General features: G+C 60.8%; 54 protein-coding genes and 1 other RNA gene (1 of these 55 cut by a window edge). 32 read left to right on the forward strand and 23 right to left on the reverse strand.

Translation table 11 applies throughout. From position 1 onward, the window contains the following. Positions 1–24: 24 nt before the first annotated feature. The 3 genes from aroH to ABLV64_RS04470 form a co-directional block, all read right to left on the reverse strand. The gene (gene aroH, locus ABLV64_RS04460) at positions 25–1,071 is read right to left on the reverse strand and encodes a 3-deoxy-7-phosphoheptulonate synthase AroH (protein WP_049116556.1); all 1,047 of its coding nucleotides are present in this window, start codon (positions 1,069–1,071) and stop codon (positions 25–27) included. 154 nt (positions 1,072–1,225) lie between these two features. Beyond that, complete coding sequence (locus ABLV64_RS04465; RefSeq protein WP_002909061.1) at positions 1,226–2,059, reverse strand: pyruvate, water dikinase regulatory protein; 834 nt, start codon at positions 2,057–2,059, stop codon at positions 1,226–1,228. 144 nt (positions 2,060–2,203) lie between these two features. Further along, a complete protein-coding gene (locus ABLV64_RS04470; protein ID WP_004203117.1) occupies positions 2,204–2,323 on the reverse strand; it encodes a hypothetical protein in 120 nt (39 codons plus the stop codon). Between the two features lie 75 nt (positions 2,324–2,398). On the opposite strand from ABLV64_RS04470, the gene ppsA reads away from it, so the two are divergent. Beyond that, on the forward strand, positions 2,399–4,777 hold the full coding sequence (ppsA, locus tag ABLV64_RS04475; RefSeq protein ID WP_004203115.1) for a phosphoenolpyruvate synthase: 2,379 nt from the start codon (positions 2,399–2,401) through the stop codon (positions 4,775–4,777). Positions 4,778–4,861: 84 nt separating this feature from the next. On the opposite strand, the gene rprA is transcribed toward ppsA, so the two are convergent. Together rprA and ydiK are read right to left on the reverse strand one after the other, a co-directional pair. Beyond that, positions 4,862–4,969: antisense sRNA RprA (gene rprA / locus ABLV64_RS04480), an RNA gene on the reverse strand. Between the two features lie 190 nt (positions 4,970–5,159). Next, positions 5,160–6,272, reverse strand: a complete 1,113-nt coding sequence (gene ydiK, locus ABLV64_RS04485; RefSeq protein WP_004203114.1) for an AI-2E family transporter YdiK — start codon at positions 6,270–6,272, stop codon at positions 5,160–5,162. Between the two features lie 218 nt (positions 6,273–6,490). Between ydiK and ABLV64_RS04490 the strand changes: the two genes are divergently transcribed. The 3 genes from ABLV64_RS04490 to ABLV64_RS04500 all read left to right on the forward strand — a co-directional run bounded on the left by ABLV64_RS04490 (position 6,491) and on the right by ABLV64_RS04500 (position 10,404). Then, complete coding sequence (locus ABLV64_RS04490; protein WP_348843293.1) at positions 6,491–9,547, forward strand: FAD-binding and (Fe-S)-binding domain-containing protein; 3,057 nt, start codon at positions 6,491–6,493, stop codon at positions 9,545–9,547. Beyond that, the gene (menI, locus tag ABLV64_RS04495) at positions 9,544–9,954 is read left to right on the forward strand and encodes a 1,4-dihydroxy-2-naphthoyl-CoA hydrolase (RefSeq protein ID WP_004203111.1); all 411 of its coding nucleotides are present in this window, start codon (positions 9,544–9,546) and stop codon (positions 9,952–9,954) included. Before ABLV64_RS04490 ends, menI begins: the two co-directional genes overlap by 4 nt. A gap of 201 nt (positions 9,955–10,155) precedes the next feature. Beyond that, positions 10,156–10,404, forward strand: a complete 249-nt coding sequence (locus ABLV64_RS04500; protein ID WP_004203110.1) for a GlsB/YeaQ/YmgE family stress response membrane protein — start codon at positions 10,156–10,158, stop codon at positions 10,402–10,404. A gap of 98 nt (positions 10,405–10,502) precedes the next feature. On the opposite strand, the gene ABLV64_RS04505 is transcribed toward ABLV64_RS04500, so the two are convergent. Further along, a complete protein-coding gene (locus tag ABLV64_RS04505; protein ID WP_049116526.1) occupies positions 10,503–10,823 on the reverse strand; it encodes a hypothetical protein in 321 nt (106 codons plus the stop codon). A 597-nt stretch (positions 10,824–11,420) separates the two neighbouring features. Between ABLV64_RS04505 and ABLV64_RS04510 the strand changes: the two genes are divergently transcribed. Continuing rightward, positions 11,421–12,398, forward strand: a complete 978-nt coding sequence (locus tag ABLV64_RS04510; protein WP_004203107.1) for a DUF1852 domain-containing protein — start codon at positions 11,421–11,423, stop codon at positions 12,396–12,398. A 23-nt stretch (positions 12,399–12,421) separates the two neighbouring features. Further along, positions 12,422–13,453, forward strand: a complete 1,032-nt coding sequence (locus ABLV64_RS04515) for a methionine synthase (protein WP_023318542.1) — start codon at positions 12,422–12,424, stop codon at positions 13,451–13,453. A gap of 64 nt (positions 13,454–13,517) precedes the next feature. Here the strand turns inward: ABLV64_RS04515 and ABLV64_RS04520 are convergent, their stop codons facing one another. The 5 genes from ABLV64_RS04520 to ABLV64_RS04540 form a co-directional block, all read right to left on the reverse strand. Continuing rightward, positions 13,518–14,750, reverse strand: a complete 1,233-nt coding sequence (locus ABLV64_RS04520) for an MFS transporter (protein ID WP_100050906.1) — start codon at positions 14,748–14,750, stop codon at positions 13,518–13,520. Between the two features lie 11 nt (positions 14,751–14,761). Further along, positions 14,762–15,523, reverse strand: a complete 762-nt coding sequence (locus ABLV64_RS04525) for an ABC transporter ATP-binding protein (protein WP_004203103.1) — start codon at positions 15,521–15,523, stop codon at positions 14,762–14,764. Further along, positions 15,523–16,560 (reverse strand): iron chelate uptake ABC transporter family permease subunit, encoded by a 1,038-nt coding sequence (locus ABLV64_RS04530; protein ID WP_064189426.1) that lies wholly within the window; start codon positions 16,558–16,560, stop codon positions 15,523–15,525. The genes ABLV64_RS04525 and ABLV64_RS04530 overlap by 1 nt, the downstream gene beginning before the upstream one ends. Further along, complete coding sequence (locus ABLV64_RS04535) at positions 16,560–17,558, reverse strand: ABC transporter substrate-binding protein (protein WP_004203100.1); 999 nt, start codon at positions 17,556–17,558, stop codon at positions 16,560–16,562. The genes ABLV64_RS04530 and ABLV64_RS04535 overlap by 1 nt, the downstream gene beginning before the upstream one ends. 157 nt (positions 17,559–17,715) lie before the next feature. Beyond that, the gene (locus ABLV64_RS04540) at positions 17,716–18,627 is read right to left on the reverse strand and encodes a LysR family transcriptional regulator (protein ID WP_032456255.1); all 912 of its coding nucleotides are present in this window, start codon (positions 18,625–18,627) and stop codon (positions 17,716–17,718) included. A 96-nt stretch (positions 18,628–18,723) separates the two neighbouring features. Between ABLV64_RS04540 and ABLV64_RS04545 the strand changes: the two genes are divergently transcribed. The 4 genes from ABLV64_RS04545 (at position 18,724) to ABLV64_RS04560 (ending at position 24,713) form a co-directional block, all read left to right on the forward strand. Further along, positions 18,724–19,719 (forward strand): NAD-dependent epimerase/dehydratase family protein, encoded by a 996-nt coding sequence (locus ABLV64_RS04545; RefSeq protein ID WP_163619453.1) that lies wholly within the window; start codon positions 18,724–18,726, stop codon positions 19,717–19,719. A 97-nt stretch (positions 19,720–19,816) separates the two neighbouring features. Beyond that, entirely contained in the window at positions 19,817–20,431 is a 615-nt protein-coding gene (locus tag ABLV64_RS04550; RefSeq protein ID WP_023318538.1) for a TetR/AcrR family transcriptional regulator, read from the forward strand. 74 nt (positions 20,432–20,505) lie between these two features. After that, positions 20,506–21,615, forward strand: coding sequence for an efflux RND transporter periplasmic adaptor subunit (locus tag ABLV64_RS04555; protein WP_069135801.1), 1,110 nt, complete (start codon positions 20,506–20,508; stop codon positions 21,613–21,615). Continuing rightward, entirely contained in the window at positions 21,612–24,713 is a 3,102-nt protein-coding gene (locus ABLV64_RS04560) for an efflux RND transporter permease subunit (protein WP_116397230.1), read from the forward strand. The genes ABLV64_RS04555 and ABLV64_RS04560 overlap by 4 nt, the downstream gene beginning before the upstream one ends. A gap of 55 nt (positions 24,714–24,768) precedes the next feature. Here the strand turns inward: ABLV64_RS04560 and lldD are convergent, their stop codons facing one another. From lldD to ABLV64_RS04580, 4 genes are all read right to left on the reverse strand, one after another. Next, on the reverse strand, positions 24,769–25,953 hold the full coding sequence (lldD, locus tag ABLV64_RS04565) for an FMN-dependent L-lactate dehydrogenase LldD (RefSeq protein ID WP_017900850.1): 1,185 nt from the start codon (positions 25,951–25,953) through the stop codon (positions 24,769–24,771). Positions 25,954–26,225: 272 nt separating this feature from the next. Further along, positions 26,226–26,858, reverse strand: a complete 633-nt coding sequence (locus ABLV64_RS04570) for a TetR/AcrR family transcriptional regulator (RefSeq protein ID WP_032456249.1) — start codon at positions 26,856–26,858, stop codon at positions 26,226–26,228. Next, positions 26,855–27,250 carry a DoxX family protein gene (locus ABLV64_RS04575; protein WP_032456248.1) on the reverse strand — a complete coding sequence of 132 codons (396 nt, stop codon included), beginning with the start codon at positions 27,248–27,250 and terminating at the stop codon, positions 26,855–26,857. Before ABLV64_RS04575 ends, ABLV64_RS04570 begins: the two co-directional genes overlap by 4 nt. 118 nt (positions 27,251–27,368) lie before the next feature. Beyond that, the gene (locus tag ABLV64_RS04580; RefSeq protein WP_032456247.1) at positions 27,369–27,488 is read right to left on the reverse strand and encodes a hypothetical protein; all 120 of its coding nucleotides are present in this window, start codon (positions 27,486–27,488) and stop codon (positions 27,369–27,371) included. On the opposite strand from ABLV64_RS04580, the gene ABLV64_RS04585 reads away from it, so the two are divergent. The 8 genes from ABLV64_RS04585 (at position 27,487) to ABLV64_RS04620 (ending at position 34,775) form a co-directional block, all read left to right on the forward strand. Next, a complete protein-coding gene (locus tag ABLV64_RS04585) occupies positions 27,487–27,684 on the forward strand; it encodes a hypothetical protein (RefSeq protein ID WP_004203090.1) in 198 nt (65 codons plus the stop codon). The genes ABLV64_RS04580 and ABLV64_RS04585 overlap by 2 nt on opposite strands. 480 nt (positions 27,685–28,164) lie before the next feature. Further along, complete coding sequence (sufA, locus tag ABLV64_RS04590) at positions 28,165–28,542, forward strand: Fe-S cluster assembly scaffold SufA (RefSeq protein ID WP_004203089.1); 378 nt, start codon at positions 28,165–28,167, stop codon at positions 28,540–28,542. Positions 28,543–28,544: 2 nt separating this feature from the next. Then, on the forward strand, positions 28,545–30,032 hold the full coding sequence (gene sufB, locus ABLV64_RS04595; RefSeq protein ID WP_002908877.1) for a Fe-S cluster assembly protein SufB: 1,488 nt from the start codon (positions 28,545–28,547) through the stop codon (positions 30,030–30,032). A 16-nt stretch (positions 30,033–30,048) separates the two neighbouring features. Continuing rightward, entirely contained in the window at positions 30,049–30,795 is a 747-nt protein-coding gene (gene sufC, locus ABLV64_RS04600; protein WP_004203085.1) for a Fe-S cluster assembly ATPase SufC, read from the forward strand. Continuing rightward, positions 30,770–32,044, forward strand: a complete 1,275-nt coding sequence (gene sufD / locus ABLV64_RS04605; protein ID WP_348843290.1) for a Fe-S cluster assembly protein SufD — start codon at positions 30,770–30,772, stop codon at positions 32,042–32,044. The genes sufC and sufD overlap by 26 nt, the downstream gene beginning before the upstream one ends. Continuing rightward, the gene (sufS, locus tag ABLV64_RS04610; protein ID WP_348843291.1) at positions 32,041–33,261 is read left to right on the forward strand and encodes a cysteine desulfurase SufS; all 1,221 of its coding nucleotides are present in this window, start codon (positions 32,041–32,043) and stop codon (positions 33,259–33,261) included. Before sufD ends, sufS begins: the two co-directional genes overlap by 4 nt. A gap of 11 nt (positions 33,262–33,272) precedes the next feature. Next, entirely contained in the window at positions 33,273–33,689 is a 417-nt protein-coding gene (gene sufE, locus ABLV64_RS04615; RefSeq protein WP_004203081.1) for a cysteine desulfuration protein SufE, read from the forward strand. Between the two features lie 99 nt (positions 33,690–33,788). Beyond that, a complete protein-coding gene (locus ABLV64_RS04620; RefSeq protein ID WP_017900846.1) occupies positions 33,789–34,775 on the forward strand; it encodes a L,D-transpeptidase family protein in 987 nt (328 codons plus the stop codon). A 61-nt stretch (positions 34,776–34,836) separates the two neighbouring features. Here ABLV64_RS04620 and ABLV64_RS04625 read toward each other — a convergent pair whose 3' ends face one another. Together ABLV64_RS04625 and pykF are read right to left on the reverse strand one after the other, a co-directional pair. Beyond that, complete coding sequence (locus ABLV64_RS04625) at positions 34,837–35,073, reverse strand: major outer membrane lipoprotein (RefSeq protein ID WP_002908860.1); 237 nt, start codon at positions 35,071–35,073, stop codon at positions 34,837–34,839. Positions 35,074–35,386: 313 nt separating this feature from the next. After that, on the reverse strand, positions 35,387–36,799 hold the full coding sequence (gene pykF / locus ABLV64_RS04630; protein ID WP_004203076.1) for a pyruvate kinase PykF: 1,413 nt from the start codon (positions 36,797–36,799) through the stop codon (positions 35,387–35,389). 137 nt (positions 36,800–36,936) lie between these two features. Here pykF and ABLV64_RS04635 point away from each other — a divergent pair, with 137 nt between their 5' ends. Both ABLV64_RS04635 and fumD read left to right on the forward strand, forming a co-directional pair. After that, a complete protein-coding gene (locus ABLV64_RS04635; RefSeq protein ID WP_004217210.1) occupies positions 36,937–37,068 on the forward strand; it encodes a hypothetical protein in 132 nt (43 codons plus the stop codon). 236 nt (positions 37,069–37,304) lie between these two features. Continuing rightward, entirely contained in the window at positions 37,305–37,517 is a 213-nt protein-coding gene (gene fumD / locus ABLV64_RS04640) for a fumarate hydratase FumD (RefSeq protein ID WP_004203074.1), read from the forward strand. Between the two features lie 17 nt (positions 37,518–37,534). Here fumD and ABLV64_RS04645 read toward each other — a convergent pair whose 3' ends face one another. Then, positions 37,535–38,173: a TetR/AcrR family transcriptional regulator gene (locus ABLV64_RS04645; protein WP_017900845.1), complete on the reverse strand. Its 639-nt coding sequence runs from the start codon at positions 38,171–38,173 to the stop codon at positions 37,535–37,537. 126 nt (positions 38,174–38,299) lie between these two features. Between ABLV64_RS04645 and ABLV64_RS04650 the strand changes: the two genes are divergently transcribed. The 4 genes from ABLV64_RS04650 to ABLV64_RS04665 all read left to right on the forward strand — a co-directional run bounded on the left by ABLV64_RS04650 (position 38,300) and on the right by ABLV64_RS04665 (position 43,199). Then, positions 38,300–40,153 carry a sugar phosphate isomerase/epimerase and 4-hydroxyphenylpyruvate domain-containing protein gene (locus ABLV64_RS04650; protein WP_049003495.1) on the forward strand — a complete coding sequence of 618 codons (1,854 nt, stop codon included), beginning with the start codon at positions 38,300–38,302 and terminating at the stop codon, positions 40,151–40,153. A gap of 71 nt (positions 40,154–40,224) precedes the next feature. Beyond that, complete coding sequence (locus ABLV64_RS04655; RefSeq protein WP_004203068.1) at positions 40,225–41,547, forward strand: MFS transporter; 1,323 nt, start codon at positions 40,225–40,227, stop codon at positions 41,545–41,547. A gap of 15 nt (positions 41,548–41,562) precedes the next feature. Further along, complete coding sequence (locus ABLV64_RS04660; protein ID WP_023318530.1) at positions 41,563–42,399, forward strand: shikimate dehydrogenase; 837 nt, start codon at positions 41,563–41,565, stop codon at positions 42,397–42,399. Between the two features lie 56 nt (positions 42,400–42,455). Then, complete coding sequence (locus tag ABLV64_RS04665) at positions 42,456–43,199, forward strand: substrate-binding domain-containing protein (RefSeq protein WP_032456242.1); 744 nt, start codon at positions 42,456–42,458, stop codon at positions 43,197–43,199. Here ABLV64_RS04665 and ABLV64_RS04670 read toward each other — a convergent pair. The 4 genes from ABLV64_RS04670 to ABLV64_RS04685 form a co-directional block, all read right to left on the reverse strand. After that, positions 43,183–43,932, reverse strand: a complete 750-nt coding sequence (locus ABLV64_RS04670; RefSeq protein ID WP_032456241.1) for an ABC transporter ATP-binding protein — start codon at positions 43,930–43,932, stop codon at positions 43,183–43,185. The genes ABLV64_RS04665 and ABLV64_RS04670 overlap by 17 nt on opposite strands. Further along, positions 43,929–44,936, reverse strand: a complete 1,008-nt coding sequence (locus ABLV64_RS04675; protein WP_004203061.1) for an iron ABC transporter permease — start codon at positions 44,934–44,936, stop codon at positions 43,929–43,931. Before ABLV64_RS04675 ends, ABLV64_RS04670 begins: the two co-directional genes overlap by 4 nt. Then, complete coding sequence (locus ABLV64_RS04680) at positions 44,926–45,984, reverse strand: ABC transporter substrate-binding protein (RefSeq protein ID WP_049003488.1); 1,059 nt, start codon at positions 45,982–45,984, stop codon at positions 44,926–44,928. Before ABLV64_RS04680 ends, ABLV64_RS04675 begins: the two co-directional genes overlap by 11 nt. A gap of 92 nt (positions 45,985–46,076) precedes the next feature. Then, on the reverse strand, positions 46,077–46,889 hold the full coding sequence (locus ABLV64_RS04685) for a DNA-binding transcriptional regulator (protein ID WP_023318526.1): 813 nt from the start codon (positions 46,887–46,889) through the stop codon (positions 46,077–46,079). A gap of 177 nt (positions 46,890–47,066) precedes the next feature. Here ABLV64_RS04685 and ABLV64_RS04690 point away from each other — a divergent pair, with 177 nt between their 5' ends. The 8 genes from ABLV64_RS04690 (at position 47,067) to ABLV64_RS04725 (ending at position 55,428) form a co-directional block, all read left to right on the forward strand. Next, positions 47,067–48,731 (forward strand): bifunctional 3-(3-hydroxy-phenyl)propionate/3-hydroxycinnamic acid hydroxylase, encoded by a 1,665-nt coding sequence (locus ABLV64_RS04690; protein ID WP_004203057.1) that lies wholly within the window; start codon positions 47,067–47,069, stop codon positions 48,729–48,731. A 1-nt stretch (position 48,732) separates the two neighbouring features. Continuing rightward, complete coding sequence (gene mhpB / locus ABLV64_RS04695; RefSeq protein ID WP_102006622.1) at positions 48,733–49,677, forward strand: 2,3-dihydroxyphenylpropionate/2,3-dihydroxicinnamic acid 1,2-dioxygenase; 945 nt, start codon at positions 48,733–48,735, stop codon at positions 49,675–49,677. 17 nt (positions 49,678–49,694) lie between these two features. Then, a complete protein-coding gene (mhpC, locus tag ABLV64_RS04700; protein WP_032456237.1) occupies positions 49,695–50,561 on the forward strand; it encodes a 2-hydroxy-6-oxonona-2,4-dienedioate hydrolase in 867 nt (288 codons plus the stop codon). Between the two features lie 9 nt (positions 50,562–50,570). Beyond that, positions 50,571–51,377, forward strand: coding sequence for a 2-keto-4-pentenoate hydratase (gene mhpD, locus ABLV64_RS04705; protein WP_100050917.1), 807 nt, complete (start codon positions 50,571–50,573; stop codon positions 51,375–51,377). Beyond that, positions 51,370–52,320: an acetaldehyde dehydrogenase gene (mhpF, locus tag ABLV64_RS04710; protein ID WP_017901281.1), complete on the forward strand. Its 951-nt coding sequence runs from the start codon at positions 51,370–51,372 to the stop codon at positions 52,318–52,320. Before mhpD ends, mhpF begins: the two co-directional genes overlap by 8 nt. Beyond that, positions 52,317–53,333: a 4-hydroxy-2-oxovalerate aldolase gene (mhpE, locus tag ABLV64_RS04715; protein WP_100050918.1), complete on the forward strand. Its 1,017-nt coding sequence runs from the start codon at positions 52,317–52,319 to the stop codon at positions 53,331–53,333. The genes mhpF and mhpE overlap by 4 nt, the downstream gene beginning before the upstream one ends. Before the next feature lie 71 nt (positions 53,334–53,404). Then, a complete protein-coding gene (gene mhpT, locus ABLV64_RS04720; RefSeq protein WP_100050919.1) occupies positions 53,405–54,601 on the forward strand; it encodes a 3-(3-hydroxy-phenyl)propionate transporter MhpT in 1,197 nt (398 codons plus the stop codon). Between the two features lie 101 nt (positions 54,602–54,702). Next, complete coding sequence (locus ABLV64_RS04725) at positions 54,703–55,428, forward strand: polyphenol oxidase family protein (protein ID WP_048326368.1); 726 nt, start codon at positions 54,703–54,705, stop codon at positions 55,426–55,428. A 12-nt stretch (positions 55,429–55,440) separates the two neighbouring features. Here the strand turns inward: ABLV64_RS04725 and ABLV64_RS04730 are convergent, their stop codons facing one another. Continuing rightward, a protein-coding gene (locus ABLV64_RS04730) for a rhodanese homology domain-containing protein (protein ID WP_049003484.1) crosses the window boundary here: on the reverse strand, positions 55,441–55,969 show its end. It continues 1,052 nt past the right edge of the window; 529 of the gene's 1,581 nt are visible here — the last part of the coding sequence; the start codon falls outside the window, past its right edge; the stop codon is at positions 55,441–55,443.

Consider the following 55,969-nt stretch of genomic DNA (forward strand, 5'->3'; position numbering starts at 1 on the left):
CCGCATGCGCGGCGGGCGGAGCGGTCACAGACGGGTGGCCGTGGCGGCCGCCAGCTCAATCAATAAACGTTCGCTGTCTTCCCAGCTCAGGCAGGGATCGGTGATCGACTGGCCCCAGGCCAGCGGCTGGCCGGGAACCACTTTCTGGGTCCCTTCCTGCAGGAAGCTCTCCGCCATAATGCCGGCGATGGCGGTAGAGCCCGCGCGAATTTGCTGACAGATATCGGCGCACACCTCCAGCTGACGGCGATGCTGCTTCTGGCAGTTGCCATGGCTGAAGTCGACCACCAGCTGCTCCGGCAGATCGAATTCCCGCAGCGCCTCGCCGGCGGCGGCGATGTCCTCGGCGTGATAGTTCGGCCGTTTGCCGCCGCGCATAATGATATGCCCGAACGGGTTGCCGCTGGTCTGGTAAATCGTCATCTGCCCCTGCTTGTCCGGGGAGAGGAACATATGGCTGGCGCGGGAGGCGCGGATGGCGTCCACGGCGATGCGCGTATTGCCGTCGGTGCCGTTTTTAAACCCGACCGGGCAGGAGAGCGCCGAAGCCATTTCACGGTGGATCTGACTTTCAGTGGTGCGCGCCCCGATGGCTCCCCAGCTGATGAGATCGGCGATAAACTGACCGGTCACCATATCGAGAAACTCGGTGGCCGTCGGCACCCCCAGCTCATTGACCTGCAGCAGCAGGCGCCGTGCCAGCTCAATCCCGTGGTTGACCCGGTAGCTGCCGTTGAGGTCCGGATCGGAGATTAAGCCTTTCCAGCCCACAACAGTACGGGGTTTTTCAAAGTAGGTGCGCATCACGATCTCCAGCTGCGGCTGGTAGCGCTCGCGCATGGTCTGCAGGCGGCGGGCATACTCCATCGCCGCGTCGGTGTCGTGAATGGAGCAGGGGCCGATAATCACCAGCAGGCGGCGGTCTTCGCCGTTGAGGATTTTTTCAATTCGGCGACGGGAGGCCGAGACGTGGGCGGCCACGTCGGCCGTAACGGGATGGCGCTGGGCCAGCTCCGCGGGCGTTACCAGGCTTTCAATGCGCGCGGTACGCAATTCGTCTGTTTTATTCATTGGGGTCTCAAAAATCTGTTTCTTCGCCAGCGAAAATGCCGGGAAGTGATGCGCATCACGATAAACCAATCCCTGCTTATTGCAAGAGCAGGGCATGATCCTGTATAGGCCACGGGTGATAGCATAAACAAATTTTTAATAATGTACTAGTGTATTAGTACATCCTGCGATTCAGCCCCATGATGTCCATGATTTTTGTCGCTATTTCCTCAACGGAATAGTTGGTGCTGTTCAGGCAGGGGATTTTATTCTTGCGATACAGCGCCTCCACTTCGGTCACTTCCATCCGACACTGGCGCAGCGAGGCGTAGCGGCTGTTCTCCCGGCGCTCCTCGCGGATCGCCGCCAGACGTTCCGGATTGATGGTCAGGCCGAACATCTTATGCTGCAGGGGTTTCAGCGAGGCCGGCAGAACCAGATTGTCCATATCGTCGGCGATAAACGGATAGTTGGCGGCGCGAATGCCGTACTGCATGGCGAGGTACAGACTGGTGGGCGTCTTGCCGCAGCGCGACACGCCGAGGAGGATCACCTGCGCCTGGTCAAGGTTGCGCAGCGAGATGCCATCGTCATGGGCGAGGGTGTAATCGATGGCGGCGATACGCGCATCGTATTTGATCAGGTTCCCGGGGTTCAGGCCGTGGGTGCGGTGCGCCACCGGGGTCGGGTCGAGGTTGAGCTCCTGCTGCAGCGGGGCCACCAGCGCCTGAACGATATCCTGACAAAAGCCCTCGCTTTGCAGAATGATATCGCGGATCTCCGGAATGACGATGGAATAGAACACCAGCGGGCGGATGCCCGTTTGCTGATAAATGGCGTCGATCTGCTCTTTCACCGCCCGCGCGCGGCTGATATTTTCCACAAACGGCAGGGTCACGCTGCTGATGGCGACCGGGAATTGCGACATGACGGCATGTCCCAGCACCTCCGCCGTAATGGCGGTACCGTCAGAAATATAAAATACGTGGCGATCTACAGCACTTTCCATTTTGACCATCCGGTATAATGAGTTTAATTGCCTGAAAGCGGATATTAAATTTAAGCATATCCCTGTTTGATTTGTCTCTTGTTAAAATTGAAACGCTATTTTTGTTTTTTATGAAAAGGGTGGTTCATTTTCTTTTTTTTGCCGTTATTTCCAGCGTTTCTCGTCATAATTCCTAAAAATCATCAAGTTATCTATATCAGAGGAACAGTCCGAAAAAAGAAAAAATAATTTGCTTGAACGATTCACCGTTTTTTTCAGCACCATAAATATGTCAGGATAATCTTGCAGTCGATCGTGAAATTTTTTTCACTGGTATTAAATCACAAAAGGATTGTCTCGATGTCCAACAATGGCTCGTCACCGCTGGTGCTTTGGTATAACCAACTCGGCATGAATGATGTAGACAGAGTTGGGGGCAAAAATGCCTCCCTTGGTGAAATGATTACGAATCTGTCCGGTATGGGTGTTTCCGTACCTAACGGGTTTGCCACCACCGCTGATGCTTTCAATCAGTTCCTGGACCAAAGCGGTGTTAACCAGCGCATCTATGCGCTGCTGGATGAAACCGACATTGACGACGTTTCCGCATTAGCGAAAGCGGGCGCGCAGATCCGACAGTGGATCATCGATACCCCCTTCCAGAGCGAACTGGAAAACGCGATTCGCGATGCTTATGACCTGCTGTCCGCCGATGACGCCGAGGCCTCATTCGCCGTGCGCTCTTCCGCCACTGCGGAAGATATGCCGGACGCCTCCTTCGCCGGGCAGCAAGAGACATTCCTCAACGTGCAGGGCTTTGACGCCGTGCTCGTTGCCGTGAAGCACGTATTTGCTTCACTGTTTAACGATCGCGCGATCTCCTATCGCGTGCATCAGGGTTACGATCATCGCGGCGTGGCGCTCTCCGCCGGGGTGCAGAGGATGGTCCGCTCCGATCTGGCCTCCTCCGGCGTCATGTTCTCCATCGATACCGAATCCGGCTTTGACCAGGTGGTGTTTATCACCTCGGCGTGGGGTCTGGGCGAGATGGTGGTGCAGGGCGCGGTGAACCCGGACGAATTCTACGTCCACAAACCGACGCTGGCCGCTGGCCGCCCGGCGATCGTGCGCCGCACCATGGGCTCGAAAAAGATCCGCATGGTTTACGCGCCGACCCAGGAGCACGGCAAGCAGGTGCGTATCGAAGATGTGCCGCAGGCGCAGCGCGATATCTTCTCGTTAACCAACGAGGAGGTGCAGGAGCTGGCGAAGCAGGCGGTGCAGATCGAGAAGCACTACGGCCGTCCGATGGATATCGAGTGGGCGAAAGATGGCCACACCGGTAAGCTGTTTATCGTCCAGGCGCGTCCGGAAACCGTGCGTTCCCGCGGCCAGGTGATGGAGCGTTATACCCTCCACGCTCAGGGGCAGATCATCGCCGAAGGGCGCGCCATCGGCCATCGCATTGGCGCCGGTCCGGTGAAGGTGATCCACGATATCAGCGAGATGAACCGCATTGAGCCGGGCGACGTGCTGGTTACCGATATGACCGACCCGGACTGGGAACCGATCATGAAGAAAGCCTCGGCGATCGTCACCAACCGCGGCGGCCGTACCTGCCACGCGGCGATCATCGCCCGTGAGCTGGGTATTCCGGCGGTGGTCGGCTGCGGCGATGCCACCGATCGCATTCAGGAAAACCAGAACGTGACCGTCTCCTGCGCCGAAGGCGATACCGGCTATGTCTACGCCGAGCTGCTCGACTTCAGCGTCAAGAGTTCCAGCGTCGGCGACATGCCGGATCTGCCGCTGAAGGTGATGATGAACGTCGGCAACCCGGATCGCGCCTTCGACTTCGCCTGCCTGCCGAACGAAGGCGTGGGTCTGGCGCGGCTGGAGTTTATCATCAACCGCATGATTGGCGTGCACCCGCGCGCGCTGCTGGAGTTTGACGACCAGGAGCCGGGCCTGCAGAACGAAATCCGCGAGCTGATGAAAGGCTACGATTCGCCGAGAGAGTTCTACGTTGGCCGCCTGACCGAAGGGATCGCCACCCTTGGTGCCGCTTTCTATCCGAAACGGGTGATCGTGCGTCTGTCGGACTTCAAGTCGAACGAATACGCCAACCTGGTAGGCGGCGAGCGCTATGAGCCGGAAGAAGAGAACCCGATGCTCGGCTTCCGCGGTGCCGGACGCTACGTTTCCGAAAGCTTCCGCGACTGCTTCGCGCTGGAATGTGAAGCCATGAAGCGCGTGCGTAACGACATGGGGCTGACCAACGTTGAAGTGATGGTGCCGTTCGTCCGTACCGTTGCCCAGGCGAAAGCGGTGGTCGAAGAGCTGGAGCGTCAGGGGCTGAAGCGCGGCGAGAACGGGCTGAAGATCATTATGATGTGCGAGATCCCGTCGAACGCATTGCTGGCGGAGCAGTTCCTCGAATACTTCGACGGCTTCTCCATCGGTTCGAACGACATGACCCAGCTGGCGCTCGGTCTGGACCGCGACTCCGGCGTGGTCTCTGAGCTGTTTGATGAACGCAACGACGCGGTGAAAGCCCTGCTGTCGATGGCGATCCGCGCCGCGAAGCAGCAGGGTAAATACGTCGGCATCTGCGGCCAGGGGCCGTCTGACCATGAAGATTTTGCCGCCTGGCTGATGGAGGAGGGGATCGATAGCCTGTCCCTCAACCCGGACACCGTGGTGCAAACCTGGTTAGGTCTGGCGGAACTGAATAAATAAGTTCGCCCTGACAACACCGATCCCCGGCAGCGATGCCGGGGATTTTTTTGCCTGTGTCAGAGCGCCAGGCAACGTGAGCGCAGGACAAAAAAAAGCCCATCGTGGGAGATGGGCAAAGACTACACACAGCAATTCGTTGTTTCACTCAGGGGATTTCCATGCTTATAAATCAAGGTGTTGATTTATAACCGTGAGCTAATAGTAGGCAGCGGGGCCTTTGCCGTCGATCAGATTCCTCTCAATAGTTAAATTGTTGTGAAGGTCCGGAAGGTGAAACGCGGGTGAGGGGCCTACAAGTCTGGCGTTGAGCCGGCGATCAATAAATTTTGCTTAACAATTGTGCTGGCGGGGAAACAGGCGGGTCTCCCCGCCTGACAATGCATTACTTGCGCCCGGCCTCCAGCTCGCTGAGCTCTTCGAGCACGACGTCGGGGTCTTTCGGCGGCGGCGGCACTTCGTGCACCCAGGCGTCATACAGGCGCCAGGAGACGGCCAGCAGCACCGGACCGATAAACAGACCGATCATGCCGAAGGCGATCAGGCCGCCAATGACGCCGGTAAGAATGAGGATCATCGGCAGGTCGGCGCCCATGCGGATAAGCACCGGGCGTATAACGTTGTCCATGGTGCCGACCACGCAGCTCCACACCAGCAGCACGGTGCCCCAGGTGGTGTCCCCGCTCCAGTAAAGCCAGATAATCGACGGCACCAGAACCAGCAAAGGCCCGAGCTGGACCAGACAGGTAAAGATCATCACCACGGTCAGCAGAGCGGCGTAAGGCACGCCGGAGATGGCAAGGCCGATACCGCCCAGCACCGCCTGGGTGAGGGCTGTCACCACCACGCCCAGCGCCACGGCGCGCACGGCCTGGCCGGCCAGCAGCACGGCGGCGTCACCGCGTTTAGCCGCCAGGCGCGTGGCGAAATAGCGGAAACCGTAGGCCACCTGCTCACCGCGCCAGTAGAGCAACGCGCTGAACAGCAGCATCAAACCGCAGTAGACCAGAAGCTTGCCGATGTGCGCCGCCTGACCGACAAACCAGCTGGTAGTGGTGCCAATATAGGGGCGAACCTTGGCCATAATCGCCGAGCCGCCCATATCCAGCAGGCCATGCCAGGCGGAGTAGAGCTTATCGCCCACCAGCGGCACGCTGTTGAGCCAGGCGAAATCCGGCAGCGTCACATTTCCGCTGCTGATGAGTTTGATCAGCGGAACGCTGTTATCCACCAGGCTGTTGACCAGCAGAGCGATAGGAATAACGAATAGCAAAAACAGCAGCAGGGTCATCGCCAGCACCGCCAGCATCCGTTTGCCGAACAGCACACGCTGCAGACGCAGCAGCACCGGCCAGGTGGCGATCACCACGGTGCCGGCCCAGGCGAAGGACAGAATAAACGGCTGCACAACCCACAGGCAGGATATGATAATCAGGGCCAGGAACAGCACCGACAGCAGTATTTGCGGTATGTCCCGAGGCTGATGGGGGTTAATCATAGATAAATTTTACCTTTCCAGTCGCGCCAAAAAGCTGGCGCCGCGTAAATCCATGTACTGATAATAATATCAATAATTTTGCCGGGCTGATTTTGCACAGAAAACACGTGGGCGCATATGAAAAAAATGTGATAAAAAGTTGAATGCGCTACGCAAACGTTTAGTTAGCACCAACACAATATTTTCAAACACAACATAGTCAGGCAGGGTCAAGTGTGATGATCCCACAAATTTCTCAGGCGCCAGGGGTAGTTCAGCTGGTGCTGAATTTTTTGCAGGTACTGGAGCAACAGGGTTTTACCGGCGATACCGCCACCAGCTATGCCGACAGGCTGACGATGGCCACCGACAACAGCGTCTATCAGCTGCTGCCGGATGCGGTCCTTTTTCCACGTTCCACGGCAGACGTCGCGCTACTGGCGCGCGTCGCCGCCGAACCACGCTTTAAATCGCTGATCTTCACCCCGCGCGGCGGCGGCACCGGCACTAACGGCCAGGCGCTGAACGGCGGAATTATCGTCGATATGTCCCGCTATATGAACCGCATTATCGAAATCAACCCCGAAGAGGGTTGGGTGCGCGTTGAAGCCGGAGTCATCAAAGATCAGCTGAATCAGTTTCTCAAGCCCTATGGCTATTTCTTTTCCCCGGAGCTCTCCACCAGCAACCGCGCTACCCTGGGCGGGATGATTAACACCGACGCGTCCGGACAGGGATCGCTGGTGTACGGTAAGACGTCGGATCACGTGCTTGGCCTGCGGGCGGTGCTGATGGGCGGTGATATCCTCGATACCCAGGCGGTGCCGGTGGCGCTGGCGGAGACGCTGGGCAATACGCCCTCGACGATCGGCCGGATCTACAACACGGTCTACCAGCGCTGCAAGGCGCAGCGCGAGCTGATCATGGATAAGTTTCCCAAACTCAACCGCTTCCTCACCGGATACGATCTGCGCCACGTCTTTAACGATGAGATGAGCGAGTTCGACCTGACCCGAATTTTAACCGGTTCGGAAGGGACGCTGGCGTTTATCACCGAAGCGCGGCTGGATATTACCCGCCTGCCGAAGGTGCGCCGGCTGGTCAACGTCAAATATGACTCCTTTGACTCTGCGCTGCGTAATGCACCCTTTATGGTGGAAGCCAAGGCCCTGTCGGTGGAGACCGTCGACTCTAAGGTCCTCAATCTGGCGCGCGAGGATATCGTCTGGCACTCGGTGAACGAACTGATCACCGACGTACCGGATAAAGAGATGCTCGGGCTGAATATCGTCGAATTCGCCGGGGATGACGCGGCGCAGATTGACCAGCAGGTCACCACCCTGTGCCAGCGGCTGGACGAGCTGATGGCCCGCAGCGAGGCGGGAGTCATCGGCTGGCAGGTTTGTCACGATCTTGATGGCGTGGAGCGCATCTATGCCATGCGCAAGAAGGCGGTAGGCCTGTTGGGTAATGCCAAAGGTGCCGCCAAGCCGATCCCCTTTGCCGAGGATACCTGCGTCCCGCCCGAACACCTGGCGGATTATATCGTCGAGTTCCGCGCGCTGCTCGACAGCCACGGCCTGAGCTACGGCATGTTTGGCCACGTCGACGCCGGGGTGCTGCATGTGCGCCCGGCGCTGGACATGTGCGATCCGCAGCAGGAGGTGCTGATGAAGCAGATCTCCGACGATGTGGTGGCGCTGACGGCGAAGTATGGCGGCCTGCTGTGGGGGGAACATGGCAAAGGCTTTCGCGCGGAGTACAGCCCGGCCTTCTTTGGCGAGGCGCTGTACGGCGAACTTAGGAAGATCAAAGCGGTCTTCGATCCCGATAACCGCCTGAACCCAGGGAAAATCTGTCCTCCGGAAGGGGTCGACGCGCCGATGATGAAAGTCGACGCGGTGAAGCGTGGCACCTGGGATCGGCAGATCCCCATCGCGGTGCGCAGCAGCTGGCGCGGGGCGATGGAGTGTAATGGCAACGGGTTGTGCTTCAACTTTGACGTAAAAAGTCCGATGTGTCCGTCGATGAAAGTCAGCAACCAGCGCATCCACTCGCCGAAAGGGCGGGCGACGCTGGTCCGCGAATGGCTGCGTCTGCTGGCGGATCGCGGCGTCGATCCCAATCAGCTGGAGAAGGCGCTGCCGGAGCAGGGCGTTAGCCTGCGCTCGCTGGTGGCGCGCACCCGTAACAGCTGGCATGCGCGCAAAGGGGAATATGACTTCTCGCACGAGGTCAAAGAGGCGATGTCCGGCTGTCTGGCCTGCAAAGCCTGTTCGACCCAGTGCCCGATCAAAATCGATGTCCCGGAGTTCCGCTCGCGCTTCCTGCAGCTGTATCACAGCCGCTATCTGCGTCCGGTGCGGGATCATCTGGTGGCGTCGGTGGAGTCCTATGCGCCGCTGATGGCCCAGGCGCCGAAGACCTTTAACTTCTTCATTAACCAGCCGTGGCTGAAAAAGCTGTCGGAGAAGCATATCGGGATGGTCGATCTGCCGCTGCTCTCGGCGCCGTCGCTGAAGCAGCAGATGGCCGGCCACCGCTCCGCCAATATGACCCTTGAGCAGCTCGAAGCGCTGAGCGACGAGCAGAAGGCGAAGATGGTGCTGGTGGTGCAGGATCCCTTCACCAGCTATTACGACGCTCAGGTGGTGGCTGACTTTATCCGTCTGGTCGAGGCCTTAGGCTATCAGCCGGTGCTCCTGCCGTTCTCGCCGAACGGCAAGGCGCAGCATATTAAAGGATTCCTGACCCGCTTCGCGCGCACCGCGCAGAAAACGGCAGACTTCCTTAACCGCGTGGCGCAGCTGGGGATGCCGCTGGTCGGCGTCGATCCGGCGCTGGTGCTTTGCTACCGTGATGAATATAAGCAAACGCTCGGCGACAAGCGCGGCGATTTCCAGGTCATGCTGGTGCATGAGTGGTTGCCGAAGGCCCTGCCGACCAACGCCCGTCCCGATCTCGGCGGCGAGCCCTGGTACCTGTTCGGTCATTGTACGGAAGTGACCGCGCTGCCGGCGGCGACAAAGCAGTGGGCAGAGATTTTTGCCCACTTCGGCGCGAAGCTGGAAAACGTCAGCGTTGGGTGCTGCGGGATGGCAGGCACCTATGGTCATGAAGTGAAAAACCATGCCAACTCGCTGGCCATTTACGCGCTCTCCTGGCAGCAGGCGATGCAGCGGCTGCCGCGTAACCGCTGTCTGGTGACGGGCTACTCCTGCCGCAGCCAGGTGAAGCGCATTGAAGGCAGCGGCGTTCGCCATCCGCTGCAGGCGTTACTGGAGATAATCGGATGATTTGGAAACGTCAGACCACGCTGGAGCAGCTCAACCGGCTCGGTGAGGGAAACATGGTAGGGCTGTTGGATATTCGCTTTGAGACGTTTACCGACGATACGCTGGAGGCCACCATGCCGGTGGATGGCCGCACCCAGCAGCCGTTTGGTCTGCTGCACGGCGGGGCGTCGGTGGTGCTGGCGGAGACGCTGGGGTCGGTGGCGGGTTATCTGTGCAGCGAAGGCGAACAGAAGGTGGTGGGGCTGGAGGTTAACGCCAACCACATCCGTTCAGCGCGTGGGGGCCGGGTGCGGGGCGTGTGCAAAGCGCTGCACGTCGGGACTCGCCATCAGGTCTGGCAAATTGAAATCTTCGACGAACAGTCGCGATTGTGCTGTTCATCGCGGCTAACCACCGCGGTAATATAAACCGTAAGGGGGAGGCGAATAGCCTCCCTTTTTTCAAGGTAATAAGCGGCAAAGGGCCTGGCAGCGCGAGAGATGGCGTGAGAACACTACCGCGCAGCGGCAAGAAATTATCTAATAAATAGATTATTACCGATCCAATCTCGTTATATATGCTACTCTTTTCAATACGAAATGCATAAAGGTACAAGAGGACGGTTAACCATGGGTATTCTTTCCTGGATCATTTTTGGACTTATTGCCGGTATTTTAGCCAAGTGGATTATGCCGGGGAAAGACGGCGGCGGGTTTATTGTAACCATTATTCTGGGGATCATCGGCGCCGTGGTCGGCGGCTGGATCAGTACCTTCTTTGGTTTTGGCAAAGTCGACGGGTTTAATTTCGGCAGCTTCGTGGTGGCGGTAATCGGTGCGCTGGTTGTGCTGTTTATCTACCGTAAAGTGCGCAGCTAATTCTCTGCATTCTGTTTTATTCAAGTTAACAAAAGCTGCCGCGATAAGCGGCAGCTTTTTTATTATCGCAGGACTCAGGCAGCGTGCCCACGCCAGGGCTACTGCCCGTCGGCATCCTCCGCAACCGGCACCACCTCCACGTGAACTTCGTAGTGCTTCGCCTGACCGGTCGGGATCAGGGCGGTTAGTTTGTTAATGGTTTCCGCCGGCGTATCGGTCGCGACCGTTGCTGAAAACAGCACCGGCTTGCGCGGCGGAAACGGTGGCGGGAACGGCGGCAGGGGACCATGACCCATCTCCAGCGGAGGACGGCCGCCGTTGTCGACAGCGGGCGTCGGAGCGTCGGTTTTATCAGCCGCAAAAGCGCTGGCGGCGGCCACGGCAGCAATAGCGAACAGCCCAAAGAGAGCTTTTTTCATCTGGTTATCCTCGATAAGCAAGTGCATAAAGAGTAGAGGGCGGCGGCAGGCGGGACAATGCCGTGCGGCGCGAATCCTCTGAATCTCCTTTATTCCTCGCGAATGTGAAGGTCAGATGAGAGCGGGTGTCATTGTGTTCGGGAGCCTCTTAATTCAGCAGCACGCTCATAATCAGCAGCACGGCCATGCACATCGACATAATACTGATATCAACAATCATTCTTTACGACAAAAGCTCCAGCAAACGGGTACGGCGGCCAGGTCACAGCACGTATTATAGTGGTTAAAGATTGTACCCTGCATGCATTCCCTGGACAAACGATTATTAGCCTGGCGTTGCCTGAACTGCCGCGCCTGACCATGGCTTCATGATGATACCGCGAACCGCACCTTGCCCTTAGCGGAGCAACATGAGGATAGCTCATGTTGCAATGAATTTAAGTCGCTTTCCCTCCATCACCGACTCTGGCAAAAATAGACCCATTAACGAATCAACAACATTTACCGGTTGAAGCGCGCCAGGTCTGACTCTGCGTCGCCAGTGGAGAGTACTCCGCTTATTCCGCTTTATGCCCGACACCAGGATGGACAATCGCCATGAACAACGAATTTACCTATACGATTAAGCGCAGCCGGTTTGATGAAAATTATAACCCTGCGGAAAATACGCGTATTACCACCAATTTTGCCAATTTGGCGAGAGGGGAGAGCCGTCAGGACAATCTGCGCAATACGTTAATCATGATGAATAACCGGTTTAATACCCTGGCGCACTGGGATAATCCCTACAACGATCGCTATGCGGTGGAACTGGATATTATTTCTGTCGAGATGAATATTGCTGATGCCGCCAGTTTTCCGGTGATAGAGATCCTGCAAACGCATATTGTCGATAAAAAAACCGGTGAGCGCCATGCCGGTATCGTCGGCAATAACTTCTCTTCCTGGGTACGGGATTATGATTTTAGCGTGCTGCTGCTGGAGCATAATAAAGACCAGAGCCGCTTCAGCGTGCCCGAAAACTTTGGCGAGCTGCACGGCAATATCTTTAAGGATTTCGTGCAATCCAGCGCCTATAAGACCAGTTTCAGCAAGGCGCCGGTGATTTGTCTGAGCGTATCCAGCAAAGATGTTTATCGTCGCACCGGTAACGAACATCCGGTTCTCGGTATTGAATATGCCCAAGAAGGCGTCTCGCTGACCGAGCGCTATTTCAGCAAAATGGGGCTGCAGGTGCGCTATTTTATGCCGAAACACAGCGTCGCGCCGTTGGCCTTCTATTTTTCCGGCGATCTGCTCAGCGATTACACCAGCCTGGAGCTGATCGCGACCATCAGCACGATGGAGACGTTTCAAAAAATATATCGCCCGGAGATTTACAACGCGAATTCCGCGGCGGGGCAATACTATCAGCCCAATCTCAATCACCTGGATCATTCTGTCACCAAAATTGTGTATGACCGGGAAGAGCGCAGCCTGTTGGCGATAGAGCAGGGTAAATTTACACAACAACATTTTATCGACCCGCACAAGACGTTGCTTGAGCAATGGTCTGCTAACTTCGCGCGTTGCTAAACCAATATAAAAGGCTACTTATTATGAAAACATGGCTTCCGACCTCCACTGCTGGCAGTTTACCGAAACCTTCCTGGCTGGCGCAGCCAGAGACCTTGTGGTCGCCCTGGAAACTGTCCAGCGAAGAATTACTGGCCGGCAAGCGCGACGCCCTGCGTTTGTCCCTCGACGACCAGCTGCGGGCCGGGATCGATATTGTCAGCGACGGCGAGCAAACGCGGCAGCACTTTGTCACCACCTTTATTGAACACCTCAGCGGCGTTGATTTTGCCAAACGCGAGATCGTGAAAATTCGTAACCGCTATGAGGCCAGTGTTCCAACCGTGGTGGGCGCCGTAGAGCGCCAGAAACCGGTCTTCGTTGAGGACGCGCGCTATCTGCGTCAGCTCACCAGTCAGCCGATTAAATGGGCGCTGCCGGGCCCAATGACCATGATCGACACACTGTATGACAACCACTATAAAAGCCGGGAAAAGCTGGCCTGGGAGTTCGCCAAAATCCTCAATCAGGAAGCGAAAGAGTTAGAGGCCGCCGGGGTCGATATTATTCAGTTCGATGAGCCGGCCTTCAACGTCTTCTTCGATGAGGTGAACGACTGGGGGATCGCCGCGCTGGAACGAGCCACTGAAGGGCTGAAGTGCGAGACGGCAGTGCATATCTGCTACGGCTACGGCATCAAGGCCAATACCGACTGGAAAAAAACGCTGGGCTCAGAGTGGCGTCAGTATGAGGAGGCCTTCCCGCAGCTGCAGAAATCGTCCCTCGATATTATCTCTCTCGAGTGCCACAACTCGCGGGTGCCGATGGATCTGCTGGAGTTGATCCGCGGTAAAAAGGTGATGGTCGGGGCGATCGATGTCGCCAGCCATGCGATTGAAACTCCGGAAGAGGTGGCTGCTACCCTGCGCAAGGCGCTGGCGTTCGTCGATGCCGACAAGCTCTACCCCTCCACCAACTGCGGTATGGCGCCGCTGCCGCGCCAGGTCGCGACCGGCAAACTGCACGCCTTAAGCGCCGGTGCCGAGATCGTTCGCCGCGAGCTGGCGGCAAAATAAGGCGGACTGGCTTTCGTGCGCTTCTCCCGGTTAACCTCCTGAGCGGGCCGTTACCCGCTCAGCGTCAGGTTGCCGCCAGCGGGCGGCAGATCGCCCGCAGGGCCACGGCGCTGCACAACGGAAACAGCGCCAGCAGAAGCCAGGGATAGACCGCCTGCGGCGAGGGAATGAGCGCCTGGTCAAGCAAATGGCCGAGCAGCAAATTCCCGGCTAACACCGCGCACCCACCCGCAGTGGCGAGCGCCCCGTAGTGGGCGCCCAGCGTCGACTCCTCGGCGAACAGCGGGATGAGATCCTTGGCTGAGGGCACCAGCAGCATCTGGCCGAGGGTGAGCAGCGTGACAAAGCAGGCCGACGGCAATAATCGCAGCCAGCCGGTGGCGGGCGGCGAGGCGGCGAATAACGCCACGCTGACGAAGGAAGCCGACAGTAGCAGAAAGCCCACCGGCAGGATGCGCACGGCGCCAATTCGTCGGGCGAAGCGGGCGAGAGGGAGCTGCAGGGTGATAATCAACAGCGAGGCCAGCATAAAAAGCGGCGCCAGATCCTGCTCACGGCCGCCGGCGCGTTGGATCTCCACCGGCAGGGCGAGGTACAGCTGGTTGTAACTCAACAGCCATGAACTGTAGGCGAGAATAAACGCGACAAAGCGCGGCTGGCGCAAAGGGGTCCACCACGGAACCCGGCTGCGCGTTTGTGTCCGCTGCCCGTCGGCGGGCAGACAGAAAAAGAGCACCAGCAGCGCCAGAAGAAATAGCCCCGCACCGGCGAGGGCGATATGCCGAAAGCCGATCCCGCTCAGCAGCCCCCCGGCCACCGGGCCGATAACCGCCCCCAGCTCACCGCACACCGCAAACAGCGCAAACCACTCGGCGCGGCTGCGTTTTCCGTTGGCCTGGCTGTGGGTACCGGTCCGCGCCAGCAGGGCCTCGATCGACGGGGAGAACAGCGCCCCGCCGACGCCCGTCAGGCAGGCGCCGAGGATAATCGGCTCCAGCGTTGTGCCGCACGCCAGCAGCAGATAGCCGGCGACGCGAACCACGCAGCCGGCGAGGATGATCGCCTTAGCGCCGTAGCGGTCGGCCAGCGTCCCGCCGATGATAAACATGCCCTGCTGAGAGAAGGTGCGCAGCCCGAGGATCAGGCCGATAAGCCCGCCGGAAAGCAGCATCTCGTCGCGCAGGAAGAGGGCAAGGAAAGGGACGACCGCATAAAAGCCAATATTAAAAACGAACTGGCTTCCCAGTAAAACGGGAGGCCAGAGGGTCGCGGCAGGGCGCAGGGGGAAGAGAGGCATACTCGCCCAACCTAAACGATGAAATGAATGTGCTTTTTACCGTGGTACGGGGAGATCTCGATTTTGGTTTTCACCCGGAAAACGTCCCACAGCAGCGCTTCGGACAAAATCTCCTCCGGCGTCCCGTTGGCGAGGATCTGCCCCTGCTGCATCACGATCAGCGAATCGCAGAACATCGCGGCATGGTTAAGATCGTGAATGGCCACAATGCTGGTCACCGGCAGCTCGCTGATCAACTGCATCAGCTGCATCTGATGGTGAATATCCAGATGGTTGGTAGGTTCATCCAGCAGGATCTCACTCGGGTTCTGCGCCAGCGCGCGGGCGATATGCACCCGCTGCCGCTCGCCGCCGGAGAGGCTCAGCCACCCCTGGTCGCTTTTCTCCAGCATCGCCACCCGCTGCAGCGCGGCGGTGACCGCCTCGTCATCCTGAGCGCTCCAGTTGGAGAACGGCGAGTGGTGCGGAATACGTCCCAGCCGCACGACGTCGCGCACCCGCATATTGGCCTCGGTCATGCCGTGTTGCTCGACGAACGCCACCCGGCGGGCGAGCTGCTTTTTCGCCATCCGGGCGATGTCGTGGCCGTCGAGGGTGACGCGACCCGCATCCGGGCGGCGCAGGCCCGCCAGAACCCGCAGTAGCGAGGATTTGCCGCAGCCGTTGGGGCCCAGCAGACCCACCGTTTCGCCGCGCGAGACCCGCAGCGAGACATTATTGACGATGACCTTTTTGCCTGCCTTCCAGGTGATATTTTCAGCGCAAATACTCATCACTTATTCCTTGAGCGGTAGATAATCACGGCAAAGAAAGGCACCCCAACCAGGGCGGTCACCACTCCGACCGGCAGACTCTGCGGGGCAATCAGCAGGCGCGAGGCAATGTCCGCCAGCACCATCAGGATCGCCCCCGCCAGCGCGCTGGCGATCAGCAACGTCCGGTGCAGCGGGCCAAAGAAGAAGCGCATCACGTGCGGCACCACCAGGCCGACAAAGCCGATCGAGCCGGCCATGCTGACGATGGTGGCAGTGATCACCGCCGCGGTGGTGAAGAGGATCAGGCGCACGCGCGGCACGGCAATGCCCAGCGAAGCGGCGGCATCGTCGCCGAAGGTGAACGCGTCCAGCGCCCGGGCATACCACAGGCAGACCGCCAGGCCCACGAGGACCACCACCAGAACCAGCTGGAATTCGGGCCAGCGGACGCCGCTGAAGCTGCCCAGCAGCCAGAACATCACATCGCGCGCCTGCTGCGCGCTGGCGGAGGTGCTGATGGTGTAGGCCGTGAGGGCGTTAAATAATTGCGAGGCGGCGACGCCCGCCAGGATGGTGCGCTCATTGCCGCCGCGCGCGCCGTTGGTCAGAAAGGCAACAAAGGCGAAGGCGGCGAAGGCTCCGGCAAACGCCCCGGCGGAGAGGGAGATCGCCCCGGCGCCAAGGCCCAGCACCACAATCGATACCGCGCCGGTGGAGGCCCCGGCGGAGACGCCGAGGACGTAGGGCTCCGCGAGGGCGTTCTTCAGAAGGCTTTGCAGCACGGCGCCGCAGATAGCGAGGCCGGCGCCGCAGCAGGCGGCGACCAGCGCGCGGCTGAGGCGGAAATCCCAGATAACGCTCTCGGAGATACGATTGAGAGGCACCGCGGTTAAGCCGGTTTTATTGCTGATAGCGTAAAAGACGTTCTGCAGCGGGATGGGCAGTTCGCCGACGCTGACGCCCACCGCAATCACCAGCGCCAGCACGCACACGGCGACGACACACCAGCCGGTGAGCAGCATGCTGCGGCGCGTCTGCAATACGGCGGCGCTCATCAGTTAAGCCCCATTTTTCTCAGCTGTTCGCCCACCTGCTCCGCGCCGTAAAGGGTGCGGATGGTCGGATTCATCGCCTGGCCGTCCATCACCACGATATGGCCTTTTTTCACCGCCTCCAGCTGGCTGACGGCGGGATCGCTTTTGAGGAATTTAATCTTCTCCTCGGCCTTATCCAGCGCCCAGCGGTTACGATCCAGGCTCGAGACCACGATCACATCCGGGTTGGCGGCAATGATGCTCTCCCAGCTCACCGTGGGCCACTCGGTCTCGGAGGTTATCGCATTATGACCGCCCAGCACGTTGGCGATAAAGCCGGAGGCGCTGTTTTTACCGCCGACATAGGCATCGGCCGATGGCGAGGCGCTGGAGAACCAGAAGACGAAGGAGAGATCTTTTTTGCTTTTACCGAACTCCTGACGCAGGTCGGCTTCACGTTTTTTGAAATCGGCGATCAGCGCCTGGCCACGATCTTCGACGTTGAAAATGCGGGCGAAATCGCTAATTTCCTGATACAGCCAGGTCATGTCCCACAGCTTCTGCCGGCTGCCGTACATATCGCCGGTAGCCTTTTTGGTGGCGCACATCCCCGGCGACACGTAGCTGTTCACGCCAACGGTGGCAAGATCTTCACGCCTGGCGACTTTGCTTTCCGGCCCCAGCAGCAGCGGCAACTGGGCGGGAACGAAATCGGGATTTTGCGCCAGCACGGATTCCAGGCTCGGGATTTCCACCGTCAGGGTTTTAATCTTCGCGTTTTGCTCAGCCAGCTGCGGTAATACCGTAGTCGGCCAGAAGGCGCTGGCCACCACCTGCTTTTGCAGCCCAAGCAGCAGCAGGATTTCGACCGTATTTTGCCCCAGCGCGACCACGCGCTCCGGCGGCCGGGTAAAGGTCTCCTGATAGCCACAGTTTTCAATCGTCAGGGGGTAGGTTGTTGCCAGCCCGGAACTGACGGCGGTGAACATCAAGCCTAACGCGCAGAGGACCTTCTTCATTAAACGCTATCCTTGTAAACAGGCGAGTAAATGACCAGCAAATGGGAGGAATGCAAATGAAACTCATTATTGGGGCGGGGTTTTATACAATGCCGTATTTACAGTGTCAATGAGTGACTATTTCAGCAGGGAAGGGATTACCCGCGAGGCGGGTGGGTCAGCGCGCCAGAGGGCCGCGAATATATGTCTGCAACCCCTCGGCGAGGAAATTAAATACCCGCTTACAGGCGGGGCTATGGCGCAGGTCCTCATGCATCACCAGCCAGGTATCGAGATACAGAGAAAAGTCTGCCGCCAGCACTCGCTGCAGGGGAATAATGCCGTCGGCGAGGGGCGCCTGGCAGATGCCGATCCCTGCCCCGGCGCGGATCAGGTTCAGCTGGGCGAGGTCGCTATCGGTGCGCATTGCGAAGGCCTCGCGCTGAAAACGGGGATAGCGCGCAAGAGCCCGGCGAACGAGGGGCGTGGCGCTGTCGAAACCAATCAGCGCGTGGCCGTCAAGCTCCTCAGGCGTAGCGGGCCGACCCTGGCGGGTCAGATAGGCATCGGTAGCATGCAGCCCAAGCTCGATCCTGCCGAGACGCCGCGCGATAAGCTGCTCCTGCTGCGGAGCGACCATCCGCACCGCGATATCCGCCTCCCGGTGAAGCAGATCCTGAAACCGATTGGAGAGCATCAGTTCGATGACGATACTCGGGCACGCTTGCCTGAGCCGGGCAATCAGCGGCGGCAGCACCTCGGCGCCGACCACCTCGCTGGCGGCCACCCGCACCACGCCACGCAGATCGGTGCTGTCGCGACTAAAGTTAGCCGCCGTGCGTTCCAGCGCCCGGGCGGTGTTGGCCATTGTCTCGGCGTGCGCCTGCAGCGCCAGCGCCGCGTCGGTCGCCAGCAGGCCGGTTTGCGAGCGGGTAAATAAGGCCTGGCCGAGGGCGGCCTCCAGGCCGGCGATATGACGTCCCGCCGTCGGCTGAGTGATGTTCAGGGTGCGCGATGCGCCCGATAAAGAGCCTTCCTGCAGGACGGCGAGAAAGGTTCGGTACCACTCCCAGGGAATAGAGGTATTCATACAAAAATGTATAGCCGCTCGATGATGGTATGCAATTTCATTTGATATGAGCCGCAGGTAGGCTGTCAAGCATCCATTAGCGAACGGGGAAAGACGATGAACAGCAGCGGCAAAGTCCTGATTTTGGGAGCAAGCGGGGGCATAGGCGGGGAAGTGGCGCGTCGGCTGGCGGCGGACAACTGGCAGGTTCGGGCGCTGAAGCGCGGCGCCCAGCTTCATGGGCCCGAAGAGGGCATGCAGTGGATTGCCGGCGACGCGCTGGATGCCGGGCAGGTGGCGGCGGCGGCTGCCGGTTGCGACGTGATCGTCCATGCGGTCAATCCGCCGGGCTACCGGCACTGGCGGCAGCAGGTACTACCTATGCTGCGCAACACCCTGCAGGCCGCCGCCCAGCAGCGGGCGTTAGTTGTCCTGCCCGGCACGGTCTACAACTATGGACCGGATGCCTTTCCGCTGATTGCTGAAGCTGCCGCGCAACGGCCGGTGACCCGCAAAGGCGCCATCCGGGTGGAAATGGAGCAGGCGCTGGAGGAATACGTACAGCGCGGCGGCAGGGCGTTGATTGTCCGGGCGGGCGATTATTTTGGTCCGCGCGCCGGAAATAACTGGTTTTCCCAGGGGCTGGTCAAGCCAGGTCAGCTTCCCCGGACTATCAGCCTACCAGGGGCGATCGGCGTGGGGCATCAGTGGGCCTGGCTGCCCGACGTTGCCGCCACCATCGCCGCGCTGCTGGCCCGCAGGCATGAGCTTGAGCCGTTTGCCCGCTTTCATATGCAGGGCCACTGGGACCCGGACGGCAGCGAAATGAGCCAGGCGATCCAGCGGGTGGTCGCCCTCTATGGCGGCAGGGCGGTAGTGAAGTCCTTTCCCTGGTGGCTGGTGAAGCTGGCGGCGCCCTTCAACGCCACCCTGCGCGAAATGGTCGAGATGCACTATCTCTGGCGTCTACCGGTACGCCTGCGCAACGATAAGCTGGTGGCTTTTTTAGGCGCGGAGCCGCATACCCCACTCGATCGTGCCGTGCATCTGACGCTGCAAGGCCTGGGCTGTCTGCCCGCCGGCGCGATTAACCATGAGGCGCGTGAGGCATAACGCGGCGAGAGAGGTGAGCAGGGTGGGGTGTTATTGTGACCAAATCATAATAACGTCACTCGTTGTCAAACGATAGCGATCGCATTAAGCTAAATGGATGACGAAAAATACCCCCACCCCAGCAAGCCGTGGCCCCGTTGACCACAGCGTTCGGGACCAGATTCTTGACGCGGCCATGGCGCACTTCAGTCGCTATGGCTATGAAAAGACCACGGTCACCGATCTCGCCAAAGCAATAGGCTTTTCCAAAGCCTATATCTACAAGTTTTTTGACTCCAAGCAGGCGATTGGCGAGGCAATCTGCGCCAGCCGGCTGGAGAAGATCATGGTGGCCGTCAGCGAGGCCATCGCCGATGCACCCTCCGCCAGCGAGAAGCTGCGCCGCCTGTTCCGGGCGCTGACCGAGGCCGGCAGTGAACTGTTTTTCGAGGATCGCAAACTGTACGACATCGCCGCCGTCGCGGCGCGCGATAAATGGCCCTCAACGGAGCAGTATGCCGGTCATCTGCAGCAGCTGATTGGTCAAATTCTGGTCGAAGGCCGCCAGAGGGGTGAGTTCGAGCGCAAAACCCCGCTGGATGAGGCGACCCTGGCGGTCTATATGGTGATGTGTCCTTTCATCAACCCGGTGCAGCTGCAATACAATCTCGACACCGCGCCCACCGCGGCGGTGCTGCTTGCCTCCCTGATCCTGAGAAGTCTCTCCCCCTGATTTGTGACCATTGACTTTATTGGTCACTCGTCTGAGAATGCAGTCACCAACCGGTCTTTTCATTAAGGTGACCCATGCTCAGGCCCAACGCCGTCCATCTTGCCGTCTGCCTCCTGCCGCTGGCCCTCGCGGGCTGCGGCGAACCTGCCGATCATGACGATCCCCGCACCCGACCGCCGCTGGTGCGGGTGGCGACCGTCGAGCGCGCGGAGGCCAGCTCGCGGGCCTTTACCGGCGTGGTGGTCGCTCGTACCCAAAGCGATCTCGGCTTCCGGGTATCGGGAAAAATCCTTGCCCGGCTGGTGGAGACCGGGCAGAGCGTCCGGCGCGGTCAACTGCTGCTGCGCCTGGATCCGGCTGATCTAACCTTGCAGGCGCACTCCCAACAGCGGGCGGTCGACGCCGCGCGGGCGCGAGCCAAAAAGGCGGCCAACGATCTGGCCCGCTATCGCGGCCTGGTGGCCAGCGGCGCCGTCTCGGCGGCGGAGTTCGACCAGATCAACGCGACGGCAGAGGCGGCGAGAGCCGACCTCAGCGCGGCCCAGGCGCAGGCAAACGTGGCGCAAAACGCCACCGACTATGCCGGACTGCTGGCGGATGCCGACGGCGTGGTGGTGGAAACGCTCGCCGAGCCGGGACAGGTGGTCAGCGCCGGGCAGGTGGTGATCCGCCTGGCGCGGGCAGGGCAGCGCGAAGCGCGGGTGCAGCTTCCGGAGACGCTGCGCCCGGCGGTCGGCAGCGAGGCGCTGGCGACACGCTATGGCAGCGAATCTCAGCCGGTCACCGCGACCCTGCGGCTGCTTTCGGACGCGGCTGACGCCGCCACCCGCACCTTTGAAGCGCGCTATGTGCTGAACGGCGCGCTGGCGAATGCGCCGCTGGGGTCTACCGTGACCCTGCGTATCAGCAGCGACCAGGGGCCAGGCGAGGTGCTGGAGGTGCCCCTGGCGTCGGTCTACGATCCGGGCAACGGCCCTGGCGTCTGGCGCATTGCGTCGCGCCCGGCCACCGTCTCCTGGCAACCGGTGACGGTGATCGGCCTGAATGATGAAACGGCGCGGGTGACCGGCCCGCTGAAGCCCGGGGAGCCCATCGTCGCCCTGGGCGCCCATCTTCTGCACCAGGGTGAGACGGTGCGTCTGGCGGACCGACGCGAGCATGATGCCGACGGGAGTCAGCCATGAGCGGCGGGCGTTTTAATCTCTCCGCGCTGGCCGTCCGCGAGCGGTCGGTAACCCTGTTTTTGATTATCCTTATCTCGGTCGCCGGGCTGGTGGCCTTTTTCGGGCTCGGTCGGGCGGAAGATCCGCCCTTTACGGTCAAGCAAATGACGGTCATCACCGTCTGGCCGGGTGCCACCGCGCAGGAGATGCAGGATCAGGTCGCCGAGCCGCTGGAAAAACGGCTCCAGGAGCTGAAGTGGTACGATCGCACCGAGACCTATACCCGTCCCGGGATGGCGTTAATCACCTTATCGTTGCAGGATCAGACGCCGCCTTCCGAGGTGCCGGAGCAGTTTTATCAGGCGCGCAAAAAGCTCGGGGATGAGGCGAATAACCTGCCTGCCGGCGTCTCCGGCCCGATGATGAATGACGAATTCGCCGATGTCACCTTTGCCCTCTTTGCCCTGAAAGCGCGGGGAGAGCCGCCGCGGCAGCTGGTGCGTGACGCTGAAGCCCTGCGCCAGCAGCTGCTGCATGTACCTGGGGTGAAAAAAGTGAATATTCTCGGCGAACAGGCGGAGCGCATTTATCTCTCCTTTTCTCATGACCGTCTCGCCACCCTGGGGCTCTCGCCGGAGGCGATTTTTGCCGCGCTGAACAATCAGAATGTGCTGACCGCCGCCGGGGCCATTGAGACCCGTGGCGGGCAGATCTTTATCCGCCTCGACGGGGCGTTCGACCGCCTGCAGCAGATCCGCGACACGCCGATTATTGCCGGGGGCAGAACGCTGAAACTCGCCGATGTCGCCACGGTTGAGCGGGGGTATGAAGATCCTGCTACCTTCCTGATCCGCAATCAGGGCGAACCGGCGCTGCTGCTGGGGGTGGTGATGCGCGAGGGCTGGAATGGTCTGGCGCTGGGGAAAGCGCTGGACGCCGAAACGGACAGCATCAATCAGAGCCTGCCGCTCGGCATGTCGTTGGCCAAAGTGACCGATCAGTCGGTGAATATCAGCGCGGCGGTCGATGAGTTCATGATCAAATTTTTTGTCGCTCTGTTGGTGGTGATGGCGGTGTGCTTTGTCAGCATGGGCTGGCGCGTGGGGGTGGTGGTCGCGGCGGCGGTGCCGCTCACCCTGGCCGTGGTGTTTGTGGTGATGGCCGCCACCGGTAAAAACTTCGACCGCATCACCCTCGGCTCGCTGATCCTCGCCCTGGGGCTGCTGGTGGATGATGCCATTATCGCCATCGAAATGATGGTGGTCAAAATGGAGGAGGGGTATGACCGCCTCAAAGCCTCCGCCTATGCCTGGAGCCACACCGCGGCGCCCATGCTGGCCGGCACCCTGGTGACGGCCGTGGGCTTTATGCCTAACGGGTTTGCGCAATCCACCGCCGGGGAGTATGCCAGCAACGTGTTCTGGATCGTCGGTATCGCGCTGATTGCCTCCTGGATTGTGGCGGTGATTTTTACCCCCTGGCTGGGCGTACACCTGTTACCGGAGAGGAAGTCCGCGGCGGCAGGCCACGCCGCGCTGTATGACACTCCGCGCTATCAGCGCTTCCGCCGGCTGCTGACCCGGGTTATCGCCGGCAAATGGCGCGTGGCCGCCGGGGTGGTGGTGCTGTTTATGGTGGCGTTACTGGGAATGAGCGTGGTGAAAAAGCAGTTTTTCCCCACCTCCGACCGCCCGGAAGTGCTGGTTGAGGTGCAGATGCCTTACGGGTCGTCGATTATCCAGACCAGCGCCGCGACGGCGAAAATTGAGCGCTGGCTGCAGCAGCAGCCGGAGGCGAAGATTGTCACCAGCTATATCGGCCAGGGCGCGCCGCGCTTTTACCTGGCGATGGCTCCGGAATTGCCCGATCCCTCATTTGCCAAGCTGGTGGTATTGACCGACGGTCCGGCCTCGCGCGAGGCGCTTAAGCTGCGGCTGCGGGAGGCGGTGGCCAATGGCCTTGCGCCGCAGGCGCGGGTGCGCGTCACGCAGCTGGTCTTTGGCCCTTATTCGCCTTATCCAGTCGCCTGGCGGGTGATGGGGCCCGATCCGCACACCCTGCGCGACATCGCCGATCGGGTGAAAGCCGTGCTGCAGGCCAGTCCGCTGATGCGCACCGTCAATAGCGACTGGGGATCGCGGGTACCGGTGATGCATTTCAGCCTCAATCAGGACCGGCTGCAGGCGAGTGGGCTCAGCTCCCAGGCCGTCGCCCAGCAGCTGCAGTTCCTGCTGTCAGGGATCCCCATTACCACCGTCCGGGAGGATATTCGCGCGGTGCAGGTCATCGGCCGCGCGGCGGGCGATATCCGTCTGGACCCGGCGAAAATCGCCGACTTCACTCTCGTAGGCAGCGGCGGGCAGCGGGTTCCTTTGTCGCAGATCGGTGAAGTCGACGTCAGAATGGAAGAACCCCTGCTCCGTCGTCGCGACCGCACGCCGACCATTACCGTCCGGGGAGATGTCGCGGATAACCTGCAGCCGCCGGATGTCTCCAGCGCGCTGATGAAGCCGCTGCAGCCCATTATCGACTCCCTGCCGCCGGGGTATCGCATCGAGACGGCGGGGTCGATCGAGGAGTCAGGCAAAGCCACCCGGGCAATGGCGCCGTTATTTCCGATCATGATCGCCCTCACGCTGCTGATCATTATCCTGCAGGTACGTTCCCTGTCGGCGATGGTCATGGTTTTCCTGACCGCGCCGCTGGGGCTGATTGGCGTGGTGCCGACGCTGCTGTTGTTCAATCAGCCGTTTGGCATCAATGCCCTAGTGGGCCTGATCGCCCTGTCAGGGATCCTGATGCGAAATACGCTGATCCTGATTGGTCAAATCCACCATAACCAGCAGGCGGGGCTCGATCCGTTCCACGCGGTGGTGGAGGCGACGGTGCAGCGAGCCCGTCCGGTTCTGCTGACCGCGCTGGCGGCGATCCTGGCGTTCATTCCGCTGACGCATTCGGTTTTCTGGGGGACGCTCGCCTATACGCTGATTGGCGGGACGCTGGGGGGAACCATCATGACCCTTATCTTCCTGCCGGCCATGTATGCGATCTGGTTCCGCATCTGCCCCGAGCGACCGGCTGACGCAGCGCAACGTCCGGCGCTGGACCCTCAGGGGTAATTCCCCCTTGCCGGACCGGGCCAGGACACGCGGTCAGGCCCGGCCCCGGGCTGCGTCAGGCAGATAAGGATACCGGGACCGCACGGCTGCGCTGTTGATCTTTTTCCAGCCGGTCGAGGCAATCGAGGCTGATGGCGGAGGGCGAGGTGGCGCCGGTGAGGGTCATGGTGACCTTCATATCCTCGGCAAATAAGCGCAGCAGGTGCGCCACCCCCGCTTCGCCTGCGGCGGCGAGGGCATAAATATAGGCCCGACCAAGCAGGACTCCCTTCGCGCCGAGGGCGAGCAGGCGAATAACGTCCACGCCGGAGCGCACTCCGGAGTCGGCAAGGACCGTCAGATCGTCGCCGACCGCATCCGCCACCCGCGGCAGCGCCCGGGCGGTGGGGATGGCGCCATCGAGCTGTCTGCCGCCGTGATTGGAGACCACAATGCCATCGGCGCCCAGCCGCACGGCATTGCGCGCATCGTCGGCATCGAGGATCCCTTTGATGATCAGCTTTCCTGGCCAGCTGTCGCGGATCCACTCCAGATCGTGCCAGGCGATGGACGGGTCGAAGTTGTTGCTGATGAACCCCATATAGTCATCCATGGTCATTTTGTGGCCGGTATAAGCTTCGATGTTACCGAACGACAGGGGTCTGCCCGCCAGGCCGACGTTCATTGCCCAGCGCGGGTGGGTGCAGGCCTGAAGATACTGTCGCAAGGTGGCGTGCGGCCCGGACATTCCTGAACGGTTATCGCGATACCGTGAGCCGGGGATCGGCATATCGACAGTGAATACCAGGGTTTTCATGCCGGCAGCCCAGGCGCGTTCCAGGGCATTACGCATATAGCCGCGATCTTTCAGTACGTACAGCTGGGACCAGAGCGCGCCGCTGGCGTGGCTCGCCACCTCCTCAATGGAGCAGACCGACACGGTGGACAGAGTGTAAGGGATCCCGGCGCGGGAGGCGGCGCGGGCCGCCTGGACTTCGCCGCGGCGGGCGTACATTCCGGTGGCCCCGACCGGCCCCAGCGCCACGGGCATCGCCCATGGGGCATCAAGGATGGTGGTGGCCAGCGTCGGCTCACCCGCTCCGCACAGCACGCGCTGGCGAAGGGCTACCGAGGCGAGCTCGGCGGCATTAGCGTTCATGGTATTTTCCGCCACCGCGCCACCGTCAATATAGTCAAAAAGGAAACGTGGCAGACGGCGACGAGCGGCTTCGCGATAATCGCTGGGGGCTGAAACAATCATGATTATATCCTTATGTCTTTTAACCTAAGTGGATGTTCTGCAGGCAAAAAAACTATAGGCTTCTAAAAGGCGGTGGGGAAATGAAATATTAGCATCCAAGCCATTCCCTAACGGAATAAACTGGATTTGTCGCTTAAATGGTTATTTCTTTTTTTTGCCTTGGGCACGCGCGTTATTTTTATTTATTTCCGCGAAGCGTGAATTCGGGCCAAATAAAAGACCCGATGTGGTGCGACAGCGTTTTGCGCTATCGCCATAGCAAGGAAGCGTGGTCAGCTCGGCGCCTGCGAATAGGCGCGTAGAAAAACCTCCAGCGCGCGCTCAACCCGCAGTTTGATTTCGTCGTCGGATAAAGGCCGTCTTGCGCCAAGCTTTATTGCCAGGCTGGTCATCCCCAACCATAAACCGGCCAGATCGTCGGCAGCCTCCTGCGGATCGCATGCCCGCAGAGCACCGGCTTCGATTGCCTCGGCGATAATCACCTCCAGCATCTGCTGTGCCCGCCCCGGCCCGGCGGCGTAAAAGCGGCCGGGCAGTTCAGGATGACGCAGGGCGGCGGAGGCAATCAGCCGGTCCCAGCCGGTCAGTTCCCGCTGATTGATAAAGCGGACAAAGCGATTGCCAAATGCGGTCAGCACCTCGACCAGCGGCAGGTGATGGCGCTGGGCGAAATCGTGGTCGCTGATGGTGAGATCTGATTCCCGGCGCAATACCGCCTCTATCAATTGTTCTTTATCGCTGAAATTGGCATACAAGGTGGCTTTCGCCACCCCTGCCACCCGGGCGATTTCAGCCGTCGTGACCTCCAGGCCTTGTTCAAGGAACAATTTACGGGCGGCCTGAAGGATGGCCTGCATTTTCAGCGGATCTTTTGGCCGTCCTTTCTGACGAGGGGTATCGCTCATCGCCGATAACCTGCAAACAACGCGCTCATGATTAATCCTCCCACCACGGTAATGTGTTCAAGCGCAACGTGGAATTCCTCTGTGCGCCGGGGCTCGCTAAAGGCCCAGAAAGCGTGTCCCAGCGGAATGGTGAGTAATGTAAACACAATCAGCATCAGCGATCCAATCCAGCCGTAGCCGGCAGGATTAAAAACGATCAGCGCGGAGCCCGCCAGCTGGCAACCAATCGTACCAACCGCGAACAATACTGGCCATGGCAGGCCAACGGCCAACATCTCCCGAACGATCTCCGTGAAATGAAAGACGCCGTAGACGCCAGCCATCCAGAAGAAAAAAGTCACCAGGACGCGGGAGAGACAGAGAGTAATGAAAAATGAGGTTGAATTAGTCATGAGATTTTACGCAAATGTGAATTAACAGACCGCGGAGTCTAAGAAATAATTATAAGACTAACAAGTCTGTTAATTGTCCGTGAGTGTTATTTTATTTAAATCAACAAATTAGTTTGAATTATCCAGGCCGTGATGCCTTTCGCGCACTTTTCTCATGGCGTAAAGAAGGTGATTTTGAAATTGAGCAGATGCTATCTTTTGCTAGCCTTTCTGAGGAGGACAGACGGAGCGACACCATGAAAGATAAAGATGAACAAACGGCATTGATTGGCATGGCTATCGGCGCGGCGGTCATTAGCTTAGTGGCGACCCAAAAGCAGATTAATCAGGGGAGTATCGTGGATGAGCTGGTGCGGCTGGGCAGACAGAAGGGGGATGGGGTGGAGGATGAAGTTTTTGTCCAGGCCGCCCGCCTGGTGAGAAAAGGAACTTAGCCAACCGATAGCCTTCCTGGCTACCCGCTTTATCGCGGTTTATCTCCCCCCGATCGCGGCCACGTCCCCCGCCAGGCCGCGACCGCCCCTGCCGAAAGCGTTGCGCCTTGACGCTTTCTGTTTACGCTTTCTCATTCCGCAGGCCAGCGCCTGTTCAGCGCGCATGGCTGCTCAGTGACGCCGTCACTTTTTTGGTTTCTACGACAAGGTTAATCAGGAAGGTGGTCTGCTGCTATCGCATAAATCGGTATTTTCGATACATCTTTGCCATTGCGTGCGGTGATAGAACGATATCAGAATTAAATATTATAAATCATATGATTAGGTTCAACTTGCGCACCCTGATAATCCCCGGGCAAGGGTCTATGCTTATAAAAAGCGCTAATCGGGGCAATACCCCTGCTGGAGAAGGGTTGAAGTGATAATCATTATCACTAACATGGCGGTATGCCTTGATGGCGCCAACCTGGAGGTCTATCGATGGAAGTACAAGCAGGAACCTTTAATCCCGCCGATTTCAGCTGGCAGGGACTGACCATGACGCCGGCCGCTGCCGCGCATATTCGCGATCTGATGCGCAAGCAACCGGATAAAAAGGGGCTACGGCTGGGTATTAAAACCAGCGGCTGCGCCGGTTTTGGCTATGTGCTCGAAATGATTGCCGAGCCGGCGCCCGACGATCTGCTCTTTGAATCTGAAGGGGCGAAGCTGTACGCGCCGCTGCAGGCGATGCCGTTCATTGACGGTACGGAGCTGGATTACGTCCGGGAAGGATTAAATGAAATCTTTAAATTTCATAACCCGAAAGCGCAGCACGAATGCGGCTGCGGCGAAAGTTTTGGGGTGCAGGCGGAGTAACTATGTCGCGTAATACTGAAGCAACAGACGATGTCAAAACCTGGACCGGCGGCCCGCTCAATTATAAAGAGGGCTTTTTCACTCGCCTGCAGACCGATGAGCTGGCCAAAGGCATTAATGAAGAAGTGGTTCGCGCAATCTCCGCCCGCCGCAATGAGCCGCAGTGGATGCTGGAGTTCCGGCTCAATGCCTACCGGGCGTGGCTGGAGATGGAAGAGCCGCACTGGCTGAAGGCGCATTACGATAAGCTGAATTATCAGGATTACAGCTACTATTCCGCCCCCTCCTGCGGCAACTGCGATGAGACCTGCGCCTCCGAGCCCGGCGCGGTGCAGCAGACCGGGGCCAACACCTTTCTGACCAGCGAGGTGGAAGAAGCCTTTAACCAGCTGGGCGTACCGGTGCGCGAAGGGCGCGAGGTGGCGGTGGACGCGATATTCGACTCGGTGTCGGTGGCGACCACCTACCGTGAAAAGCTGGCGGAGCAGGGGATCATCTTCTGCTCTTTCGGCGAGGCGATCCACGACCATCCGGAACTGGTGAAAAAGTATCTGGGGACCGTGGTGCCGGGAAATGACAACTTCTTTGCCGCGCTGAACGCCGCGGTGGCTTCGGATGGCACCTTTATCTATGTGCCGAAGGGCGTCCGCTGTCCGATGGAGCTATCGACCTATTTCCGCATCAACGCCGAAAAGACCGGCCAGTTTGAACGTACCATTCTGGTGGCCGATGAAGGCAGCTACGTCAGCTACATCGAGGGCTGCTCGGCGCCAGTGCGCGACAGCTATCAACTGCATGCCGCGGTGGTGGAGGTCATCATCCATAAAGATGCGGAAGTGAAATACTCCACGGTGCAGAACTGGTTCCCGGGGGACAACAACACCGGAGGGATCCTTAACTTTGTCACCAAGCGCGCTCTGTGCGAAGGGGAGAACAGCAAAATGTCATGGACCCAGTCGGAAACCGGCTCGGCCATCACCTGGAAATACCCCAGCTGCATCCTGCGCGGCGATAACTCGATCGGCGAATTCTTTTCGGTGGCGCTGACCAGCGGCCATCAGCAGGCGGACACCGGCACGAAAATGATCCATATCGGCAAGAACACCCGCTCGACCATCATCTCGAAAGGGATCTCCGCCGGACACAGCCAGAATAGCTATCGCGGGCTGGTCAAAATCATGCCGACCGCCACGAATGCCCGCAACTATACCCAGTGCGATTCAATGCTGATCGGCCCGGACTGTGGGGCGCATACCTTCCCCTATGTCGAATGTCGCAACAACAGCGCTCAGCTGGAACACGAAGCGACCACCTCGCGGATCGGTGAGGACCAGCTGTTCTACTGCCTGCAGCGCGGGATCAGCGAAGACGATGCCATCTCGATGATCGTCAACGGCTTCTGTAAAGACGTCTTCTCCGAACTGCCGCTGGAGTTCGCCGTAGAGGCGCAAAAATTGCTGGCCATTAGCCTTGAGCATAGCGTCGGCTGATAATTAAGGAAAAAAGATGTTAAGTATTCAAGATTTACATGTCGCCGTTGAAGATAAAGCGATCCTGCGCGGGCTGAACCTTGAGGTGCGTCCGGGGGAGGTCCACGCCATTATGGGGCCAAACGGCTCGGGGAAAAGTACGCTTTCGGCCACTCTGGCCGGGCGCGAAGATTACGAGGTCACCGGCGGCAGCGTCGAATTTAAGGGCAAAAACCTGCTGGAGCTCGCCCCGGAAGATCGCGCTGGGGAAGGCATCTTTATGGCCTTCCAGTATCCGGTGGAGATCCCCGGCGTCAGCAACCAGTTCTTCCTGCAGACTGCGCTGAATGCCGTACGCAGCTATCGCGGCCAGGAGCCGCTGGATCGCTTCGATTTCCAGGACCTGATGGAAGAGAAAATTAAGCTGCTGCAGATGCCGGAAGATCTGCTGACCCGTTCGGTGAACGTGGGTTTCTCCGGCGGCGAGAAAAAGCGCAACGACATTCTGCAGATGGCGGTGCTTGAGCCGGAGCTGTGCATTCTCGATGAATCGGATTCCGGGCTGGACATTGATGCTCTGAAAATCGTCTCCCAGGGCGTGAACGCGCTGCGCGACGGCAAACGCGCCTTCATCATCGTCACCCACTATCAGCGCATCCTTGACTATATCAAGCCGGACTATGTCCATGTGCTCTATCAGGGGCGGATTGTGAAGTCGGGGGATTTCACCCTCGTCAAACAGCTGGAGGAGCAGGGCTATGGCTGGCTTACCGAACAGCAGTAACGCGCTGCAGCAGTGGCACCATCTCTTTGAAGCGCAGGGCGACCAGCGTACGCCGGAGGCCAGCCAGCATCTACAGCAGCTGTTGCGCCTGGGGCTGCCGACGCGCAAGCAGGAGGACTGGAAATACACCCCGCTGGACGCGCTACTTAACGGCCGCTTCGTCGCCGAGGAGGGGGCGTCGCTCAGCGCCGAACAGCGTGACGCGCTGGCGCTGCCGCTGGACGCCTGGCGTCTGGTGTTTATCGACGGCCGCTATCATCCTGAGCTGAGCGACGATCTCGCCGCCAGCGGCGTGGAGGTTAGCGTTGATAACCAGCGCCAGCATCTGCCGGATGCCCTGCAGCCGGAAGTGTTTCTCCATCTGACCGAAAGCCTGGCGCAGTCGGTGACCCGCCTTCGCGTGCCGCGCAACCGTCGCCTGGATAAGCCGCTGCTGCTGATGCATATCACCCGCGGCCTGGCCGGCGATGCGCTGAATACCGCCCACTATCGTCACCATCTGACGCTGGAGAACGGGACGGAGGCGACGATTGTCGAGCATTACCTCAGTTTCGATGAGCAACCGCACTTCACCGGCGGGCGGCTGACCATGACGGTGGCGGACAACGCACGCCTGCAGCACATCAAGCTGGCGTTCGAGAACGCGCATAGCTACCACTTCGCCCATAACGACCTGCAGCTGGGCCGCGACGCCTCGGCCTTCAGCAGCAGTTTCCTGCTCGGCGGCCAGGTGCTGCGTCACCACACCAGCACGCGTCTGGGCGGCGAAAATAGCGACCTGCGTCTTAATTCGCTGGCGATGCCGGTAAAAAATGAGGTCTGCGACAGCCGCACCTGGCTGGATCACCAGGTGGGGTACTGCACCAGCCGCCAGCTGCACAAAACCATCGTCAGCGATAAGGGCCGGGCGGTGTTTAACGGGCTGATCAACGTCGCGCCGCACGCGCTGAAAACCGACGGCCAGATGACCAACAACAATCTGCTGCTCGGGCGGCTGGCGGAAGTCGACACCAAACCGCAGCTGGAGATTTACGCCGATGACGTGAAATGCAGCCACGGGGCGACGGTCGGGCGCATAGACGAAGAACAGCTGTTCTATCTGCGCTCGCGCGGGATTGAACAGCAGGCGGCGCAGCAGATGATCCTCTACGCCTTCGCCGCCGAGCTTACCGAAGCTATCCGCAGCGACGCGCTCAGAGAGCAGGTGCTGGCGCGAATTGGAGAGCGTTTGTCGGGAGGCACAGCATGACATTTTCAGTAGAACGGGTTCGCGCCGATTTTCCGGTGCTGAGCCGGGAGGTCAACGGCCAGCCGCTGGTCTATCTTGACAGCGCCGCCAGCGCCCAGAAACCGGAGGCGGTGATCGGCGCCGAAGCGGAATTCTATCGTCACGGCTACGCGGCGGTGCATCGTGGGATCCATACCCTCAGCGCGGAAGCCACCGCGCGGATGGAAGCGGTGCGCCAGCAGGCGGCCACTTTCCTTAACGCCGGATCGGCGGAGGAGCTGGTATTCGTGCGCGGCACCACCGAGGGCATCAACCTGGTGGCCAACAGCTGGGGAAATGCCAACGTCGGCGCTGGGGATAACATCATCATCAGCGAGATGGAGCACCACGCCAACATCGTACCGTGGCAGATGCTCTGCGCCAGCGTGGGGGCTGAGCTGCGGGTGATTCCCCTCAACCCGGACGGCACCCTGCAGCTGGACGTGGTTCCCGGGCTGTTTGACCAGCGTACCCGCTTGCTGGCGATCACCGAAGTCTCCAACGTGCTGGGCACCGAAAACCCGCTGTCGGCGCTGATTGCCCTTGCGCATCAGCATGGCGCGAAAGTACTGGTGGACGGTGCTCAGGCGGTGATGCACCACCCGGTGGACGTTCAGGCGCTGGGTTGTGATTTTTATGTCTTCTCCGCCCACAAATTGTATGGTCCGACCGGGATCGGCGTGCTCTACGCCCGGGCCGAGCTGCTGCAGACCATGGCGCCTTGGGAAGGGGGCGGGTCGATGATCGCCACCGTCAGCCTGACGGAGGGCACCACCTGGAACCAGGCGCCGTGGCGCTTTGAGGCCGGCACGCCGAATACCGGCGGGATCATTGGCCTCGGCGCGGCGCTGAGCTACGTCAGCCAACTGGGACTGACGCAGATCGCCGAATACGAACAGACGCTGATGCGCTACGCGCTGGAGGCCCTGCGCGCGGTGCCGGACCTGATCCTCTACGGTCCGGCGCAGCGCAAAGGGGTGATTGCCTTTAACCTCGGCCAGCATCACGCCTATGACGTCGGCAGCTTCCTCGATAACTACGGGATCGCCGTGCGGACCGGGCACCACTGCGCCATGCCGTTGATGGCCCGCTATCAGGTACCGGCCATGTGTCGGGCGTCGCTGGCCATGTACAATACCACGGAAGAGGTGGACCGCCTGGTGGCCGGCCTCCAGCGGATCCACAAACTATTAGGGTAAAGGACGTGACGATGACGGCATTACCGGACAAAGATAAACTGTTGCGCAATTTTAGCCGTTGCGCCAACTGGGAAGAGAAGTATCTCTATATCATTGAGCTGGGCCAGCGGCTGGCGCCGCTGAGCGACGCGGAGCACAGCCCGCAGAATATTATTCAGGGCTGTCAAAGCCAGGTATGGATCGTGATGGCGCAGGATCCTTCCGGCGTTGTCACCCTGCGCGGCGACAGCGATGCGGCGATTGTCAAAGGGCTGATTGCGGTGGTGTTTATCCTTTATGACCGGATGACCGCCCAGGACATCGTCGAGTTCGACGTCCGCCCGTGGTTTGAAAAAATGGCTCTCACCCAGCATCTTACCCCCTCCCGCTCGCAGGGCCTCGAAGCCATGATCCGCGCGATACGCGCGAAAGCCGCAAATATTAGCTAGAATAAACAGGTAGATTTCATTCTGTTACGTCCGGCAGGGCGCTGACCCTGCCGCCGTTCAGTCTCCTGGCGTTTTATCAGCGAAAGAAGGAATCTCAGTATGAAACGCAAAACGATGATCACCTTAGCCCTTCTCAGCGCCCTTGGCGCTTCCCCGGCCGCCTGGGCCGTCGACTACCCGCTGCCTCCGGCTAACAGCCGGCTGATTGGCCAGAACCAGTACTGGACGGTTCAGGAGAGCGATCGCAACCTGCAGGCGATTGCCCGCCATTTCGATACCGCGGCGATGCTGATCCTCGAAGCCAACGATACCATTGCGCCGGTGCAGCCGAAGCCCGGGACCCAGGTGCTGATCCCTTCGCAGATGCTGCTGCCTGACGTGCCGCGGGAGGGGATTGTCGTCAACCTCGCGGAGCTGCGGCTGTACTACTTCCCGCCGGGAGAGAATCAGGTCCAGGTTTATCCCCTGGGCATCGGCCAGTTAGGACTGGAAACCCCGGAGATGACCACCCGAGTCGGGCAGAAGATCCCTAACCCGACCTGGACACCCACCGCCGGCATCCGTGCGCGCTCGCTGGAGAAAGGGGTGACGCTGCCGGCGGTGGTGCCGGCCGGGCCGAATAACCCGCTGGGTCGCTATGCGCTGCGTCTGGCCTACGGTAACGGCGAATATCTCATCCACGGGACTAACGCCCCGGACAGCGTTGGGCTGCGCGTCAGCTCGGGCTGTATGCGGATGAACGCTGATGATATCAAGGCGCTGTTCAGTCAGGTGAAAACCGGGACGCCGGTGCGGATCATCAATCAGCCGGTGAAGTTTGCCGTCGAACCGGATGGTAAACGCTACGTAGAGGTCCACAGGCCGCTGTCGCAGACGGAAGGGGAAAACACCCGGACCATCGCTTACACGCTGCCAGCGGCGTTTCACGCCTTCGCAGAGGATAAAGCGGTGGATGACCAGCAGTTGAAAAAAGCGATGTCGAGAAGGGCGGGCTATCCGGTGGTGGTATCGACGGGGGCGGGGAGCGCGGCGACGTCGCTGTCGGCGCAGAACAGTTCGTCTGATAACGGCCTGCTCACCCAGTAGCCGTCAGCGCGAGGGCAAAAAAAATGGCGCACTGAGTGCGCCATTTTTATTACCAGAACTCTTACTTACGGTAAGAGTGAGCCTGGTTGTCCAGACGCTGGTTAGCGCGAGCTGCGTCGTCTTTAGCAGCCTGAACGTCGGAACGCATTGCGTTCACGTCGTTGCTCAGCTGGTCAACTTTAGCGTTCAGAGTCTGAACGTCAGAAGACAGCTGATCGATTTTAGCATTGCTGGAGCAACCAGCCAGCAGAGTAGAACCCAGGATTACCGCGCCCAGTACCAGTTTAGTACGATTCATTATTAATACCCTCTAGATTGAGTTAATCTCCATGTAGCGTTACAAGTATTACACAAACTTTTTTGGGATGAGAATATTTTTTTTACCTGAACGCACTTATTTTTGATCGTTCGCTCAAAGAAGCATCGAATTGGTCAAAATCGCTGAAAAAGGCGAGTGAAAACAGCGCGCTTCCATCGGATTCATCTTAGATAATCTCTTATTAAATAGTAAATTCCGATTTGCATTTTTAATAGGAAGAGCTAGCCGGTGAATAAAAAAAAAGCGCCCCGAGAGGCGCTTTATTAAAAAAAACCAATTAACCTGTAAATTATTACAGCACGTGCACGGAAGCGGTATTAGTGGTGCCGCTCGGGACTAATGCGCCAGAGACCATCACCACCACGTCGCCTTTGCGCGCGAGGCCGCTCTTCAGCGCCAGATCTTTGCCCAGGTGATAGAAGTCATCAGTAGAGGCAATCTCTGTCACCAGCTGCGGCACAACGCCTTTGCTCAGCACCAGCTGGCGAGCGGTGGTTTCGTTGGTGGTCAGCGCCAGGATGGTGGCATCCGGGAAATATTTGCGCACAGCGCGTGCGGATTTACCGCCCTGGGTGGCGACGACGATCAGCGGCGCTTCCAGTTTCTCAGCGGTTTCTACCGCGCCGCGGCACACCGCTTCGGTGATGCGCAGTTTACGGTTGTCGTTGTTGAAATCCAGACGGCTGGTCATGACGCGGTCGGTACGTTCGCAGATAGTCGCCATGATGGTGACCGCTTCCAGCGGGTATTTACCTTTCGCGGATTCGCCGGACAGCATCACCGCATCGGTGCCGTCGAGGATGGCGTTGGCCACGTCGCCGGCTTCAGCGCGGGTCGGACGCGGGTTCTTGATCATGGAGTCAAGCATCTGGGTGGCGGTGATAACCACTTTGCGCGCGCGGATACATTTTTCGATGATCATTTTCTGCGCGAAGATAACTTCTTCAACCGGGATCTCAACGCCCATGTCGCCACGAGCAACCATGATGCCGTCAGAGGCTTCGAGGATTTCGTCGAAGTTGTTCAGGCCTTCCTGGTTTTCGATTTTGGAGATGATCTGGATATTTTCGCCACCGTGGGCTTTCAGGTGCTCACGGATCTCGACGACGTCGGAACGCTTACGGATGAAGGAGGCCGCGACGAAGTCCACGCCCTGTTCGCAACCGAAGATCAGATCCTGTTTGTCTTTTTCCGCCAGCGCCGGCAGGGCGATGGAGACGCCCGGCAGGTTCACGCCTTTGTTCTCGCCAAGGTCGCCGTTGTTCAGCACTTTACAGATAACTTTGTTGCCTTCGATCGCGGTCACTTCCATGCCGATCAGGCCATCGTCCACCAGAACGGTGTTGCCGACGCTCAGGTCAGAGGTGAAGCCTTCATAGGTTACCGCTACGATTTCGCTGTTGCCGATAACGGATTTATCGGTGGTGAAGGTGAAAGTCTGGCCCGCTTTCAGGGAGACGTCGTTGCCGCCTTCCAGCTTGATGGTACGAATTTCCGGTCCTTTGGTGTCCAGCAGAATAGCGGCTTTCTTACCGGTTTTGCTCATCACATTGCGCAGGTTCTGGATGCGCTGACCGTGTTCCGCATAGTCACCGTGAGAGAAGTTCAGACGCATCACGTTCATGCCGGCTTCCAGCATTTTGGTCAGCATCTCTTCAGATTCGGTTTTCGGACCGATGGTGCAAACAATTTTGGTCTTTTTCATGACAGTTTTAGTCTTTAAGTTGTGAAGGATATGGAATTCTCGCTCCGCGGGCGCACTGCCGGGGAGCCAAACCTGTATTACGAAAGTTGCTAAGCCACGCCCTAAGGATAGGTGACAACCCTGAAGCGTGCAGAAGAATGTGTGCTGGCGGTTCAGCCCATGAAATGTGGCAAGGTGTTATGCGTTTTATCATGCAGTCCAATGCGCTGAAACCATTCAAGAAAGAATCGAAGCGCATTATACGCTGCCGAAATCAAAAAGGAAAATAAAAACCTCGTTTCAAATTATGGACAAAACGCGTAACAAAACCGGCACGTTATGCATAAAACTACGCAACACAATATTTCATCAGGCGGCATGAAAAGGGGCGTAAGAAAGGGATTTTACTGACATCATGAGGCGCTAAAATACCCCATTGAGCCGTTAACGGTGGGATGATTTGCGTTGTCGGAAAAATCTATCAATAATGATTTGATTGATAATGAGAAAATGCGAGCCAGACTCAATGGGAAATAAAGCGAAAGACGACGAGCTGTACCAGGAAATGTGCCGCGTGGTGGGCAAAGTGGTGCTGGAGATGCGTGACCTTGGTCAGGAGCCGAAACACATTGTCATCGCCGGCGTGTTGCGCACCTCGCTGGCGAACAGCAAAATCCAGCGTTCACCGCTCACCGAGGAGGCGATGGCGAAGGTCATTCATGCCCTCTCCGGACACTGACGCCTTTCGCCGGCGGGTCAGGAAATCACAAAGCGGACCACCGCCCGGACGGCAATGTCGCAGTGGTGGGCCACCATCGCTTCATCGTCAATGGCGGGCAGCGGATCGTCAAGGTACAGACTGCTGAAGGTGTAGAAATTCGACACCTGATAAAAGCTGAAGCTGCTGATCAACCGGTGGACATCGCGCGCTTCCAGCCCCGCCTGAAAGACGCCCTGCTGTTGGCCGCGTTGCAAAATGTCTTCCAGAATCGACAGGGCGGTTCGATTCAGCGGCTTCAGATCCCCTGAGGTCTTCAGCCACTTGCCGCGCTGCATGTTCTCCATGCAAATCACCCGCATATAGTCCGCATGGGTGGCGTGATAGCGCACGCTCCAGCGCACCAGCCGCACCAGCGCCTCTACCGGCGGCACATTCTCCAGCCCCAACTGCTGCTCGGTTTCGCGGATCCGCGCATACACATGCTGCAGCACCTCCTGATAGAGCTGCTCTTTGCTTTTGAAGTAGTAGACCACCATGCGCTTGGTGGTCTGCGCCTCGGTGGCGATCTGCTCCATGCGGGCGCCTGATAGCCCGTGTTCGGCAAAGACGGCGATAGCGGCGCTGAAGATCCGCTCCTTCAGAGATTGTGCTTCATCATGAGCAACGACGGTCATGGCAACTCCTTTTTCTTGGGTGACAAAAAATACACATAATGATCACAATTTAGCAACCTGGTATGGCGCAAATGAACCAAATGATACATATTCAAGACTCACGTCAGCTATTGACCCGAGGACCTTATGCTGCGCTCTATCGCCACCGTTTCGATTTCCGGCACCCTGCCAGAGAAGCTGCACGCTATTGCGGCGGCGGGCTATCAGGGTGTGGAAATTTTCGAGAACGATCTGCTCTATTATACGGGGACGCCAGCGGAAATCCGCCAGCTGGCCGCCGATTTAGGATTAAAAATCACGCTTTTTCAACCCTTTCGCGATTTTGAAGGCGCCAGCCGGGCGCAGTTTGCGGCCAATATGACCCGCGCCAGACGCAAATTTGCGCTGATGCGCGAGCTGGGCTGCGACACGCTGCTGCTGTGCAGCAATGTGCAGCCGGACTGCTCGGCGGATAGCGAACTGCAGGTGGCGGACCTGCGGGCGCTGGCCACGCTGGCGGAAGAGGAGGGGATCGTAATCGGCTATGAGGCGCTGGCCTGGGGAACCCATGTGAACCGCTGGCAGCAGGCCTGGGAGCGGGTGCAGCAGGTGGACAGCCCGGCGCTGGGCCTGGTGCTCGACAGCTTCCATATCCTGGCCCGGGGCGACACCCTCGACGCACTGCCATCGGTGCCGGTGGAGAAAATCACCTTCGTACAGCTCGCCGATGCGCCGTATATGAAAATGGATCTCCTGGAGTGGAGTCGCCATTTTCGCTGCTTCCCCGGGCAGGGGGAGCTGCCGCTGGAGGCGTTTGCCGAGCAGATCACCCGCTGCGGCTATCGCGGCCCCTGGTCGCTGGAGATCTTTAATGACGGTTTTCGCGCCTCGCCAAACGGCGCGACGGCCAAAGATGGTTATCGTTCGCTGCTGTGGCTGGAGGAGCAGACTCGTCGCCGGCTCCCGGCGTGCGATGCCGATCTGTTTTCACCGCCGCCGTTACCGAACTATCACGGGCTGGAGTTTATTGAATTCGCCGCCAGCGTCGCCGAGGCGCAGCGCCTGGGGCAGCATCTGCAGGCTTTGGGTTTTCAGCACGAGGGAAGCCACCGCTCCAAACAGGTCACGCTGTGGCGCAACGGCGGGGCGCGGATCGTGATTAACCATCAGCCCCACAGCTGGGCCGATCACTTTTATCAACGCCATGGGGTATCGCTCTGTGCGATGGCGCTGCGGGTCGACAGCAGTGCGCCGATTGTCGCTCGCGCCCGCGCGCTGGGGTATGCCACCTGGCAGGGCGACGCCGGGCCGAACGAGACGCCGATCCCGGCGATCTGCGCCCCTGACGGCAGCCTGGTCTATCTGATCGACGCCGGAGAGGCGATCTACGAGCGCGATTTTCTCCTGCGCGACGGTTTGACGGTGCGCGAAGATTACCTCGGTATCGACCATCTGGCGCTGGGCATGGAGGCAGACAGCCGCGACAACTGGGTGATGTTCTTCCGCACGGTGTTTGGCTTTACCCTTGAACATGAGCAGACGCTGCCGGACCCCTATGGACTGGTGCGCAGTCTGGCGGTGCGCAGCCCGCAGGGCGATATCCGCCTGGCGCTGAATATCTCCCAGAGCCGGGCGACGCAGATCGCCCGATCGGTCGCCTGCTACCAGGGGGCGGGGCTGCAGCATGCCGCCTTTGCCTGCCGCGATCTACCGGCCACCTGCGACCAGCTCGCCGCGGTTGCCGGCCATGCGCTGCCGATCCCGGCCAATTACTATGACGATCTGCTGGCGCGTTTTGGCGGCGAGTTGGACGTCGGGCAGCTCCAGCGGCGGCAGCTTCTCTACGACCGCGATCCGCAGGGCGGGGCGTTCCTGCACCTGTATACCCGGCCCTTCACCGCCGGGCGCTTCTTCTTTGAATTAACCGAACGACGGGCAGGCTACGCGCTCTATGGCGCGGCGAATGCGGCCGTCCGCCTGGCGGCGATGCAGTATTGTTAGCCTGAATCAAATGGTTCATTATGCCTGAAACACAATAACAACACCCTCTGTACCCGAGACAGGAACTGACTATGAGCTCATATAGCCCTAACCCGACGGCTGCCGCCCAGCCGGCCGTCACCGCGCGCCGCTCCCGGCGGCGCATCGGCATTCTTGCGCTGCTGGCCATCGGCACCATGATCAACTACCTCGACCGCACCGTGCTGGGGATCGCCGCCCCAAAGCTCACCGCTGAGCTGGGGATCGATCCAGCGATCATGGGGATACTTTTCTCCGCTTTCGCCTGGACCTACGCCCTGGCGCAAATCCCCGGCGGGCTGTTTCTTGACCGCTTTGGCAACAAAGTCACCTATTTTCTGTCGCTGACCCTGTGGTCGCTGTTTACCCTGTTCCACGGCATGGCGGTGGGGCTGAAAACGCTGCTGCTGTGCCGTTTCGGGCTTGGCGTCAGCGAAGCGCCGTGCTTTCCGGTCAATAGCCGGGTGGTCAGCGCCTGGTTCCCGCAACAGGAGCGCGCGAAGGCCACGGCGGTTTACACCGTGGGGGAGTATCTTGGGCTGGCCTGCTTTGCCCCGCTGCTGTTCTGGATCATGGATGGCTTCGGCTGGCGGGTGCTGTTCGTCAGCGTCGGCGCGGTTGGCATTCTGTTTGCCCTGGTGTGGTGGCGCTGCTACCGCGAACCGCATGAAGATCCTCGTCTCAGCCAGCAGGAGCGTGAGCATATCGAAAACGGCGGCGGCCTGAGCGCCCCGACGGACCAGCAGGTGGCGTTCAGCTGGCCGCTGGTCCGCCAGCTGCTGAGCAAACGCCAGATCATCGGCGCCAGCATCGGTCAGTTTGCCGGCAATACCGTGCTGGTGTTCTTTCTCACCTGGTTCCCGACCTGGCTGGCCACCGAACGCCATATGCCGTGGCTGAAGGTCGGTTTCTTTTCCATCCTGCCGTTTGTCGCCGCCGCCGGTGGGGTGATGTTTGGCGGCTGGATCTCCGACAAGCTGCTCAAAGCCACCGGGTCGGCCAACCTGGGGCGTAAGCTGCCGATCGTCGCTGGCCTGCTGATGGCCAGCTGTATCATCTCCGCCAACTGGCTGCAGAGTGACCTGGCGGTGATCCTGGTGATGTCGTTTGCCTTTTTTGGCCAGGGGATGGTGGGCCTCGGCTGGACGCTGATCTCCGACATCGCCCCGAAGGGGCTGGGCGGACTTACCGGTGGCCTGTTCAACTTTTGCGCCAACCTCGCGGGGATCCTCACCCCGCTGGTGATCGGCTTTATCGTCGCCGGGTTCGGCAATTTCTTCTACGCGTTGATCTACATCGGCGGCGCCGCGCTGCTGGGTGTGGTGGCCTATCTGTTTATCCTCGGCGACGTCAAACGTATCGAGTTATCGCAGTAAACAAAGGAGCAAGGCATGGTGATTAGTGGGAATACGCGGCTGATAGCGCATCTTGGCTATCCGACCGCCAGTTTTAAGGCGCCGATGATCTACAACCCGTGGTTTGTCGACCAGCAGGTGGACGTGAAGGTGGTGCCGATGGGGGTCAAACCGGAGGACTATGCCGCGTTTATTCCGCCGCTGTTTACGATGACCAACATCATCGGCGCGCTGGTGACGATGCCGCATAAAATCGCCACCTGCGAGCTGGTGCAGCGCCTGAGTCCGACGGCGGCTATCGCCGGCGCCTGTAACGCCATCCGTCGCGAGGCGGACGGCAGCCTCTCCGGGGACATGTTCGATGGCGACGGCTTTGTGCTGGGCCTGCGCCGCAAAGGATTTCATCCTGAGGGGACGCGGGCGCTGGTGGTCGGCAACGGCGGAGTGGGGTCGGCTATCGCCGCCTCTCTCGCGGCGGCAGGGGTTAGTGCTCTGACCCTGTACGATACCCGACCGGAGGTGGCGCACGCTCTCGCCGGACGGCTGCATCAGCACTATCCGCAGCTCGATATCACCCTGATGCAGCGCGATCCGGCCGGACACGAGCTGGTGGTTAACGCCACGCCGCTGGGGATGAAGGTCAGCGATCCGCTGCCGCTGGACGTGGACCGTCTGGCGCCTGGCACCTGGGTGGGGGAGGTGGTGATGACCCAGGAGTATACCCCGCTGCTGAGGGCCGCCCAGGCGCGACAGTGCCCCATCCAGCGCGGGACCGACATGCTGTTTGAAATGATCCCCGCCTATCTGCGCTTTTTCGACCTGCCGGTAGCCACCCCTGAACAGCTCCGGACGCTGGCAGAAATTCGCTACTGACGTGGCGGCAAACCGGGTAATATAGCGCTATATTATCCGGTTTATAGCGACGATCTATAATGTCCACTCCTCTCACGCTGCTGGCGGCGGGAAGCCTGAAAAGCGCTTTTCTGCCGCTGGTGGCGTACTTTCAGCAGCAGACTGGCCTGGCGGTCGATGCGCAGTTTGGCCCTGCCGGCCTGCTGCGCGAGCGGATCGAGGCCGGGACCCCGTGCGCGGTTTTTGCTTCCGCCAACGCGGCGCACCCGCAGGCGCTGCTCCAGGCGGGTCTGGCGCAGGAATGCCAGGGATTTGCCGGCAATCAGCTGATGCTGACCGCCAGGCGGTCGCCGGACAACGATGGCCTGGACTGGCTGGCGCTGCTCAGCACGCCCCGCCTGCGGCTGGCGACCTCCACGCCGGGATGCGATCCGTCAGGAGATTACACCTGGCAACTGTTTGCCCGAATCGAGGCGCGCTGTCCTGGGTTGGGCAACGCGATGGCCGGGCGGGCGCAGCCGCTGGTCGGCGGCAGAGACTCACTGAGCGTGCCGCCGGGAGAGATAGCCGGCGCGTGGCTCATTCGCCAGAATCTGGCGGATCTGTTTATCGGCTACGCGCACTATGCCCCCGCGCTGGCCGCCTGCGACGATCTGCGTACCCTGACCATCCCGGCAGCGTGGAATATTCGCTGCGATTACCAGTTGGCGCGCCTCAGTGCCGATCCCGCCGCGCTGGCCCTGTATCGCTTTATCCTCGGCGACGTTGGCCAGGGGTATCTCCGGCAGGCGGGTTTTATGCCGTTCAGCGACGCAGAGTAAACCCCGGCGCCAGCAGAGGGGACGCGGACGCGGGATGGTAGATCAGACGTACCGGCAGGCCGTACGCTTGCCGGAGGTGCGTTTCGCTCAGCACTTCGGCAGTCTCGCCCGCCAGCCACTGGCCCTCCGGCAGAAGCAGCAGCGTATGGCTGGCCACCTGTAGCGCATGATTCGGATCATGAGTGGTGAACAGGACGGTGCGCGTCTGGCGGTGAGCGAGGTCGTCGATCAGCTGGAGCACCACCTGCTGGTTACCGAGATCCAGCGCCGAGCAGGGCTCATCCAGCAGGATATTCTGACTGGCGCTGACCAGCGCGCGGGCAATCAGCACCAGCTGCTGCTGGCCGCCGGAGAGCGCGTCGAAGTCATCCCCGGCCAGGGCGGCAATCCCCAGCTGCGCCAGCGCCTGCTCAACCCGCCGGGCATCCTCCTCGTCCGGCTGGGCAAAGAGATCCACGTGCCGGGCGCGGCCCATCAGCACCACATCGCTCACTCGCCAGCGGAAAGCGGGACGAAACGACTGCGGAACCAGGGCGACGCCGCCCTCGCACTGCGCCCGGCCGCTCAGCGGTGGCAGCACGCCGGTCAGGGTATCCAGCAGAGTACTTTTTCCCCGGCCATTGGCGCCCAGCACCGCCCAGATCTCGCCGGGACGGCAGGCCAGCGTGAGCGGGGCGAAGAGCGGCTGACGGTGGCCGTAACGTAGCGCTTCCAGCGACAATGAGCGGTTCATTGGAGCGTATTCCGGCGTCGGGATTGCACCAGCAACAAGGTAAACAGCGGCGCGCCGAGCAGGGCTGTGATGATCCCGATCGGGATCTCCGCCTGCGTCAGCGTGCGCGCCATATCGTCCACCACCAGCATCAGGGCGGCGCCGAGCCAGAAGGCGGCGGGCAGCAGGCGACGATGGTCGGCGCCCACCAGCAGACGGGCGAGGTGCGGGACCACCAGTCCCATCCAGGCGATGCTGCCGCTGACCGCCACTTGCGCTGCCACCAGCACCGCGCAGCAGACCAGCACGGCGCGACGCAGCGCGGCCACCGGAACGCCAAGACTGCGGGCATCGCGCTCCTCCAGCGCCAACAGATTGATTCGCCAGCGCAGCTTCCACAACACCCCGGCGGCCACCGCCATGGGCAGGATCATGAGCAGTACCTTATGCCAGCTGGCGGTTGCGAAGCTGCCGAGCAGCCAGAAGACAATGTTCGGTAACGTCTCTTCGCTGTCGGCGAGGTACTGCATCAGGCTGACCAGCGCGGCGAAGAAGCCGCTGAGGATGATCCCGGACAGAATCAGCCCCAGCGTGCTGTCCCGCCCCTGCAGGGCGGCGAGGGCGTAAATCAGCCCCAGCGCGACGAGGCCAAAGAAAAAGGTCGAGGCCATCATCAGCAGGCCGCCGACGCCCAACAGGATCGCCAGCGTGCCGCCGAAGGCGGAGCCAGAGGTCACTCCGATGATGTGCGGGTCGACCAGCGGGTTCTGGAACACGCCCTGTAAGGTAGCGCCGCACAGCCCCAGCGCGCCCCCGGCCAGCAAAGCTATGACCACGCGCGGCAGGCGAACCGACCAGACGATCTGTCCGATCACCCCTTCGCCTGGTGGGAGATGGATCAGGGTGTGGCCAACGGCGCTCAGGCTTAACGGGAACTGGCCGAAACAGAGAGAGGCGACTGCGATCGCCAGCGTCGCCAGCGCCAGGCTGCCCTGCAACAGCCAGGGACGGTGGTTAGCGGGCATCTGGCGTCCACGCTACGCGGTAAAAGCGTTGATAGTAATCCCTGGCTTTACTGTCCACATCGATGTTCTGGTAACGCGAAGGGTAGAGTTTTTTCGCCATCCACAGCTCGCCCAGCGCCAGGGCCTCCGGCATCGGGTAACCCCAGGCTTTGGCGTACTCCGGCATCAGCCACACGCGGTGATGTTTCACCGCATCGATCGCCTGCCACTGCGGGTCGTTCTCTATCTGTTTGACCACCTGCGGATAACGGTCCTGGACGAAGATCACCTGCGGGTTCCACGCCAGCACCTGCTCCAGCGACACCTGACGGGCGCCTGTTACGCTGGCGGCCGCCACGTTCAGCGCCCCGGCGTGCGCCATCATCAGACCGGTGTATTTGCCGGCGCCGTAGGTATTCAGATCGGGGTTGGCCATATACACCCGCACCCGCTGGTTCTGGGGAATATCGGCCACCGGCGCATTGGCTTGCTTACGCGCCTCAAAGGTGTAGTGAATCAGCGCCTCGGCCTCGGGCTGGCGTTCGACGACCTCGCCGATAAGGCGGATCCCCTCTACCAGTCCGGCGTTATAGGCCTGCTCCTCGTCAGCCATGGTGGGGTTCATTTTACTTTTTTCCCCAGCGGCATCCTGGCGCAGCGAAATGGCCACCACCGGGATCCCGGCCTGTTGGATCTGCGCGATCATCGCCGGCGGCGCATAGTTGGCGACGAAAACCACCTGCGGACGCAGCGCCAGCAGGCTTTCAATATTGACCTGAGTGAGATCGCCCGGGGTCGCCAGTTGCCCGATCTCGGGCATAAAGCGGGCGAACTGCGGCCCGAGCTGTTTCTTCCAGCTGCTTAAGACGCCGACGATATCCTCAGCGGCATGCAGTTGCACCAGCAGGTTGAGCGTCTGATGCTGCAGAACCACGACGCGGGTGACGTGGTTGGGGAGGGTGACCTGGCGACCCAGCTGGTCGGTGACAGTGCGGTCGGCGAAGGCCTGACCGGTGAACAGGCTGGCGCTGAGCAGCGTCAGGCCCAGCAGTAAGGGGTGTTTTGGCATGATCTGGCCCGAATGGCGTGAAAAATTCGTTGTGTATTAAATTATATAACGACGCCGGGCGCAATGGTTGATCGCGTTTACCCTCACTACGATCAAGGCATTTCGTACCACACTTCTTGATCCTCCATGCGCGCCTCTATCTGGCCCGCCACCCTCTGCAGCGTAGAGAGATGCTTTTGCGCCGCCTGCTCAATGGTCATGGCGCTGGCGATATAGACCAGGTTGAGGCAGCCGATGACCCGCTGCTGGCTGCAGACCGGCACGGCGATAGAGGCGATTTTCTCCTCCTGCCGCCAGCCGCGGAAGTTTTCTCCATAGCCGTTCTGGCGGGTGCGGGCGAGGATCGCCGCCAACCGCTCCGGCTCACGGGCCAGCTGATACTCCGCTTCCGGACGGGCTGCCAGCATGCTGAGAATGGCGTCGCGCTCCGCGTCGGGAGCAAAGGCCAGCCACGTCAGACCGGAGGCGGTGAGCAGCAGCGGCAGTCGCCGTCCGACCATCGCCCGGTGAAACGACAGCCGACTGAAACGGTGGGTGGTTTCGCGCACCACCATGGCGTCGACGTCGAGGGTGGTGATGTCCGTCGGCCACTGTACTTCGCGCAGCAGCTCGCCGAGCAGCGGCGTGGCGAGGGCAGAAATCCAATGTTCGTCACGAAATCCGTCGCTCAGCTGGCGGACGTTAATGGTCAGACGAAAGCTGTCATCGGAGCGGCTGCGGCGGACAAAACCCTCCTCCTGCAGCGTCTCCAGCAGCCGGCGCACGGTGGTGCGATGCAGGCCGCTAAACTCCGCCAGCAGGCCCGGCGTCGCGCCGCCGTCGAATTTATTTAACAATTTTAATAACAATAAACCCCGGCTTAATCCGCGCACCGTTTTGTACGCTGTGGACCCATCGTCATGCATCAAACCCTCCTGAAAACGCTTTATAAACAGCGCTGTGCACCTGGTGCACATTCGATGATGTTTTGATTGTAGCCGAAAACCCCCGCCCTATACTCAGCCCATTATAAAAATACGTTTACACATGATTAACAAATGGCCTACCGGTCTGGCCGTTTCCGAGTCGTGAGGTTGCTGAGAATGACAACATCTACACCCGATATTCAACCCGCCGTGCAGCATACCGCCCAGGTCGCCATCGCCGGCGCCGGTCCGGTAGGCCTGATGATGGCCAACTACCTTGGCCAGATGGGCATCAGCGTGCTGCTGGTGGAAAAACTCGACAAACTGATCGATTACCCGCGGGCCATCGGTATTGACGATGAATCGCTGCGGGCGATGCAGGCGGTGGGGCTGGTGGATGACGTGCTGCCGCACACCACGCCGTGGCACGCCATGCGCTTTCTGACCCCGAAGGGCCGCTGCTTTGCCGACATCCAGCCGATGACCGATGAGTTTGGCTGGTCGCGGCGCAACGCCTTTATCCAGCCGCAGGTGGATGCGGTGATGTATCACGGCCTGCAGCGTTTCCCACAGGTCCGTTGCCTCTTCTCCCGCGAGGTGGAAGCCTTTAGTCAGAACAGTGACAGTGTCACGTTAAATATCAAAGGGCCGGACGGCGAGCGGGAGACGGTGCGCGCGGACTGGCTGGTGGCCTGCGACGGCGGCGCCAGCTTTATTCGCCGTACGCTGAACGTCCCCTTTGAAGGCAAGACCGCGCCGAATCAGTGGATCGTCATCGATATTGCCAACGACCCGCTGGCCACCCCGCACGTCTATCTGTGCTGCGACCCGGTGCGGCCCTATGTTTCCGCTGCGCTGCCACACGGCGTGCGCCGCTTTGAATTTATGGTGATGCCCGGGGAAACCGAAGCCCAGCTCAGCGAGCCGCACAATATGCGCCGCCTGCTGAGCAAAGTGCTACCGGACCCGGATCGCGTCGAACTGATCCGCCAGCGGGTCTACACCCATAACGCGCGCCTTGCCGAGCGCTTTCGCATTGACCGGGTGCTGCTGGCCGGCGACGCCGCGCACATCATGCCGGTCTGGCAGGGCCAGGGATACAACAGTGGCATGCGCGACGCCTTCAACCTGGCGTGGAAGCTGGCGCTGGTGGTCAACGGCAAAGCGGGAGAGGCGCTGCTTGACAGCTACCAGCAGGAGCGTCGCGACCACGCGAAGGCGATGATTGACCTGTCGGTGACCGCCGGCCACGTGCTGGCGCCGCCGAAGCGCTGGCAGGGGGCCGTGCGCGATGGCCTCTCGTGGCTGCTGAACTACCTGCCGCCGGTGAAACGTTACTTCCTCGAAATGCGCTTTAAGCCGATGCCGCAGTATCGCGAGGGGGCGCTGCTGACCGATGGCGCAGATAAATCTTCGCCGGTGGGCAAAATGTTTATTCAACCGCAGGTGACGCTGGAGAATGGCGAGAGCCTCCTGCTCGACGAGGTTATCGGGGCGAATTTCGCCATTATCGGCTGGGGCTGCAACCCGCAGTGGGGGCTCGACGCCGGGCAGATCGCTCGCTGGCGCGCGATAGGGGTGCGCTTTATTCAGGTGGTGCCGGAGGTGCAGATCCACCGCGAGCAGGATAACGCTCCGGGCACGCTGCGGGTGGGGGATAAGCAAAACCGACTGAAGAGCTGGTTTGCGCAACATCATACCGCCATCGCCGTGGTCAGGCCGGACCGCTTTGTCGCCGCCCTCGCTATCCCGCAAACCCTCGGCGCGCAGCTGACCGCCCTGGCGGAAAAAATGACCCTCGCAGCCGGGGATACCGCCCACGCTGAAGAGAAGGTGGCCTGATATGCATGCCTATCTGCACTGTCTGTCGCACACCCCGCTGGTGGGATTCGTTGACCCTGAACAGGCGGTCCTTGATGAGGTCAACGGGGTGATTGCCGACGCCCGGCGGCGGATCGCTGAATTCGATCCCGAACTGGTGGTGCTCTTCGCCCCCGATCACTACAACGGTTTTTTCTATGACGTGATGCCGCCGTTCTGCCTCGGCATCGGCGCCACCGCCATCGGCGACTTCGCCAGCGCCGCCGGCGACCTGCCGGTGCCCACCGAGCTGGCGGAAGCCTGCGCTCACGCCGTGCTCAACAGCGGTATCGACCTGGCGGTGTCGTACAACATGCAGGTGGACCATGGCTTCGCCCAGCCGCTGGAGTTTTTGCTGGGTGGGCTGGATCGCCTGCCGGTGCTGCCGGTGTTTATTAACGGCGTCGCCGCGCCGCTACCGGGTTTTCAACGCACCCGGCAGCTTGGCGAGGCGATGGGCCGCTTCCTCAACACCCTCAATAAGCGGGTGCTGATCCTCGGCTCTGGCGGGCTGTCGCACCAGCCGCCTGTGCCGGAGCTGGCGAAGGCCGACGCCCATCTGCGCCACCGCCTGCTCGGCAGCGGCAAACAGCTGCCGCCGGACGAACGCGAGCTGCGCCAGCAGCGGGTGATCAGCGCCGCCCGCCGGTTTACCGAGGACCCGCGCTCGCTCCATCCCCTTAATCCGGTGTGGGACAACCGCTTTATGAGCCTGCTGGAGCAGGGGCGGCTGAGCGAACTGGACGCGATCGGCAACGACGAGCTGTCGGCGATGGCCGGCAAATCGACGCACGAAATTAAGACCTGGGTGGCCGCCTTTGCCGCGCTATCCGCTTTTGGCCGCTGGCGTAGCGAAGGCCGCTATTACCGGCCGATCCCCGAGTGGATCGCAGGATTCGGCTCGCTGAGCGCCACCACCGAGATTTGATTAACCGGGAGACTAACATGAGCTATCAACCGCAAACCGAAGCCGCCACCAGCCGATTCCTCAACGTCGACGAAGGGGGCCGCACGCTGCGTATCCATATCAATGACTGCGGCGACGGGAAAGAGACCGTGGTGATGCTCCACGGCTCCGGGCCGGGGGCTACCGGCTGGGCCAACTTCAGCCGCAATATTGACCCGCTGGTCGAGGCGGGCTATCGCGTGCTGCTCCTCGACTGTCCGGGGTGGGGGAAGAGCGATTCGATCATCAACAGCGGCTCGCGTTCGGATCTCAACGCCCGCATTTTGAAAAGCGTGGTCGATCAGCTGGGGATCGATAAAGTCCATCTGCTGGGCAACTCGATGGGCGGCCACAGCGCAGTGGCCTTCACCCTGAGCTGGCCGGAGCGGGTGGCTAAGCTGGTGCTGATGGGCGGGGGGACCGGCGGCATGAGCCTGTTCACGCCGATGCCGACGGAGGGCATCAAGCTGCTGAACGCCCTGTACCGCGAGCCGACCATTGAAAACCTGAAGAAGATGATGAGCATTTTCGTCTTTGACACCCGCGACCTCACTGACGCGCTGTTCGAGGCGCGGCTGAACAATATGCTGTCGCGCCGCGACCATCTGGACAACTTCGTAAAGAGCCTCGAAGCCAACCCGAAGCAGTTCCCTGACTTTGGTCCGCGGCTGGGCGAGATCGCTGCGCCAACTCTGATCGTCTGGGGACGCAACGACCGCTTCGTGCCGATGGACGCCGGGCTGCGCCTGCTCGCCGGGATCGCCGGCTCTGAGCTGCATATTTACCGCGACTGCGGCCACTGGGCGCAGTGGGAACATGCCGACAGTTTTAATCAGCTGGTGCTCAATTTCCTCGCACGGGCCTAAGGAGTGATGATGACTTTTTCTCTTGACGCGCTGGCGCAGCAGCTGCGCGACGCCGAACGGACCGGCCAGGCGATCGCCCCGCTGCGCAATATCCTCGGCGTCGACAACGCCGACGCCGCCTACGCCATCCAGCGCCTGAACGTTCAGCACCACGTGGCCCATGGCCGGCGGGTAGTGGGCCGCAAGGTGGGCCTGACCCATCCCAAAGTGCAGCAGCAGCTGGGGGTCAACCAGCCGGATTTCGGCACCCTGTTTGCCGACATGTGCTACGGCGACAACGCCGACGTGCCGTTTGGCCGCGTGCTGCAGCCGAAGGTGGAGGCCGAGATCGCCCTGGTGCTGAAACATGATCTGCCCCATGCCGATACCACTTTTGATGAACTGTATAACGCCATCGAATGGGTGCTGCCGGCGCTGGAGGTGGTGGGCAGCCGCATTCGCGACTGGTCAATCGGCTTTGTCGACACTGTCGCCGATAACGCCTCCTGCGGCCTGTACGTCATCGGCGGCCCGGCGCAGCGCCCGGCGGGGCTGGATCTGAAGCAGTGCGCCATGCGGATGACCCGCAACCAGGAGCTGGTCTCCAGCGGCCGGGGCAGCGAGTGCCTGGGGCATCCGCTGAACGCCGCGGTCTGGCTGGCGCGCAAGATGGCCAGTCTCGGCGAACCGCTGCGGGCGGGGGATATCGTGCTCACCGGGGCGCTAGGCCCAATGGTGGCGATTAACGAGGGGGACAGCTTTGTCGCCCATATTGAAGGTATTGGCTCAGTCGCGGCACGCTTCGTCGCCGCCGGAGAAGGACATCGTGATGCGTAAACGTAAAGTCGCCATTATCGGCTCCGGAAATATCGGCACCGATTTAATGATTAAAATTCTGCGCCACGGCCAGCATCTTGAAATGGCGGTGATGGTCGGCATCGACCCGCAGTCGGATGGTCTGGCCCGCGCCCGGCGCATGGGGGTAGCGACCACCCACGAAGGGGTGGGCGGCCTGATGCAGATGGCGGAGTTTGCCGATATCGACTTCGTCTTCGACGCCACCAGCGCCGGGGCGCACGTCAAAAACGATGCCGCGCTGCGCGAAGCGAAGCCGGGGATCCGCGTCATCGACCTGACGCCGGCGGCGATTGGCCCATACTGCGTGCCGGTGGTCAACCTCGCGGCCAACCTCCACCAGGGCAACGTCAATATGGTGACCTGCGGCGGCCAGGCGACCATCCCGATGGTCGCCGCGGTTTCGCGGGTGGCGAAAGTGCATTATGCAGAGATCGTGGCCTCCATCGCCAGTCAATCCGCCGGGCCGGGCACGCGGGCGAATATCGACGAATTCACCGAAACCACCTCGCAGGCGATTGAAAAAGTGGGCGGCGCGGACAAGGGCAAGGCGATTATCGTGCTGAACCCGGCGGAGCCGCCGCTGATGATGCGCGATACCGTGTATGTGCTGAGCGAGATGGCCTCCCAGGAGGCGATTGCCGCCTCGATCGCCGAGATGGCGGCGGCGGTGCAGGCTTACGTGCCAGGCTACCGGCTGAAGCAGCAGGTGCAGTTTGAGGTTATCCCCGAGGATAATCCGGTCAACCTCCCCGGCGTGGGCCGTTTTTCCGGCCTGAAAACCGCGGTTTACCTCGAAGTGGAAGGGGCGGCGCACTATCTGCCGGCGTACGCCGGCAACCTCGATATTATGACCTCGGCGGCGCTGGCGACGGCGGAGCAAATGGCCGGGGCAATGAACAGCGCGGCGGGAGCGACAGCATGAACGGTAAAAAACTCTACATTTCGGATGTGACGCTGCGCGATGGTATGCACGCTAATCGTCACCAGTATTCCCTGGCGCAGGTGCAGCAGATTGCCGGCGCGCTGGATAAGGCGGGGGTGGACTCCATCGAAGTGGCCCACGGCGATGGGCTGCAGGGATCCAGCTTCAACTACGGCTTTGGCGCCCACAGTGATATCGCCTGGATTGAAGCGGCGGCGGCGGTGGTCAGCCAGGCGAAAATCGCCACCTTGCTGCTGCCGGGCATCGGCACGCTGCACGACCTGAAAGCCGCGTATCAGGCCGGGGCGCGGGTGGTGCGGGTCGCCACCCACTGCAGCGAAGCGGACGTCGCGGCGCAGCATATTGCCTTTGCCCGCGAGCTGGGGATGGACACCGTCGGTTTTCTGATGATGAGCCATATGATCTCCCCGCAGGCGCTGGCGCAGCAGGCGCTGAAGATGGAATCCTATGGGGCGACCTGCATCTACGTGGTGGATTCCGGCGGGGCGATGAACATGAACGACATTCGCGACCGCTTCCGCGCGCTGAAGGCGGTGCTGAAGCCGGAGACCGCCACCGGGATGCATGCCCACCATAACCTGAGCCTCGGGGTGGCCAACTCTATCGCCGCGGTGGAAGAGGGCTGCGATCGCATAGACGCCAGCCTGGCCGGGATGGGGGCGGGGGCGGGCAATGCGCCGCTGGAGGTGTTTATTGCCGCCGCCGACAAGCTCGGCTGGCAACATGGCACCGATCTCTATGCGCTGATGAACGCCGCCGACGAGCTGGTGCGGCCGCTGCAGGACCGCCCGGTGCGCGTCGACCGCGAAACGCTGGCGCTGGGCTACGCCGGGGTCTACTCCAGCTTCCTGCGCCACAGCGAAGCGGCGGCGGCGCGCTATGGCCTCAGCGCGGTGGATATTCTCGTCGAGCTGGGCAAACGGCGGATGGTCGGCGGCCAGGAGGATATGATCGTCGACGTCGCGCTGGATCTGCTTAACCGCCAAAAATAACAACGCGCGGCTGACCACGCATCAGCCGCCCATCACCTGATCCGCTTGTCCGGCTATCGCCAAGGTACCTTATGACCAAGATAACGACCGCAAACTCCTCGCGCCTGATGGTCACCATCGGGCTCTGTTTTATGGTGGCCCTGATGGAGGGGCTGGATCTGCAGGCGGCGGGGATCGCCGCCGTCGGCATGGCGCAGGCCTTTGCGCTGGATAAAATGCAGATGGGCTGGATCTTCAGCGCCGGGATCCTCGGCTTGCTGCCCGGCGCGCTGGTGGGCGGCATGCTGGCGGACCGCCACGGGCGCAAACGCATCCTGCTGAGCTCGGTGCTGTTGTTTGGCCTGTTCTCGCTGGCCACCGCGGTGGCCTGGAGCTTCCCGACGCTGCTGCTGGCGCGCCTGCTCACCGGCGTCGGGCTGGGGGCGGCATTGCCGAACCTGATTGCCTTAACCTCGGAAGCCGCTGGCCCACGCTTTCGCGGCCGGGCGGTGAGCCTGATGTACTGCGGCGTGCCCATTGGCGCCGCGCTGGCGGCGGCGCTGGGGTTCTCTGGCCTCGCCGCGGCCTGGCAGACCATCTTCTGGATTGGCGGCGTGGTCCCGCTGCTGCTGATCCCGCTGTTGATGCGCTGGCTGCCGGAGTCGCAGGCGTTTCAGCGCGAGGAGACCAGCGTGCCGCTGCGCACCCTGTTTGCCCCGGGGCATGCTGCCGCCACGCTGCTGCTGTGGCTGGGCTATTTCTTTACCCTGCTGGTGGTCTATATGCTCATCAACTGGCTGCCGATGCTGCTGGTGGGCCAGGGGTTCAGCGCCAGCCAGGCGGCGGGGGTGATGTTCTCTCTGCAGATCGGCGCCGCCTGCGGCACTTTGCTGCTGGGCGCGCTGATGGATAAGCTTACTCCGCTGCACATGTCGCTGCTGATATACAGCGGCATTCTGGCATCGCTGCTGGCGCTGGGCAGTGCGTCGACGCTGAGCGGGATGCTGCTGGCGGGGTTTGTCGCCGGGCTGTTCGCCACCGGCGGCCAGAGCGTGCTCTACGCGCTGGCGCCGCTCTTCTATCCCGCGGCGATCCGCGCTACCGGGGTCGGCACCGCCGTGGCGGTGGGCCGCCTAGGGGCGATGAGCGGCCCTTTGCTGGCCGGCAAGATGCTGGCCCTCGGCACCGGCACCGTCGGGGTGATGTCAGCCTCAGCGCCGGGCATCGTGCTGGCCGGCGTGGCGGTGTTCTGGCTGATGCATCGCCAGCAGCGCGCGGCCATGGTCTGATGCTGTCCGGCGGTCTGGCGGAAAAATGCCGGGCCGCCGCCTTGCCTCTCCGCGTGTCCTGGCCTAAGGTAAGACATCATTCCCTGTCGTTTATCGTCTCTATGGCTTACCGCTCCCGCTTGCTCGACGCTATCCCTGGCATCCGCCACGCGTTTCTCGATGTCCACGAAACCGCCGCTTTTCCCTATGCCGAATTGGCCCCGGTGAAGCTGGTCCATGGCAATGAGGTGCATCACTATCAGCAGCCGCTGCCGACTCGCCCGCACGCCGACGCGGTGTTTACCGCCGTGGCCGGGCAAAAGGTGGGGGTGGTGACCGCCGACTGCCTGCCGATACTGATCGCCTCGCGCGACGGTCGCTTCGTCTGCAGCGTCCATGCCGGCTGGCAGGGGCTGGCCAGCGGCATTGTCGACAACAGTCTGGCGACTTTTCGCCAGCAGGGGGTGGCGCTGACCGATCTGGTCATCGCCGTGGGGCCGCATATTCACCCTTGCTGTTACGAAGTCTCCGCCGGATTTTATCAGCAACTGCTGGACCAGCCCGGCGGTGACCGGGTGGCCCGCCACCGCCAGCGGCTGTTCCATTCCCGTTCGGCCCCGGTCAGCGATCCGCTTAAAGCCGCCGCACGCGGCAGCGATAATCTGTGGTTTGATCTGCGCGCTTTCGCTGAAGCGATCTTCACAGAGGCGGGGGTGGCGCCGGCGAGCGTTGAATGGCTGGGGAGCTGCACCTATTGCACGCCGCAATCGCTGGGCTCCTACCGGCGCCGGACCCATTTTCCGGCGCCGAAGAGCTTTCAGTACTCGTGGATCATGCGTCAGGCCTGAGGCGCGCTGGCGTTAGATCACCCGAAAACCGTGGGTGCCGTCGCGGGCCAGCTGATCCACCAGGCCGTACTCCCACTCCAGATAGGCCTGCATGGCCTCTGCGGAATTATCGGTCCCTTCATAGGGACGGCGATAGCGGTCCCGGCGCTCGACGGCGAGGCCGTCGTCGCCATGGGCCAGCGGCAGACCGGCGGCGATCCACGCCAGCGTCCCGCCGCGCAATACCTGTACCGGCTTACCGGTTAAGGCCGCCACCTCGGGCACCGCGTAGCGGGCCAGCAGGCTGCTGCCGCAGGTCACCACGTAACGTTGCGCGGGAGGGATCGCTTCCAGGGCCTGGCGCAGCTGCGAGCGCGTCAGCCACCACGCGCCGGGGATATGGCGGGCGACAAAGTTGGCGCTGGTGGTAAAATCGAGCACCACCGTCCCGGGCTCCTCCAGCTGTTGCGCCAGCTGCGCCGGGCTTATCTCCTCCGCCGGCGGGGCGGGGGGCACTTCGGCGGCCGGCACCCCGCGCTCGCTCAGCTGGCTGGCCGACAGC

It is taken from the genome of Klebsiella sp. JB_Kp031 (assembly GCF_040064295.1).
GTDB lineage: Bacteria > Pseudomonadota > Gammaproteobacteria > Enterobacterales > Enterobacteriaceae > Klebsiella > Klebsiella quasipneumoniae.

Excerpts from the sequence above, each read along its gene's own strand:
- aroH (WP_049116556.1), bottom strand. The coding sequence starts at position 1,071 with ATGAATAAAACAGACGAATTGCGTACCGCGCGCATTGAAAGCCTGGTA.
- ABLV64_RS04465 (WP_002909061.1), bottom strand. The coding sequence starts at position 2,059 with ATGGAAAGTGCTGTAGATCGCCACGTATTTTATATTTCTGACGGTACC.
- ABLV64_RS04470 (WP_004203117.1), bottom strand. The coding sequence starts at position 2,323 with ATGGTGCTGAAAAAAACGGTGAATCGTTCAAGCAAATTATTTTTTCTT.
- ppsA (WP_004203115.1), top strand. The coding sequence starts at position 2,399 with ATGTCCAACAATGGCTCGTCACCGCTGGTGCTTTGGTATAACCAACTC.
- ydiK (WP_004203114.1), bottom strand. The coding sequence starts at position 6,272 with ATGATTAACCCCCATCAGCCTCGGGACATACCGCAAATACTGCTGTCG.
- ABLV64_RS04490 (WP_348843293.1), top strand. The coding sequence starts at position 6,491 with ATGATCCCACAAATTTCTCAGGCGCCAGGGGTAGTTCAGCTGGTGCTG.
- menI (WP_004203111.1), top strand. The coding sequence starts at position 9,544 with ATGATTTGGAAACGTCAGACCACGCTGGAGCAGCTCAACCGGCTCGGT.
- ABLV64_RS04500 (WP_004203110.1), top strand. The coding sequence starts at position 10,156 with ATGGGTATTCTTTCCTGGATCATTTTTGGACTTATTGCCGGTATTTTA.
- ABLV64_RS04505 (WP_049116526.1), bottom strand. The coding sequence starts at position 10,823 with ATGAAAAAAGCTCTCTTTGGGCTGTTCGCTATTGCTGCCGTGGCCGCC.
- ABLV64_RS04510 (WP_004203107.1), top strand. The coding sequence starts at position 11,421 with ATGAACAACGAATTTACCTATACGATTAAGCGCAGCCGGTTTGATGAA.
- ABLV64_RS04515 (WP_023318542.1), top strand. The coding sequence starts at position 12,422 with ATGAAAACATGGCTTCCGACCTCCACTGCTGGCAGTTTACCGAAACCT.
- ABLV64_RS04520 (WP_100050906.1), bottom strand. The coding sequence starts at position 14,750 with ATGCCTCTCTTCCCCCTGCGCCCTGCCGCGACCCTCTGGCCTCCCGTT.
- ABLV64_RS04525 (WP_004203103.1), bottom strand. The coding sequence starts at position 15,523 with ATGAGTATTTGCGCTGAAAATATCACCTGGAAGGCAGGCAAAAAGGTC.
- ABLV64_RS04530 (WP_064189426.1), bottom strand. The coding sequence starts at position 16,560 with ATGAGCGCCGCCGTATTGCAGACGCGCCGCAGCATGCTGCTCACCGGC.
- ABLV64_RS04535 (WP_004203100.1), bottom strand. The coding sequence starts at position 17,558 with ATGAAGAAGGTCCTCTGCGCGTTAGGCTTGATGTTCACCGCCGTCAGT.
- ABLV64_RS04540 (WP_032456255.1), bottom strand. The coding sequence starts at position 18,627 with ATGAATACCTCTATTCCCTGGGAGTGGTACCGAACCTTTCTCGCCGTC.
- ABLV64_RS04545 (WP_163619453.1), top strand. The coding sequence starts at position 18,724 with ATGAACAGCAGCGGCAAAGTCCTGATTTTGGGAGCAAGCGGGGGCATA.
- ABLV64_RS04550 (WP_023318538.1), top strand. The coding sequence starts at position 19,817 with ATGACGAAAAATACCCCCACCCCAGCAAGCCGTGGCCCCGTTGACCAC.
- ABLV64_RS04555 (WP_069135801.1), top strand. The coding sequence starts at position 20,506 with ATGCTCAGGCCCAACGCCGTCCATCTTGCCGTCTGCCTCCTGCCGCTG.
- ABLV64_RS04560 (WP_116397230.1), top strand. The coding sequence starts at position 21,612 with ATGAGCGGCGGGCGTTTTAATCTCTCCGCGCTGGCCGTCCGCGAGCGG.
- lldD (WP_017900850.1), bottom strand. The coding sequence starts at position 25,953 with ATGATTGTTTCAGCCCCCAGCGATTATCGCGAAGCCGCTCGTCGCCGT.
- ABLV64_RS04570 (WP_032456249.1), bottom strand. The coding sequence starts at position 26,858 with ATGAGCGATACCCCTCGTCAGAAAGGACGGCCAAAAGATCCGCTGAAA.
- ABLV64_RS04575 (WP_032456248.1), bottom strand. The coding sequence starts at position 27,250 with ATGACTAATTCAACCTCATTTTTCATTACTCTCTGTCTCTCCCGCGTC.
- ABLV64_RS04585 (WP_004203090.1), top strand. The coding sequence starts at position 27,487 with ATGAAAGATAAAGATGAACAAACGGCATTGATTGGCATGGCTATCGGC.
- ABLV64_RS04580 (WP_032456247.1), bottom strand. The coding sequence starts at position 27,488 with ATGGTGTCGCTCCGTCTGTCCTCCTCAGAAAGGCTAGCAAAAGATAGC.
- sufA (WP_004203089.1), top strand. The coding sequence starts at position 28,165 with ATGGAAGTACAAGCAGGAACCTTTAATCCCGCCGATTTCAGCTGGCAG.
- sufB (WP_002908877.1), top strand. The coding sequence starts at position 28,545 with ATGTCGCGTAATACTGAAGCAACAGACGATGTCAAAACCTGGACCGGC.
- sufC (WP_004203085.1), top strand. The coding sequence starts at position 30,049 with ATGTTAAGTATTCAAGATTTACATGTCGCCGTTGAAGATAAAGCGATC.
- sufD (WP_348843290.1), top strand. The coding sequence starts at position 30,770 with ATGGCTGGCTTACCGAACAGCAGTAACGCGCTGCAGCAGTGGCACCAT.
- sufS (WP_348843291.1), top strand. The coding sequence starts at position 32,041 with ATGACATTTTCAGTAGAACGGGTTCGCGCCGATTTTCCGGTGCTGAGC.
- sufE (WP_004203081.1), top strand. The coding sequence starts at position 33,273 with ATGACGGCATTACCGGACAAAGATAAACTGTTGCGCAATTTTAGCCGT.
- ABLV64_RS04620 (WP_017900846.1), top strand. The coding sequence starts at position 33,789 with ATGAAACGCAAAACGATGATCACCTTAGCCCTTCTCAGCGCCCTTGGC.
- ABLV64_RS04625 (WP_002908860.1), bottom strand. The coding sequence starts at position 35,073 with ATGAATCGTACTAAACTGGTACTGGGCGCGGTAATCCTGGGTTCTACT.
- pykF (WP_004203076.1), bottom strand. The coding sequence starts at position 36,799 with ATGAAAAAGACCAAAATTGTTTGCACCATCGGTCCGAAAACCGAATCT.
- ABLV64_RS04635 (WP_004217210.1), top strand. The coding sequence starts at position 36,937 with ATGTGTGCTGGCGGTTCAGCCCATGAAATGTGGCAAGGTGTTATGCGT.
- fumD (WP_004203074.1), top strand. The coding sequence starts at position 37,305 with ATGGGAAATAAAGCGAAAGACGACGAGCTGTACCAGGAAATGTGCCGC.
- ABLV64_RS04645 (WP_017900845.1), bottom strand. The coding sequence starts at position 38,173 with ATGACCGTCGTTGCTCATGATGAAGCACAATCTCTGAAGGAGCGGATC.
- ABLV64_RS04650 (WP_049003495.1), top strand. The coding sequence starts at position 38,300 with ATGCTGCGCTCTATCGCCACCGTTTCGATTTCCGGCACCCTGCCAGAG.
- ABLV64_RS04655 (WP_004203068.1), top strand. The coding sequence starts at position 40,225 with ATGAGCTCATATAGCCCTAACCCGACGGCTGCCGCCCAGCCGGCCGTC.
- ABLV64_RS04660 (WP_023318530.1), top strand. The coding sequence starts at position 41,563 with ATGGTGATTAGTGGGAATACGCGGCTGATAGCGCATCTTGGCTATCCG.
- ABLV64_RS04670 (WP_032456241.1), bottom strand. The coding sequence starts at position 43,932 with ATGAACCGCTCATTGTCGCTGGAAGCGCTACGTTACGGCCACCGTCAG.
- ABLV64_RS04675 (WP_004203061.1), bottom strand. The coding sequence starts at position 44,936 with ATGCCCGCTAACCACCGTCCCTGGCTGTTGCAGGGCAGCCTGGCGCTG.
- ABLV64_RS04680 (WP_049003488.1), bottom strand. The coding sequence starts at position 45,984 with ATGCCAAAACACCCCTTACTGCTGGGCCTGACGCTGCTCAGCGCCAGC.
- ABLV64_RS04685 (WP_023318526.1), bottom strand. The coding sequence starts at position 46,889 with ATGCATGACGATGGGTCCACAGCGTACAAAACGGTGCGCGGATTAAGC.
- ABLV64_RS04690 (WP_004203057.1), top strand. The coding sequence starts at position 47,067 with ATGACAACATCTACACCCGATATTCAACCCGCCGTGCAGCATACCGCC.
- mhpB (WP_102006622.1), top strand. The coding sequence starts at position 48,733 with ATGCATGCCTATCTGCACTGTCTGTCGCACACCCCGCTGGTGGGATTC.
- mhpC (WP_032456237.1), top strand. The coding sequence starts at position 49,695 with ATGAGCTATCAACCGCAAACCGAAGCCGCCACCAGCCGATTCCTCAAC.
- mhpD (WP_100050917.1), top strand. The coding sequence starts at position 50,571 with ATGACTTTTTCTCTTGACGCGCTGGCGCAGCAGCTGCGCGACGCCGAA.
- mhpF (WP_017901281.1), top strand. The coding sequence starts at position 51,370 with ATGCGTAAACGTAAAGTCGCCATTATCGGCTCCGGAAATATCGGCACC.
- mhpE (WP_100050918.1), top strand. The coding sequence starts at position 52,317 with ATGAACGGTAAAAAACTCTACATTTCGGATGTGACGCTGCGCGATGGT.
- mhpT (WP_100050919.1), top strand. The coding sequence starts at position 53,405 with ATGACCAAGATAACGACCGCAAACTCCTCGCGCCTGATGGTCACCATC.
- ABLV64_RS04725 (WP_048326368.1), top strand. The coding sequence starts at position 54,703 with ATGGCTTACCGCTCCCGCTTGCTCGACGCTATCCCTGGCATCCGCCAC.